A 56,574-nucleotide genomic window follows, 5' to 3' on the forward strand; every position below is an offset into this window, starting at 1 on the left:
AGTCCTCAAAAACTGTTGATGGTAAAGGCTCCTTAACCACACGAGCGCCTACATCATGAACGCTAAGACTACTGCAACCGAGCTGCCCAAGGCAACGAACGACCAGAAACCGGCAGCATCTATCGGCGTTCCGACCACGCCGCAAGCTGTTACGCCTGCATCGCCAAGCGCAGCTGGACCGATTAAAAACGCCGCTACGCCGATTTCATCGACGCCGACGGCGGAAATGACGGGGGCGGAAGGAAAATCCGTTACTGCCGATTCTCCTGCGGCCAAACCGGAGAAGAAGCCGAAGCCGCCGACGAAGATGGAAATCGCGTCATCCATCTACCTGCGCATGTCCGCGCAGAAGGACGTCACCCGCAAGCAGATTGTGGAACAGTTCGTCGCGGAAGCTAAGCTGAGCGCAGCCGGCGCAAGCACATACTATCAACTGATCAAAGCAAAGCTGGGGTAAGAAGTTGGGGCCAGTCTGCAACGCAGACTGGCAAACTTCATATATAGTAGATCAAACTTAACCTCATGCAAACTGCCAGATAAGTTCTGATGTACCTGCTGCCAATAGCAACCTTTGATTCATCAGAATGGTATTCAGCCATAGCCGCGAAAAAACTTATCAAGTATGAGAATCGTAATTTTTCGTCAGGTATTTCAATCTAGAATGCATGCACTAGGATTACGATGCAGAAGCTGCTTAACCTCTTCGTCGAAAGTATTTCGACTTGTTGATGAGCTGGCAGATCACCTGCAAATTGCAGCGTTCATAATGACAATTCCTGTCGATACAGTCAAGCAAGCATAACATCGCAGTATCTTCGCATGCCACAGGGCACTAGAATAGCAGCCACTAATCGTACAAGTCCGCTATTGTATGTCGAGTATGGCTGTTCGCAACCGATGTTCGAAATTCTATCGCATCGATGTCGCTACGGGCGGCGCTTTGGAGAATCAGAAGTTACTTACAAACTATGAGTTAGAGACATTTTTTTAATGATTATCAAAAAATACATGTACATCAAACAAGAATTACCTACGCTTATCGAGTTTTTCGGTTAGGGATTCTATCGCCTTACTCTTATCCTTGGTTTCCTTCTCAAGCGCCGAAATACGCTCCTCTTTATCAGCAACCGTTTGCCTCAATAAGGCTATTTGGTCTTTTTGATAGGATTGGGATGCTTTTTGTTTATCAGCGTTTGCGATTGCATTCGCTGCCTTAATCTGCGCATCGACGAGTTGACGTTGGAGCTCCGTTTCCTCTTTTTCGACTTTCACCTCCAACTTACTCTTCAGGACAGTTACTTGTGCCGTCATTTCCGCCAAAGACTGCGCGGATCTTGTAAGTGCTTCCGACTTAGCCTGATTAGCGTTTTTTTCCTTCGTTAGATTATCGGCTTGTTCAGCAACAATTCCCTTCTGTACGTTTAATTCCTTTTCTCTTACCTCCGCTAACTCCTTGAAGGCAAGGTACGTATGCGTTGTAAAGCCCGCGATAGCAACCAGTACGATCGCGGATCCAGCAAAGAAATTCCCCCAGGTAAAGACACGCAGAAGCAATGGCCTTTTGTCGTCAGTGTCATTTTTAGGCACAGTAAACATGCCTGTTCGGGCAAAATTCATGATACCTATTGCTGCGGATCGCGATAGGTCTACAAAGGCCGAGCGCTGAAACTGTAGTTCATTGATTAGTGTTTGGCGATGCTTTGCCAATTCCATCGCGATATCGTCCTGCATGACACTAACGACGGTTGTGGCTAGCAAGAGCTGTTTATCGGAAAATGAACCATCGTCCTTGCTGCCGAGTCTCGATACCGCAGGATTCGCTAATATCCGCTCAATCGATGTGATTCCTGGAACTTCTGCCGCAGCGTCGAAACTACGTATTGCGATAGAGGTAAGCGAAGTATTCATTACAGATCCAGTTCTCGGTGCGAAACCGTGTTAACCGCTCGTACGTAGGCCTGTCGATAAAATAGCCCCGTTGCCTTCGGCTCCCCTAGTTCACTAACATTAGTACTATCGACTTGGAAATTCGGACTTTTTCTCACGGACTCGGGCAATTCTGCAACCTCGCTCATAGCCACTATAGGAAGGACGCTGGCTATTGCTGGACTCTGCAAGTCCATGCTCGCTTCATTTTCTCGGTCCTGATTATGTTCCTGCGCCGGAATGCGTAAAAATTAGGCGTCTTCCAACATTGCTCAGGCCGTTGGCCACACGCTTTCACCTGTGAAGGGGTCACTGCAGAGTCTGGTTGCTGATTGGAAATTCTGTAGTAGAGACATAATCAGGTGCTCGGTTATGAACTGCCACTTCCCCTCTTACGCTAGATCCTTCTTAGTCTACCCAAACGCTACACAAACAGAAAGTGAAGGAGCCATCGAAAGGCGAAATAGAAAAAAATACAACACCTTCACATTCCATTAGTTTCTTGGTGTAATTAATGTTGGATCGCATTAAGGGAAACCTCGAAACCGCCCAATGATGGCATGATGTCGAGTTTGCCTATGCGCCCCTTCTTGCGATGATCAAAACCAGCCTATGAACGCGAGGCCAAGCTCAACGAGTGGGGTGATGCGCTTCAACTGCTGCCACAATACGTGCACTTCACGGCACTGGCCGCCCAAGTAGGCCTCGCTGCGCCACGCCCCACTCGTGAACGCGGCGGCCGTTCCCGACCGAACTGATGGTGCTGGTGATGCTGATCCAGCAGGTTTTCAACCTCAGCGACAAACAATGGAATTCCAAATGCCGAACCGGTTGAGCTCTCAGCGCTTCGTCGGACTGCGCGACAGGAGCCGGATCCCTGACCGGTCCACCAGAAACGTCTGATTCCGGCAGGGGCCAGCGAAAGCATCTTCGATGCGGTCAACCGCCGGTTGGCCAAGCACAGCTACACCGCGCGCGGCGGGCAGATGATCGACTCCAGCTTTGTGCAGCTCCTGCGTTCAGCAATCAGCTTCGTTAGCCACTGCTCAAGGAAATTGTTCAGCTCAGCCTTGGCGAGTGGGCTGAAGGCCATCAATTCGGGACAGAAGACTTTCCGCGAACCGAAGCAATCACTGTAGGTCAGCACCCCAACGGTCTCGGCCAGCAAGTACACTTCCACGGTCATGTCAGGGTCAGGTATCGCCGCGCCGTGAAGCCGCTGGAGATAGTGGCTCATGCGAAGTACAAGGCGATGAGGGTGACGCTCAATCACATCAACGTGCACATCGGTATGCCCAAGCGCGGCAAGCTTGGCTGGCCCGCTCATGCCTTGCAGATCGGGAAGAAGTTGAAGCAACTTGCGGTAGTTCTGCTGATAGAGATCCATGTCGATTCCACGTTGTTAACGGTACGGGAACCATCTATGGAAAAACTGAAACGGACAACGCTAGTCTGTGCGCTTCCTGATATGATAATCTCCAGCAAGAGTAAAAATAGCACCCGCTCAATTCAGTCTAGCTTCGTTCAATATATTTCAGAAGCTTTAACACCACAATTAAAAATGGTTAACAGAAAAATTAGATTCGTCAATCCTAGAGTAGTCTTTGCTGATATGACGTGGCGGCATGATGAATGCGATAAACTCGCTGAAGGGACACTTATTTTACGAACCCATTTGATGCCATCCACAGAGCAGCATCAGATTCAGAACGTTGAAATAAGCTTCATTACTCAAGAAAGAAGAATTTTCAAAATATTTTTTAAGGCTGATATTCACTTTCTTAAGCCATTAAGCGAAATATTGCCGATTGGCTTTTCGAATCGAGCGCCATCCGATAGATATATAGATGTGCCATCGGATTATGCATTTGTTTGTGACATAACAAGATATGGTAGAGTTCGTCTTCCTATGCGGATGGGAAGAGCTCGCGCATTAAACCTATTGAAAATAATTAACGAAATTGGAACAATTGATCAGCCTGGATTCATCCCAACCTGGTTTATTCATGGGCATCATGATTTCATCTTCGACGAAGACTGGCATGATGCCATGAACCATTACACAGGTCGTGACTATAGCTGGTCCAATTTCGTCGCGCAACCGATCTTTCAACTATCAAGAGAAGCTGAGAGAATATTGCTGGAAGCCGATAAGATTGACCTAGGAAATAAAGATGCAACAGCTTATGAAAACTGGTGTGCTTCAGCGATAAAAACCATCTTTGGTAGTGGATTCTCAGAAATCCGCACTGAAGCAAGAAAGCCTGGATTTAATAAACGCGATGTGATCGGAGTTAATCAGGAAGGATCTGATTTTTGCAGACGGATACTTAGGGATTACAAAAGTCGATTAGTGGTATTTGAAATAAAAAATAAAGATGAAATGGAAAAAGATGACCATACACAAGTTGTCTATTATTCCGGCGGCCATTTTGGGGAAATTGTTTTTATAATTTACCGACCTGACACCGATGGGAAAATAAAAAAATACCAAGATCTTATTAACTATAGCTATTACGTCAAAAAGACACTGGTAGTCATATTGCCACACTCACTTTTATTGAATCTCCTTCACAGCTTAGCTCACACGGATACACCAACAGAAATTGATGAAAAGCTAAACACTTATCTAACAGATTATATTCTTGAAAATATACGTGCATGAATTAAAGAACGTATGCTATACGCCATCATCTTTGACAATGGACGCCTTCATCAGCAGCATAATGACTATGCATCATCAGCAGCTTTTTCGACTAGATGTGGGGTCGAAAATGTGATGGTCGATAACCGCTTGATTAAAGTGGAGTTTTAGTGTGATCGCATACAGTTCGATCTTGGTTGCGATGGCAGCGAATTATCGTCGAATGCAAGTCGCACCGTTGGACAACTGCCTCCAACATCCCAAGTGCGAAGATGACGGTTTGGAAACGAGGCGATGTTCTACTTTCTGCTTGCGCCAGTTGGATACCATAAAATCATGTTTGTACTTCGTCATACCTGCGAGCGACGAGGTGTTACATTGGCCTCGTACTATATGAGGAACTATAGTCACCTCATTCCTGATGATGTTGAGTTATGGGAGTATGATGAGGCAACAAAAATTGCCGTTCGAAGCGGAACATAACTTGATTGCGCACACCTTAAATCATCTGCAACTAAACTTCCCATGAGAGCAAGAAATAGAAACTGATGTCAAGGGTACGGCCATCATGTGATTTCATAATAAAAGAGAGCTGCAAAGATGAATTTTTTTGAGAGATATAAATCCTCCAGCAAACGATGGAATTGTTTTTCTAAAATTGATGTTTTAGGTTCGTTCGATTTTTACACATCAATAATTTCCCTTGACTCAGTGAGGCCGGCGGACTTTGATGACTTAGCTAATAAGACGATAAAAAGCAGAGAGGAAAATGGACCGGTACAGCTTAGTTTTTCGGCGTATGAAGCAGCCTCAAAAATAATGCCGCTCGCCATCCACGAGTATACCCACTTCATTGACTCAACCTCAACCGCCTGGGGACTAAAACACCTAAGCATGATGAATAACGCATATTTGGCTGATGACCGCCGATTTGGAGGAAGTGAAACCGGATTTCATCACGCAAAAAAATTCTTTGACGAAGTCCGAACATTACGTCTACCAGACTACTATACTGTCGTCGAGAAGAATGTTGACCCTCAGTTGCCTTGGAGAAACGTACTAACTGTTGGATTTCAATTTGGCAGCGATGGATTGATATCAGACAGGCCAATTATTTTCGCACGTTTCGACAAAGCAGATGGAACTCCCATTGCACGCTCACCGTTATCATCTATAGCCATCCTTGAAGCATCAGCAATGTTTCAAGAGATAAGCTCGACATTTGCACTAATTGATCAATTAAAAGAAGATGAGAAAATTGTAGAGCGCAATAAGTATACGCGGGAAGTCAAGAGCATTATCTACAACCCGAAACTTACAGAATATACTGCCTGCGCTCATGTCGTGGCAAACACTTTAAATTGCGACGATATTTTTGTCGCCTACAGAATTAGTGCAACACTTGGTCGAATTATTTTAAACATCCCAGAAAGACTCTACAGAAAAATCAAGGTTACGCCTGAAGTAGGTGAAAAGATGGGCTGGTCTAGCGGCACTGATAAAGTAATAAAAATTATAAACACTGGTCTGCAACAATGTAATCCAGGAGTATTATTTTACTTGCTAACTCAACTCTTACCAACGAACTCAGCGTCAGGATCGGCGAACTTAAAGTCCGGCATAGAGTCCGCTTTAAGCCTCTTGGGAACCAATCTTGAGGAGATTCAACAAGAGGCCATTGGTGAAATAGATTTTTTAGCAGACGAATTATCCAGATCAAAAATAAATAGCATTAGAAAACTTGGTTTGGCTGGCAAAGAAAATTTCAGCCTTATAGATTTAGTGTCCCCAGGGCTAAAATTTAACCTCTTACAACTGCCGCCTGTCTTACTCAGTGACGGAACTAGTCGTTCTATTTTCACTACGCCCCAAAATAAATTAGGCACTATAGATTTGGAGATGCTTTATGATGAACTTGTAAATGGACAGATATGGGTGGAACGATTTTCTGAAGCTTGCGGATAAATTTACGGCGCCGATAAATAATCACATCAGCAGCTTTCTCCTACGCAAGGTGGGGTCGAAACTGTGATGGCATCTAACTTGTTGATTAAAGTGGAGTTTTGGTGAGATCGCATATTCATGCGCTTGAAACGCGCATGAATAGTGGCGTTTATTGATGTGGCGGGGCTTGGGAAGCTTCTGCTCTACCATTGAGCTACACCCGCATGCCGTGCATTCTACGCGGCTTTGTACGCTGTTGACAACATTGCAGTATGGTTGCAGTGACGGAAAATGGAACCGGGCGACATGCCGACAAAAAGCCGCATGCCCTCGCGATTGCGCTTGAGTCCGCCCCGCGGCAGAGTTACTATGGTGCAGTGCAATATAAATTTCGGCCTGCACATTTCCGTTTCCAGCCAGCAGGCCACTCCCTTTCCACCACTACAAAGCGAGCGCGGCATGAAAAGCATGAAAAACCTGTTCAAGATCGTCCTGTTGAGTCTTTGCCTGTGCGGTTTCCACGGCGCCATCGCGGCCGCCGAGAAGGGCACGGCGGAGGAAGCCGTGGCGATGGTGAAAAAAGCCAAGGAATTCATCAAGAAAAACGGCAAGGAGAAGGCGTTCGCCGAATTCAACAACCCCGGCGGTCAATTCGTCCAGGGCGACCTGTACGTCATGGTCTACGACATGGAAGGCCTGAACAAGGCGCACGGCGGCAACCCCCGCCTGATCGGCAAGAACCTGCTCGACATCAAGGACGCCAACGGCGTCTTCATCGTCAAGAGTTTCATCGAGGTCGCCACGACCAAGGGCAAGGGCTGGGTCGATTACAAATGGTTCAACAAGGTCAGCAACGCGGTCGAACCCAAATCGACCTATGTCGAAAAACACGAGGATGTCCTGGTCGGCGTGGGCATCTATAAATAACCGTCACACCTCGGAGTTGGGCCATGGCTTGGTTAAACGATTTTCGTATTCGCACCCGTCTGCGCTTCGGTTTCGGCGTGATCCTGGCGCTGCTGGTCGCGGTCCTCGTGACCGACAACGTCATCAGCATCAAGAACCGGGAACACCTGTTCGATGGCATCGCGGCATCCAACGTCAAGGTCGAACTGACGGCGCGGATGAAGGCGGCCCAGCTGGAGGGCGTGGTCGCGATCCGCAGCATCGGCCTGCATACCGAGGCCGCCGCCATGAACCAGGAGCAGGAGCGCCTCAAACAGCAACGCAAGCTGTATGTGGAGGCGCGCGACCAGCTCATGGCGCTCGGCGTGTCCGAGGCCGGCAAGCAGATCTTCGCCAATCTGGCCCGGCTGGACCGGGAACTCGAGGCGCCGACCTCGGACGCGATCGCGCAGGCGCTCGGCTTCAATCCCGAAGCCGTGGCCAGCCTGATCTCGACCCGCATCGATCCCTTGTACCGCGCGGTGCTGGTGGAAATGAACAAGCTGGTCGCGCTGCAGAAGGCGGAACAGAACCAGCTGCTGGCGAACGCCACCGCGTCCGGCCAGCAATTGATGTATGTGCTGTCGGTGATCGGCCTGCTCGCGCTGGTGGTCGGCATCGTCTTTTCCCAGCTCATCACCAACAGCATCGTCGGGCCGCTCAACGCCGCCGTCGCCGTCGCCAAGCGGGTCGCCGCCGGCGACTTGAACAGCGCCATCCAGACCGGAGGCCGCGACGAGGCGGGCGACCTGCTACAGGCGCTGGACGAGATGAACCGCAGCCTGATCCACATCGTCGGCAAAGTGCGGGGCGGCACCAGCACCATCGCCCAGGTCTCGCAACAAATCGCCACCAGCAACCAGCATTTGTCGGCGCGCACGGAGCAGCAAGCCAGCGCGCTGGAGCAGACCGCCGCGTCGATGGAGGAGCTGACATCGACCGTCAGGCAAAACGCCGGCAACGCCCAGCAAGCCAACCGGCTGGCGCTCGACGCCTCCAGCGTGGCCGTCAAGGGCGGCGACGTGGTGTCCCAGGTGGTCGACACCATGGGCGCGATCAACGACTCGTCGAAAAAGATCGTCGATATCATCGGCGTGATCAATGGCATCGCCTTTCAAACCAACATCCTGGCCTTGAACGCGGCGGTGGAGGCCGCGCGCGCCGGCGAGCAGGGACGCGGCTTCGCCGTGGTGGCGTCCGAGGTGCGCAACCTGGCCCAGCGTTCGGCCGCCGCCGCCGAGGAAATCAAGCAGCTGATCGGCGCGTCGGTGGAACGGGTGGACGCCGGCGCCAAGCTGGTCAACCAGGCCGGCGCGACGATGAACGACATCGTCGACAGCGTGCGCCGCGTCACCGACATCATGGCGGACATCAGCAACGCCAGCCAGGAACAAACCGCCGGCCTGGAGCAGATCAACCAGGCCATCGCCCAAATGGATGAAGTGACCCAGCAGAATGGCAAGCTGGTGGAAGAGGCGACATCCGCCGTCAACTCCTTGCGGGATCAGGCGGACGGCCTGCTGCAAGTGGTGCGCGTGTTCTCCATCGACCAGCCTGGAGGACCGGCGCCGGTCATCGAGCTGGCGGCGGCCCGCGCCGGCGCGGAGCGGCCGGCCGCGCCCCGGCCACGGATCGCACGAACGGGATAGCCTCCCCGGCCGTGTAGCCTTACCGCTTCAGCGCGGCGTCCCTCAGGCTATCGGGCAGCAGCGCGTCCGGGAAGTCCTGGTAGCACACCGGGCGCAGGAAGCGCACGATGGCCAGCGTGCCCACGGAGGTGATGCGCGAATCCGAGGTGGCCGGGAACGGGCCGCCGTGCACCATGGCGTCCGCCACTTCCACGCCGGTCGGGAAGCCGTTGACCAGGATGCGGCCGACCTTCTCCTCCAGCGCCGGCACCAGCGCGCGCGCCGTCTCCACGTCGGACGGGTCGAGCTGGAAGGTGGCGGTCAACTGGCCTTCCAGGTGGCTGATCACTTCCGCCACGGTCTCCAGGTCCGGGCAGCGCACCACCACCGACGAGGCGCCGAACACCTCGTTGTGCCACACCGGGTCGGACAGGAAGTCGGCCGACTCCACCAACATCAGCGCGGCCTGCGCCTGGTGCGGGCCGGTCGGCGCCAAGCCGCGGGCGAGCTGCTTCACGGCCGGCTGTCCCGCCAGTTCGGCGGTTTGCTTGCTGAACATGCCGTGGATGGCGGGCGTCAGCATGGTGGCGGCCGGCGCGTTGGTGACCGCCGCCGTGGCGGCGGCCATGAAGGCGTCCAGGCCGGGTCCGGCCACCGCCAGCACCAGGCCGGGGTTGGTGCAGAACTGGCCGGCGCCCATGGTCAGCGAGGCGACGAACTGGCCGGCGATGGCGTCCGCGCGCGCGGCCAGCGCGCCGGGGAACAGGATCACCGGGTTGATGCTGCTCATTTCGGCGAACACGGGGATGGGTTCCGGACGCGCGGCGGCGATCCGCATCAGCGCCATGCCGCCGCCGCGCGAGCCGGTGAAGCCCACCGCCTTGATGCGCGGATCGGCCACCAGCGCGCCGCCCAGTTCGATGGAGGCGCCCGCCAGCAGCGAGAACACGCCCTCGTGCAGGCCGCTGTCGGCGACCGCCTGTTGCACCGCGCGGCCGACCAGTTCGGACGTGGCCGGATGGGCCGGGTGCGCCTTCAGCACCACCGGGCAGCCGGCCGCCAGCGCGGAGGCGGTGTCGCCGCCGGCGACCGAGAAGGCCAGCGGGAAGTTGCTGGCGCCGAACACGGCGACCGGGCCGATGCCGATGTGGCGCAACCGCAGGTCGGAGCGCGGCAGGGGCTGGCGGTCCGGGATGGCGCGGTCCACGCGCACGCCCTGCCATTCGCCCTTGCGGACGGTGGCGGCGAACAGACGCAGCTGGCCGACGGTGCGGCCGCGCTCGCCCTCGAGGCGGGCGCGCGGCAGGCCGGTCTCGCGCGCGGCGTGGTCGATCAGCTCGTCGCCCAGCGCCAGGATGTTGACGCAGATTTTCTCGAGGAAGTCGGCGCGCTGGTCCGGCGTGGTCTGGCGGTAGCTGGCGAACGCCTGCGCGGCCAGCGCGCAGGCCTGCTCGACCTCGGCCGCGCCGGCGCTGGAAAACGTCAGCGTCAGCTTCTGGCCGGTGGACGGGTCGACCCCGTGGAAAGTGTTGTCCTGGCTGCCCCATACCTGCCGGGAGCCGATCAGTTGATGTCCTGTGATTGTCATGGCATTCCTAGATGTTAGCGCAAACAAACTGTAGCACAAATCGGCGCGCCGCTCAGGGCCGCGCTCAGAGCTGCACTTGGGACGGCGGCCGGGATGGCGGCCGCACGCGGGGCGCGGCGTCGGACTGGCGCCGTATCAGGCTGAAATCGATGACGATGTGCTCCACCTGCCCGGCCTGCCGGCTGCGCTCGGCCTGCACCCGCCGCACCAGGCATTGCACCGCCGCCGCCGCCATTTCGCCGATCGGCTGGCGCACCGTGGTCAGCGCGGGCCAGATGGTGGTGGCCAGCGCGGTGTCGTCGAAGCCCGCGACGGTCAGGTCGCCGGGCACGTCGATGCCCAGCTTGTGGGCCACGGCGACGGTGGCGGCCGCCATGTCGTCGTTGCTGGCGAAGATGGCGGTGGGCCGCTGGGCCAGGCCCAGCAGGGCCTCGGCCGCGTCCAGGCCCGAGCGGTAATTGAACAGCCCCGGCGCCACCAGTTCGGCGGCCGGCTCCACGCCGCCCTCGCGCAGCGCGTCCTGGTAGCCCGCCAGCCGCGGCGCGGTGACGGACTGGTTCGGGTGGCCCGTGATGAAGCCGATGCGCTCGTGGCCCAGCTCCATCAGGTGGCGCGTCATGTCGTAGGCGGCGCGGCGGTCGTCGATGCTGACGGCGCTGAGCCGGCTGTCCGGTTTGCCCGACGCCACCACCACCAGCGGCACCCCGGCGGCGACGATGCGGTCGACGATGGCGGCGTCGTCGCACAGCGGCGCCGGCAGGATGATGCCGTCCAGCCCCTGCGCGATCAGGCGCCGCGTCTGCTCCTCGGCCGGCTGGCCCAGGTGACAGCACTCCACCAGCAGCTGCACATTGTCCAGGCTGGCCTGGGCCAGCAGGCCCAGCAGGAATTCGGCGAGGTAGCCGCCGCTGGGCTTGCTGTACAGGAAGCCGACCTGTATCGGTTTGGCGCCGGTGAGGGTGCGCGCCTCCTGGTTGGGCGCGTAGTTGAGCGCGGCGATCGCCTCGGCCACCTTCTTGCGCGTGCTGGGGCGCACCGTGTCCCTGCCGTTCAACACGCGCGACACCGTCATCGGCGACACGCCAGCCAATTTGGCCACGTCCGCCATGCTGGGAGCACCCCTGGTGTCGCCCATCGGCGACGCTTCGACTTGTGAGGTACTCATCGCGGTCCTGCTTCCTTTCCTGGAATGTTTGCGCAAACGTAACGTAGCAGCAACTTTACCACGCCGCGGCGGCTTAGAAGCTATTTGACGCGGCGTGACAAATGCGGCATCATCGAATGGTAGCGCTATTCATTTAGTTTTACCATAACAGTTTATAACAGCCCTATGCAGCACACTGGTGGAGACCGGTGCTTTCGAGAACTATAAAATGGACACTTTGAATACGCCCGCCCCGGGCGCCAAGCTCAGCGCCGCGGAAAAGATCGCCTACAGCCTGGGCGACCTCGCCGCCAATCTGATCTTCCAGACGCTGCTGACCTTCATCGCCTTCTTCTACACCGACGTGTACAAGATACCGCCGAACACCGCCGCCACCATCATCTTCCTGGGCGGCTTGGCCGGCGCCTGCTTCAATCCGCTGATGGGGCTGATCGCCGACCGCACCCAGACCCGCTGGGGCAAGTTCCGCCCGTGGATACTGTGGACCGCCGTGCCCTTCGGCCTCGTGTCCATCCTCGCGTTCAGCACGCCGGAGCTGGGCGAACGCGGCAAGGTGATCTACGCGGCGCTGACCTATGTGCTGTTGATGCTGATCTACTCGGCCAACAACCTGCCCTACTCCGCGCTGAGCGGCGTGCTGACGGGCAGCATGGCGGAGCGCAACAGCCTGTCCGCCTACCGCTTCGTGGCGGTGATGGTGGCGCAGTTCATCATTCAGGTGCTGCTGCTGCCGCTGGTGCTGATCCTGGGCGGCGGCGACAAGATGGCGGGCTTCCACAACACCATGATCCTGTTCGCCGCGGTCGGCACCGTGTTCTTCCTGGCCACCTTCGCGCTGACGCGGGAGCGCGTGGTGCCCACCGCCGCGCAGAAGTCCAGCGTGCGCCAGGACATCGCCGACCTGCTGGGCAACCGGCCCTGGGTGGTGATGCTGGTGCTGACCATCCTGGTGTTCGTCACCTTGGCGCTGAAGGGCGGCATGTATATCTATTACTTCAAGAACTACCTGAGCGAGCCGGCGCTGGCCGCCTTCCTGCGCGACGTCGGCTTCGTCGGCTTCATCAACGGCCTCAACGGGGTGCTGACCGGCGCCGGCCTGACGCGCTTCCAGTGGCCGGAGGACGCGGCCACCTCCGGCTTCAGCCTGTTCAACGCGGGCGGCATCGTGTTCATGATCGTCGGCATCGGCTTCTCCAAGCACCTGGCGGACCGCTACGGCAAACGCGACGTGTTCGGCGCGGCGCTGCTGGTGTCCACGCTGTTCATGCTGGGCTTTTATTTCTACGCGCCGGATTCCATCGGCCTGGTGTTCGTGTCGCAGCTGCTGCACGGCTTCTTCTACGGCATCACCATCCCGCTGCTGTGGGCCATGATCGCCGACGTGGCCGACTACTCGGAATGGAAGAACAACCGCCGCGCGACCGCGCTGCTGTTCTCGGCCATGATCTTCGGCCTGAAGGCGGGCCTGAGCATAGGCGGCGCGCTGGTGGCCGGCATCCTGTCCTTCTACGGCTACGACGCGGCGCTGGCGGCCCAGCCGGACGCGGTGGTGAACGGCATCCGCCTGTCGGTCAGCTTCTACGCCGCCATCCCCTTCCTGCTGGGGGTGGCCGGACTGTTCTTCTACGAAATCAGGAAATCCACGGAGCGCCAGATCGAGGCCGAGCTGGGCGCGCGCCGCGCCCGCCAGCCCGCCTGACACCACCGTTCAATCTACATCACAAGGAAAGTCACACATGCCGGATACCCTGGACGAAGCGGGCCTGCAACGCGCCCTGGAAAGCGCCATTTCGCAGCCGCTGGTCACCCACATCTACACGGCCGATCCCTCGGCGCACGTTTTCGACGGCAAGATCTACATCTATCCGTCGCACGACGTCGAGGCCGGCATCGCGTTCAACGACAACGGCGACCATTTCGCCATGGAGGACTACCACGTCCTCTCCATGGACAGCCCGGACGGCGAGGCGGTCGACCACGGCGTGGCGCTGCATGTGGACGACGTGCCCTGGGCCGAGCGCCAGATGTGGGCGCCGGACGTGGCCCGCAAGGACGGCAAGTACTATCTGTACTTCCCCGCCAAGCGCGCGGACGGCATCTTCCGGATCGGCGTGGCGGTGGGCGGGCATCCGGCCGGGCCGTTCACGGCCGAGCCCGAGCCCATTGAAGGCAGCTATTCGATCGACCCCGCCGTGTTCGAGGACGACGGCGAGCACTATATGTATTTCGGCGGCATCTGGGGCGGACAGCTGCAGAAGTACCGCGACAACCGCTACGGCGCTTCGTTCGAGGAGCCGGAGGCGGACCAGCCCGCGCTGCAGCCCCGCGTCGCGCGGCTGTCGGCGGACATGAAGGGATTCGCCGAGGAGCCCAGGGCCGTCGTCATCCTCGACGAGCACGGCGAGCCGCTGCTGGCGGGCGACCATGCGCGACGCTATTTCGAGGGCCCGTGGATGCACAAGTACCGGGGCAAGTACTACTTCTCCTACTCCACCGGCGACACCCACCTGCTGTGCTACGCCACCGGCGACAGCCCCTACGGCCCCTTCACCCACCAGGGCACGATACTGACGCCGGTGATCGGCTGGACCACCCACCATTCGATCTGCGAATTCGAAGGCAGGTGGTATCTGTACTACCACGACAGCAGCTTATCGAAGGGGGTCACGCACCTGCGCTCGGTGAAGGTCACCGAGCTGAAGTACGACGAGGCGGGCCGCATCGTGCCGATCGCGCCGTACGGCGCGGCCTGAATCCAGAACGCCGCGACCCGGGGGGCGCGGCGGAGTATGGCTTACGCCTGCTTGCGGCGGCGGGCGATGGCGCCCACCACGCCCAGGCCGGCCAGCAGCATGCCGTAGGTGGCGGGCTCAGGCACCGGGGTGACTTCGCGCGCGAATATCGTCGCGTTCGAGAAGTCCGGGCTGTTGCCCTGGCCCTGGCCGACGGTCCAGTTGATCATCCAGGTGCCGGCGAGGGTTTGGGTGGCCAGCACGTTCTGGTCGTCGAACAGCCACGCGCCGCCCTGGTTGCCCGCGTGGATGGCGAACACCAGGTCGAGCTGCAGCGCCTGGGTGGCGCTGGTGTTGGTGACGGACCAGGTGCCATTGGTGCCGGTGATTTCGGCGAAGGAGAAATTCAGGGTGCCGGTGTTGGAGAAGCCGGTGGTGGTGTTCATTTTGTCCAGCAGGGTCCAGCCGCCGCTGCCGAAGGCGTCGAAGGTGGTGCCGAATCCGCTGGTGTCGCCGCCGGGTCCGGCCTGGGGATTCCAGCCCGCCATGTAGGCGAACGCGTCCGCCGGACTTCCGTCCAGCGTCACGTCGGCGGCCGACGCCGTCCCTATCTCGGCGGAGGCGCTCGCCGCGAGCAGCAATGACGCGGCTGCGAGGGTTAATTTCTGGCTTAGCGATTTCATATCGTATCCTTTATGTTGATTCCAGAGCGCATACGTCGCCGATGGAAAGGCCGAATTCCGGTGAAAAGTTTCCATAGAAACAACGTAGCGAATCAGAATAGCATATAAATAGCCAGCCCCGACTGTCTTTCAATTGTGCGCCATGTTCAGGACAACACATCAACTATTTGTTTTTAAATGGAAATTTTTATTAAGAAACTAATTCCAAGGAGACATGACGTCGCTCGCCAATTTTCAACTCATCTATACAAGCTGCAATTAATCAGCTCGCTGAGCGCGGGCGCATTGTCAAGTCCCGCACGACGGGGTATCTTGGCGGCTCCCCTTGCCGACCTCCCTCTCCCATGCGCACAACCCTCCCGCGGGTCACACTGCTTGCCTGCATCGCCCCATTCGCCTCGGCCCAGGACTACCAGCGCGCGGGCGTGGCCAACAACATGCCGGTGTTCGAACAGGCGCTGAAGGCCAGGATGACGTTTCCGATGGCGTGGTCGCCCCGGGTGAAGGATCTGGGCGCATGGCGCGAGGCCGGGCGCGCCAAGGTGTGGGAGGCGACGCTGCAGCAGCCGGACCAGACGCCGTTCCAGCCGCGGGTGATCGCGGAAATCGACCGGGGCGCGTACCTGGCGCGCCAGGTCGTGTTCAACCTGACGGGGGACAGCCGCGTGCGCGCGCTGATGCTGGTGCCCAAGGGCAAAGGGCCCTTCCCCGCCGCGCTGATGCTGCACGACCACGGCGGCAAATTCGACATCGGCAAGGAAAAAGCCATCGAGCCCTGGGGCGACGCCGAGCGGCGGGCCTCGTCGCAGGCCTGGGCCGACAAGCATTTCTCAGGCCGCTATCCGGGCGACGCGCTGGCCCGGCGCGGCTACGTGGTGCTGGCGGTGGACGCCCTCGGCTGGGGCGAGCGCGGCCCGCTGACCGGCGATGCGCAGCAGGCCCTGGCCGCCAACAGTTTCAACCTCGGCACCTCGATGGCGGGCCTGATGGCGCTGGAGGACGCGCGCGCCGCCGGCTTCCTCGCGGGCCTGCAGGAGGTCGATCCGCGGCGCGTGGCGGCCATCGGCTTCTCCATGGGCGGCTACCGCGCCTGGCAGGTGGCGGCGCTGTCGGACTCGGTGACGGCCGTGATCGCGGCCAACTGGATGGCGACGCTGCACGGCCTGATGGTGCCCGGCAACAACCAGCTCAAGGGCGGCTCGGGCTGGAACATGCTGCACCCGGGCCTGGCGCGCCACCTGGACTACCCGGACATCGCCAGCCTGGCCGCGCCCAAGCCGGCGCTGTTCCTCAACGGCGAGACGGACCGGCTGTTCCCGGCCCAGGCCGCGCGCGACGCGTTCGGCAAGATGCGGCAGGTATGGCAGGCGTGGGGCGCCCCCGAGCGTTTCGAGGCGCGCATGCTGCCCCTCGGCCACGTCTTCCCCATGGAAGTCCAGGACGCCGCCTACGACTGGCTGGACCGTCAGTTCCAGCACCGCCCGCCCAAGGCGGATTAGCCGCTTGGCTGCGCAGGCGGCCGGTCACTCATCCGCGCAGCAGCGCCAGCGCCTGGCTGGGGATGGCGTTGGCCTGGGCCACCATGGCGGTGGCGGCCTGCTGCAGGATCTGGCCGCGCGTCAATTGCATGGTCTCGGCGGCGTAGTCGGTGTCGCGGATGCGCGAGCGGGCGGCCGACAGGTTGAGCGCGCCGTTGACCAGGTTGTCGTGCGCGTGCATCAGCCGGTTCTCGGCCGCGCCCAGCATCGAGCGCATGCCGTTCACCGTTTCCAGCTTGGCGTCGATGTAGTCCAGCATCGCGCTGGCGCTGGCCGCCGTGGAGAGGTCGAGCGGCGGGTCGCCCGAGCCCACCGGCCGCAGCAGGCTGACCGTGTTGCCGGTCTCCTCGGGCGCCACGGTGCCGGGCGCGAAGCCGGCCAGGCCGGGATTGTTGCCGCTGATGACCAGGCTGTCCGGCTCCACGTCCTCGGCGTTGTTGATGGTCACCGTGCCGCGCGTGGTGCCGCCCGTCAGCCCCAGCGAGCCGATGGCGGCGCCGCCGGAGGTGTCGCCGATGCTGATATCGCGCCCGTCGACGGCGGTCAAGGTCAGCGTGGTGCCGGAGGCGCTGGCCGTCACGCCGGTGGCGCCGGCCGCACCCGAGATCGCGGCGGCGGCGGCGGCGGCGTAGGCGGCGCCCGTCAGGCCGCTGAACGCGCCGACGCCGACGCCGTTGATCAGCAGCCCGCCGTTGGCCACGCCGCCGGCGCCGCCCACCGTGCCGCTGGTGTCGTTTTCCGCCGTGGCGGTGAAGCCGGCCGGCGAGGCCTGGTTGATGGCGCGCGCCACCGCGTAGGCGCTCAGGCTGGTCTGGCCGGGCTCGGCGCCCGTCACCGAGGCGCCCACCGCCGTGCCGTTGAGCACCAGGCTGCCCTGCGCCAGCGCCCCCTGCACATTGCCCACCGCGTTCACCCGCTTGAGCGGCACGTCCTTCAGCTGCAGCGAGGTGACGTTGATGGGCAGCGCGGCCGGAATCGCCAGCGAAATGGTCTGGCCGGCCTGCTCGCCGATCTGGAAGTCCTCGCGGAAGGTGCCGTCCAGGATGTTGAGGTTGTTGAAACGGGTGCCGGTGACGATGTCGAAGTTCGATTTCATCAGCTCGTCGGCCTCGCGCTGGATGGCCTTGCGGTCGCCGCCGGTGTAGGTGCCGTTGGCGGCCTGCACCGCCAGTTCGCGGATGCGCTGGAAATTGTCGGCCAGCCGGCCGGCCGCGCCGTCCGCCACCTGCACCAGCGAGATGCCGTCGTTGGCGTTCTGGGCGGCGCGGTTCATGCCCCGCACGCCCGCCGTCATGCGCTCGGCGATGGCCAGGCCGGCCGCGTCGTCGCGCGCCGTGTTGATGCGCATGCCGCTCGACAGCCGCGCCATGCTGACGCCAACATCCGACGCCGCGCGCAGCAAGCCGCGCCCGGCGTTCATGGAGAGGATGTTGGTGTTGATTTGCATTTTCGTCAATTACCGCGATGAGGGCGGCCCTACGACGGTAACGGCACGGCGGGAGCAGGTCTTTAACCGAAAGCAACTTCGCCGGAACTTATTTTGGCGCGGCGAATCTACGTGTATACCTTTTGTCCACATTGCCCACATTGCCCCGGACGCCATGGCCCAGCCCGTCATCACGCCGCCGCCGCACGAGGCGGCCGAATTGTTCCGCCTGATGGCGGAGGAAATCCGCGAATGCGCGATCTTCCTGCTGGACACCAGGGGCCGCATCACCGTCTGGAACCGCGGCGCCGAGGTGATGAAGGGCTACACGGCGCAGGAGGCCATCGGCCACCACTTCCGCATGCTGTACACGGAGGAGGACCGGGCCCGGCGCTGGCCGGAGCACAACCTGCGCGCCGCGCACCGGGACGGCTACTACAGCGAGGAGCGCTGGCGCCGCAAGAAGGACGGCACGCTGTTCTGGGCCCACATCGCGCTCACCGCGCTGCGCGGCGAGCACGGGGCGCTGCGCGGCTATTCCAAGGTCACGCTGGACCTGACGCCGCACAAGGAGCTGGAGCGCTGCCTGGACGAGCGGGCGGAGAACCAGCGCATCCTGGCCGCGGCGCAGGCCGGCACCTGGGAATGGGACCCGGTGGACGGCCTGCTGCGGCTGTCGCCGGCGCTGCTCGAGCTGCTGGGCTACGAGGAGAACGAGCTGGGCCCGCACTTCCGCGACTGGGCCGCGCTGGTGGCGCGGGAGGACCTGCCCGAACTGCGGGCCCGGCTGCGCCGCGTGGCCGAGCAGGCGCCGTACGCGCCGCTGGCGCTGCACGCGCGCCTGTGCCGCAAGGACGGGCGCTGCCACTGGCACGACATCCGCGCCAGCTGGTGCCATTCGTCGCGCGCCGGCCGCGCGCTGCTGCAGGGCGTGTGCGTGGACATCGACCGCCAGATGCGGCTGCAGATGGCGCTGCGCTCGGCCAAGGAACGCGCCCAGGTGACGCTGCGCGCCATCACCAACGGCGTGCTCACCACCTGCCGCGACGGCCGCATCGACACCATGAACGCGGCCGCCGAGCACCTGACCGGCTGGATGGAGGACGAGGTGCGCGGGCGCCCCGCGGCCGAGGTGCTGCGCCTGGCCGACGAGGCCAGCGGCGCGGCGCTGCCGGACCCGGTGGCGCGCAGCATGGCCGAGCGGCGGGTGCTGGTGTCGCCGGCGCCGGCCCTGCTGGCGGCGCGCGGCGGCGCGCGCCACACGGTCGAATACGCGGTGGCGCCGCTGCTGCCGCCGGGGCGCGAGGTGGACGGCGCGGTGGTGGTGCTCAACGACGTGTCCGAGGCGCACGGCCTGCTGCGCAGCCTGCGCCACCAGGCCAGCCACGACGCGCTGACCGGCCTGGTGAACCGGCAGGAGTTCGGCCTGCGCCTGCAGCGCGCGCTGGAGCGGAGCACGCAGGAGGGCGCCGGCTGCGCGCTGCTGTACATGGACCTGGACCGGTTCAAGATCGTCAACGACACCTGCGGCCACGCCGCCGGCGACGACCTGCTGCGCCAGCTCGCGGCGGCCTACAGCGCCCACGTGCGCGAGCGCGACACGCTGGCCCGGCTGGGCGGCGACGAGTTCGCGCTCATCGTCGAACACTGCACGGTGCAGGAGGCGCTGCTGGTGGCGCGCAAGATCCTCGACACCACGCGCGCCTTCCGCTTCGTGCACGGCAAGCAGTCGTTCCGGATCGGCGTCAGCATCGGCCTGGTGCCGCTGCAGGAGGTCGCGCAGAGCGCCCAGGAGACGCTGCGCCAGGCCGACCACGCCTGCTACATCGCCAAGGAGCGGGGCCGCAACCGCGTCTTCGTGCAGCGCCGCCCGGGCGGCGAGATGCGGCAGCGGCGCAACGACATGTACTGGGCCAAGCGCCTGGGCGACGCCTTCCGCGGCGACCTGCTGCAGCTGTACCGCCAGCCCATCCACGCGCTCGGCGCCGCCGACGGCGGGCTGCACTACGAGATCCTGCTGCGCCTGCGCGACGGCCCGAACACGCCGATCCAACCGGGCGTGTTCCTGCCGGCCGCCGAGCGCTACGACATCATGCCCGAGGTCGACCGCTGGGTGCTGAACAAGAGCCTGGAATGGCTGGAGCGCAATCCCGCGCACGTGGCGCGGCTGGCGCTGTGCACCATCAACCTGTCGCAGCGGGCGCTGGCCGATCCGGCCTTCCTGCGGCACGCCACCGCGCGCGTGCGCGACGCGGGGGTGCCGGCGGACAGGCTGTGCTTCGAGATCACGGAAACCGGCGCGGTGGCCAATATGCGCCAGACCCAGGCCTTCATCGCGGCGCTGAAGGAACTGGGCTGCCGCTTCGCGCTGGACGACTTCGGCACCGGCCTGGCCTCCTTCGCCTACCTGAAGGAGCTGCCGGTGGACTACGTGAAGATCGACGGCTCCTTCATCGAACCGATGATGGACAGCACGGTCGATTTCGAGATGGTGCGCTTCACCAACGAGATCAGCCACATCATGGGGCGCCGCACCATCGCCGAATTCGTCAACGACCAGGCGACGCTGGCGCGGCTGACCGAGATCGGCGTCGACTTCGCGCAGGGCTACATGCTGGGGGAACCGGGGCCGCTGACGGCCTAGCGTGGCCGCCGCGCGCTCAGACGGGCAGCGGCAGGATCGCCGGCGCCGCTTCCATGCGCTCGCGCAGCAGCTGCAGCTGGGGCGCGTCGATGCGGTCGGCGGCGGCCCGAAGGTATTTGGCGGCGCCCGGCGCCCCGCCCCGTTCGGCCATGCCCAGCCACAGCCAGGCCTGCGCCGGATCGGCCGGCGCGCCCTGGCCGCTCAGGTACATCAGGCCCACGTTCAGCTGCGCGCGCGCGTGGCCCTGCTCGGCGGCCTTGCGGTACCACGCCAGCGCCTCGGCGTAGTCGCGCGCCACGCCCTGTCCCGTGTCGTAGCGCAGCGCCAGCGCGAACTGGGCCAGGGTGTGGCCCTGCCCGGCGGCCTTGCGGTACCAGTGCGCCGCCTGGAGCGCGTCCGGCGCGGGGCCGTCGTCGCGGTCCAGCAGCTGGCCCAGCATGTATTGCGCCGCCGCGTAGTCCTGCTCGGCGGCCTTGCGGTACCAGCCCAGCGCCATGCGGTGGTCGCGCGGCACGCCGCCGCCCGTCTCGTAGCGCAGGCCCAGGTCGAACTGGGCGCGCAGATGCCCCTGGTCGGCCGCCTTGCGGTACCAGAACACGGCCTCCTGCGCGTCCTGCGCCACGCCGTGGCCGTTGTCGTACAGCAGGCCCAGGTGGTACTGGGCGGCGGCGTGGCCCTGCTCGGCCGACAGACGGTACCAGTGCCGCGCCCGCTCGAAGTCCTGCGCCACGCCCTGGCCGTGGTCGTAGCGCAGGCCGAGGTTGTTCTGCGCGGCCGCGTGGCCCTGGTCGGCCGCCTTGCGGTACCAGTGCAGCGCCTTCTGCTCGTCGCGCGGCACGCCCTGGCCGTTGTCGTGGATCAGCCCCAGGTTGAACTGCGAGCTGGCGTGGCCCTGCTCGGCGGCGCAGCGGTACCACTGGATGGCCTGCTGGCTGTCCTGCGGCACGCCGTCGCCCTTGTCGTAGCGCAGCGCCAGGTTGAACTGCGCCGGGGCGTAGCCCTGGTTGGCGGCCTTGCGGTACCAGGACATGGCCTGGTGCGGGTCGCGCGCCACGCCCTGCCCGTTGTCGTAGCGCAGGCCCAGGTTGAACTGCGCGCGCGCGTAGCCCTGCTCGGCGGCCCGGCGGTACCACATGATGGCCTGCCTGAAGTCCTGCGGCACGCCCTTGCCGGTGTCGTACATCATGCCCAGGTTGTTCTGCGCGCCGGCGTCGCCCTGCTCGGCGGCCTTGCTGAACCAGTGCATGGCGCGCTGGGTGTCCGCCGCCACGCCCTGGCCCTTGGCGTACATCCAGCCCAGGTTGTACTGGGCGGCGGCGTAGCCCTGCTCGGCCGACAGCTGGTACCAGCGCGCCGCCTCCGCCAGGTCCTGCTCCACGCCCTGGCCCTTCTGGCACATCACGCCCAGGTTGTATTGCGCGTGCTCCAGGCCCGCGTTGGCGGCCTGGCGGTACCAGGCCACTGCCAGCTCGTAGCTCTGCGCCACGCCCTGGCCGTTGAAGTACATGAAGCCCAGGCTGTGCTGGGCGTTGGCCACGCCGCGCTCGGCCAGGTCCTTCACGCGCAGGTATTCGGCGGTGTAGCCGCCGGCGTCCTTGCCTGGGCCGTTGCCGGCGTCCGCGGCGTCGGCCTCCGCGGCCGGGAACTTCTGCATGATGGCCCCTGCGCGCCTAGGCTTGAATCGCGACCATGGCCGCCTGCGGCGGCTGCGCCGGTTCGACCGGGCCGCGCTCCTGCGCCCGCAGCACGTTGATGAAACTGGTCAGCGACACCGGCCGGTGGTACAGATAGCCCTGCATGGTGGTGCAGCCGTTGGCCTGCAGGTAGCGCGCCTGGACCGGCGTCTCCACGCCCTCGGCCACCAGGTGCAGCCCCAGGCCGCGCGCGATCGAGATGATGGCCAGGATCACCGGGTAGTGGCCGTTCTCGTCGTGGATCTCCTTGACGAAGGACTGGTCGATCTTGATGGTGTGGATGGGGAAGCGGTGCAGGTAGGACAGCGACGAATAGCCGGTGCCGAAATCGTCGATGGCGACCGACACGCCCAGCTGGCACAGCTTGTTCAACTGCTCGATCGCGTACAGCGGATTGCGGATGCAGATGTTCTCGGTGATCTCGACCTCGATCTGCGCCGGCGAGATGCCGTAGCGCGTCAGCGCGCCGCGCATCTTCTCGAAGAAGTCGCCGCGGTCCAGGTATTGCGGCGACAGGTTCAGCGACAGGCGGATCGCCTCGCCGCCGGCCGCGTTCCATTGCAGCAGGTCGCGGCACAGCGCGCCCAGCATCCAGTCCGAGATCGGCAGCATCAGGCCGTTCTCCTCGGCGAAGGGCAGGAACTCGCCGGCCGACAAGAGGCCGCGCTGCGGGTGGTTCCAGCGCATCAGGCCCTCGGCGCCGATGATGCGGCCGGTGGCCACGTCGATCTGCGGCTGGTAGTACATTTCCAGCTCGTTCTGCTCGAGCGCCTTGCGCAGCGCCTGCTCCAGCGCGATCTTCTGGTGCGACATGTCCAGCATCGAGTTGTGGTAGAAGCTGTGGCCGTTCTTGCCCAGCGCCTTCACCTGGTACATGGCGATGTCGGCGTGGCGCAGCAGCTCGTCGATGCTCTCGCCGTCGGCCGGGTAGATGGCGATGCCGATCGAGGCCGAGATGTGCACCTGGTGGCCGTCCAGGTCGAACGGCTTTTGCAGGCTTTCCAGGAACTTCTCGGCGATCACCTTGGCGTCGTGGCGGTCGCGCAGCTCCGGCAGCACGATGGTGAACTCGTCGCCGCCCTGGCGCGCCAGCGTGTCGCCCTTGCGCAGGCATTCCTTCAGGCGCTGCGCGGCCTGCTGCAGCAGCTCGTCGCCCTTGACGTGGCCCAGCGTGTCGTTGACCAGCTTGAAGCGGTCCAGGTCAACGAACATCACGGCCAGCTCCGTCAGCTTGCGCTTGGCCTGGATCACGGCCAGCCCCAGCCTGTCCTTGAACAGCATGCGGTTCGGCAGGTCGGTCAGGATGTCGTGGTAGGCCTGGTAGGAGATCACCTCCTCGGCGCGCTTGCGGTCGGTGATGTCGCGCGCCACGCCGTAGATGCCGAACTGCGGATGGCGCTTGCCGTCGTGCTCGGGCAGGTGCATGCCGATCGCGTTCAGCGAGATCGTCATCAGCGTGTTGTTGAAGGTGCGTTCGACGCCGCCGCCCTTGCCGCCGTTGAGCTTGCATTTGAGGCGCAGCTCGACGTTGCGCGAGGCGCGCTCGTCGACGCGGCGCTCGTTGAACACGTAGCGCGCGCGCTCCTGGTCGTCGTCGTGCACCAGCACCGTGTAGTGCTTGCCGATCAGCTCCTCGCGCGCGAAGCCCAGCAGCTGGTAGGCGCGGTCGTTGACGAAGGTGATGTGGCCCTCGTGGTTCAGCGTGTAGATGATGTCCGGCGAGCTGTCCACCAGGTAGCGGTACATGCGCTCGGAGTTCTCCAGGCGCTGCGCGATGCGCTGGTTGTCCATCGCCAGGCGGCGCTGCTGCAGCGCGTTCTGCACCGTCTTGAGCAGCTCCTCGCGGCTGTAGGGCTTGCGCAGGTAGTCGTAGGCGCCGCGCTTCAAGGCGCCGATGGCGGCCTCGATGCCGACGTCGCCGCTCATGACGATCACGTCGGAGTCGATGCCCTTGCCGTTCATGAAGTCCATGATCTCATGGCCGCTCATGTCGGGCAGGCGCAGGTCCAGCAGCACCAGGTCGAATTTAAGCTTTCCCAGCTGCGCCAGCGCCTCCGCGCCGCAGGTGGCGGTGACGAGGGTGTAGTCGCGGTCGCGCAGCAGTTCATACAGCGACGACAGCAGTCGGGGTTCATCGTCCACAAGTAACAGCCGCGGGCAATACTCGCCATGGTCGCTGGTAAGCGGTACGGCGTGCGTTGCGTCAGTTGCCAGGTGCAGGGTTTGGGCGTTGGCAGGTGTCGCGTTCATCTTGGCCTTAAACTGAATCCATCGCCCGCGCTTGCGCGCCGGCGATTTGACTGGAGCTGCCGCGGGCCGGCAGCAGGATCTCGAAAGTGGTGCCGGCGAAGGTGCTGCCCGCGGTCCCGCTACGGCAGGTGATCATGCCGTTCAATTTCTTGACCAGGCTGTGGACGATGGACAGTCCCAGGCCGTGGTGCTGCCCCTCCTTGCTGCTGCGGACGGGCGTGAACAGGTTGGCCAGCACCTCGGTCGACAGGCCGGGGCCGTTGTCGCTGACCACCAGTTCCAGGTACAGGCGGCGCTCGCGGTTCACGTGGCCGCGGTTGGAGATCTCGATCCGGCCGCCGCCGGGCAGCGCCTCGACCGCGTTCTTGATCAGGTTGACCAGGATCTGCTTGAGGATGTCGGCGTCGCCGTCGATCTCGGCCGGCCCGTCCTGCATGCGCACCAGGATCTGCACCGAGGCCGGCACGAAGTCGGTGGCGCGGAACAGGCGCAGCACGTCGTCCACCACGCGGCCCACGTCGGTGACGCGGGTGGCCTCGGTGGGCTGCAGGTCGGCCAGGCCGTTGATCAACTGGCCGACCCGGTCGATCTCCTCGTTCAGGATGGACATCTCGCCCACCACCGGTTCGCGCCGCGCCAGCTTGTGGTCCAGCACGGACAGGTAGTTCTTGATGATGGACAGCGGGTTGTTCACCTCGTGCACCACGCGGCGCGAGGCCTCGCGGTATTCCTCGGCCACGTGGGCGATCTGGCGCCGCGCGTGTCCGCGCTCGCTGATGGCCGTCTCCAGCGCGGCGGCGGCCTGGTTGCCGAAGGCCTGCAGGAAGCGTTCGCGCTTCTGGTGCGAGGGCAGCTGCCACGCGGCGGCGGCGCCCACCAGCACGCCCAGGCAGCGCTGCCCGGCCACCAGCGGCAGGCACACCAGGGCGTCGCTGCCGAGGATGCGGAACAGCTGCTCCTCGGCGATGCCGCCCTGCGCGCCGCGGGTCAGGAAGGCCGGTTTGCGCCCGCGCGCCGCGTCGGCGATGGCGCCGCCCTTGGCCAGCGGGATGGAGAATTCGGACAGCCGCTGCTGCTGCTCGCCCGCCGCCACGCCGACCAGCGCGTGGCCGGTGGGGTTTTCCAGCAGCACCGCGGTGTTGTCGAAGCCGAACAGGATGCGCGCCGAGCGCGTCATCGCCTCCAGCATGCCGGTCTCGCCCTGCTGGCGCGCGAAGGTCTGGCCCATTTCGGACACCAGCACCATGTTGCGCACCTCCTCGGACAGGCGCTGCTGCACCGGGTCCGGCGGCGGCATGCTGGCCGGTGGCGCGACGATGTCGTCGGCGCCGGCCAGCTCGATGCCGAGGTAGGCCGCCGCCTTCTCCACCTGGCGCGCGGCCGCCTGCGCGATCACGTGCAGCGCGTCGTCGTCCAGGCTGCTCAGGCCGGAACCGATGGCGATGGCCTCGTCCTCCTCGTGCGTCGTCATCAGGTGCGCCAGGCGCACGATGCGGATCAGCGGATGGGCCGACTCCAGGCGCGCCACCGGCTCGTGGTGGTACAGCACGCTGTCGGCCAGGAAGGAGTCCAGGTTCCAGCGCTCGATCAGCCAGGCGCCCGCCTCCGAGTGCGTGATCTGCAGCGTGCGCTGCTCGACGGCGCACAGGTCCTCGTCGTCGCGCGCGGTGAAGTTGAAGGCGTATTCCTTGGGCGCGGTGGCCAGCAGCGCCAGGCGGCCCACGTTGTGCAGCAGGCCGGCCAGGTAGGCCTCCTCCACGTGCGGGTAGTCGGTCTGCTTGGCGATGTCGCGCGCGATGACGGCCGTGGTCAGCGAGTCGCGCCAGAAGGCGCGCAGGTCGGTGCTGCCGGAGTGGGGGAAGCTGTTGAAGGTCTGGAACACCGATTCGCTGATGACCAGCGTCTTGATCATGTCCGTGCCCAGCGAGACCAGCGACTGTTCCAGTCCCACGGCGCGGTTGTTGCGGTGATACGCGGAGCTGTTGGCGACCGACAGGATCTTGCTGGTCATGCCGGCGTCCTTGGCGATCAGCGCGGCCAGCTCCGGCATGCCGGCGTCGTCAGCCTGCAAGTGCTCTATCAACTTGATCAATATCTGCGGCATGGCCGGCAGACGGGCAATCAGCAGGCGATTGCGGATGTCATGGTCTGATTGATGCATCGTATCAAGCATTGCCGCTAAAGGACGTCGTCAAAAAAGAAGTGGCGCCCAACGGCAAAGGCTCCACAGATGGGTTGCTGGCTAGATGATTCCATACGGAAACATTCAACGCAAGAAGTTATAGTAGCATAACCAACTTCCGTGACTTATCTGCAAGGGATATGGCGCTAAATATTTTTTCAAAGTTGCCGTTATCACCCCGCCGGGTGGCGTAGTAGCATGCGCCGGTATACGCGCGACGTCAACCACAATGCCAGCGCCAGCATGGTAAACGCCAGCTGACCGTAGGCCAGCCACAACACCGAATGCCCCAGCGCCGGGGCGATGGCGCCGGCCACCACCGCGCCCAGCAGCGTGACCGAAAACGACTGGCAGGAGGCGGCCGTGCCGCGCAGGTGCGGGAACAGGTCCAGCCCCAGCAGGGTGGCCGCCGGGCCCACCACCGACATCCCGAAGGAATAGAAGAACAGCGGCGCCACGGTCCACGGCAGCGCCGGCGCGTGCAGCAGGTGGAAGGCCACGTTGCAGCCGGCCGCCGCCAGCATGAAGCCGAAGCCGACGCCGATCTGGCGCGCGAAGCTGATCTTGCCGGCGATGCGGTTGGCCGCCAGCGCGCCCAGGAAGATGCCGGCCACGGCGGGGATGAACAGCCACCCGAACTGGTCCGGCCCGAGGTGCAGCTGGTTCGGCAGCATCTCCGGCGCGGCGGTGATGAACACGAACAGGCCGGCGAAATTGAGCGCCACCACGCCGGACTTCATGTGGAACAGCGGCGAGCGCAGGATGCTGCCGTAATTCCGCGCCAGGAACTTCGGATTGAAGGGCTGGCGCTTGTGCGGCGGCAGCGTCTCCGGCAGGCGCCGGTAGCAGACGATGAACAGCAGCACGGTGTAGACGAACAGGAACAGGAAGATGGCGCGCCAGTCCAGGTGCTTGACGATCATCCCGCCCAGCACCGGCGCGACGGCGGGCGCGATGGCGAAGATCATCGTCACCATCGACAGCAACCGGGCCGCCTGCGCGTCCGCGTACAGGTCGCGGATGATGGCGCGCCCCACCACCACCCCGGCACCGGCGGACACCCCCTGCAGCACACGGAAGAACCACAGGTAGTGCACCGAGCTGGCCGCCGCGCAGCCCATGGTGCCGATGGCGAACAGCACCAGCGACACCAGCACCACATTGCGGCGCCCGAACGCGTCGGACAGCGCGCCGTGCCACAGCACCATGGCGGCGAAGGCCAGCATGTAGGCGGTCAGCGTTTGCTGGACCTCGATCGGGGTGGCGTGCAGGCTGGCCTGGATGTTGGGGAAGGCCGGCAGGTAGGCGTCGATGGAGAACGGCCCCAGCATGGACAGCGAGGCCAGCACGCAGGCCAGCGCGAAGCGCGGCAGGGGCTTCTTGTGGCTGGGTTCGGGCGGCGGGACGGCGACGTCGTCGGACGGCAGGTGGGCCGGTGTGTCTGGGAGCATGCGGATTCCTGGTGAGCCCCGCCCCTTCCCCCGCGTGGCGGAGGGCGGCGCGGGGGATGGTGACGCTTATTCCGCCTTGGGCTTGGCTTCTTCGCGGCGGTTGTAGCCGGCCACCATGTCGAAGCGGAACAGGCGGCATTCCAGCGCGCCGTTGAAGAACGGCGTCTTGCGCGCCTCCTTCAGGCGCAGCAGCTTGGGCAGGCCCAAGTCCGCCGTGAACAGGAACACGGTCCAGCCGGCGAAACGCTGCTTGAGCGTGGTGCCGAAGGCCGAGTAGAAGGACTTGGCCAGGTCGTCCTCGGGCAAGGTGCTGTCGCCGCGCACGCCGATACGCTCGCCGTACGGCGGATTGGTCAGCATGACGCCCGGCGCGGCGGCCGGCGCCTGCACCTGCTGCGCCTCGATCTGCTTGAGCGGCACCTCGAACATGATGCCGGCGCAGCGCAGGTTGTGGCGCGTCATGGCCACCATGTCGCCGGAGATGTCGGAGCCGAAGATGGTGGGCTCGGACGGCAGCGGATTGGGCTTGATCGAGGTCTTCATGTCCAGCCACGGCGTCGGATCGAAGTCGTGGAACTTCTCGAAGGCGAACTGGCGGCGCGCGCCGGGCGGGATGCCCTGCACCATCTGCGCCGCCTCGCACAGGATGGTGCCCGAGCCGCACATCGGGTCGAACAGCGGCGTGCCCGGCTTCCAGCCCGAGACGCGCAGCAGGCCGGCGGCCAGGTTCTCGCGCAGCGGCGCGTCGCCGGTCTCGTCGCGCCAGCCGCGCTTGAACAGCGCCTCGCCGGAGGTGTCCAGGTAGACGATGTACTGGTGCGCGTCCAGGAAGCCGACGATGCGCATGTCCGGCTCGCGCGTGTTCACCGACGGGCGCTTGCTGTACAGGTCGCGGAAGCGGTCACAGATCGCGTCCTTGATCTTCAGCGTGGTGAACTCCAGGCTTTTCAGCGGGGATTTCACGGCGGTGACGTCGACGCGGATGGTGTGGTCGTAGCCGAACCATTCCTCCCATGGCTGCGCCAGGGTCAGGTCGTAGATGTCGTTCTCGTTCTTGTAGCCACCGGCGGCCATGCGCATCAGCACGCGCGAGGCGATGCGCGAGTGCAGGTTGACCCGGTAGGAGTCCTCCAGGGCGCCGGAGCAATGCACGCCGCCGGGAACCTGGTTGTGGACCTTCAGGGTGCTGCCGGGCAGCAGGGCGATTTCGCCCAGTTCTTCGGCCAAAGCCGCTTCCATGCCGCGCGGGCATGGGCAAAAATAGGATGCCATAGGAGTACCTTTTATCCGTTAAAAACTTAAAACCAGATGCAGAATCCGGGGTCAGACCCCACGGGGTCTGACCCCAGCGTTTGCCTCTGGTTCTTATCGCGACATGGCCCGCTCGAGGAAATCGAGCCGGTCCTGTCCCCAGAAACTTTCACCTTCGTAGATGTACCAGGGCGAGCCGAAAACGCTGGCCGCGTTGGCGTCGTCCGTGTTGCGGTCATACTCGGCCTGCACGCCGGCCGTCCGCGACGCCGCCAGCAGCGCCTTGCCATCGAGCTCGCAGCCGTTGGCCAGTTGCGCCAGCGTGTCGTCGTCGCCGATGTTGCGCTCCTCGGCCCACAAGCCGCGCATGACGGCTTGCGACAGGTTCAGCGCCGCTTCCACGCCATGCGCCAGGCGCGCGGCGATGATCAGTTTGGCCGCCGCGTCGGGCGACACCGGGAAAAACCTCGGCTGCAGGTTCAGCGGCACGCCGAGGAAGGCCGACCAGCGCGCCAGTTCCGTCAGGCGGTAGGCCTGGCGCTGCGGCGCGCGCTTGGCCAGCGGCAGGCCGCCGGACGCGCCGAACACCCGGCCCAGGTCGCACGGGCGGATGTCCACCTGCGCGCCCTTGGCCTTGGCCAGCGCCACGAAACGCTCATGCCCCAGGTAGGCCCAGGGGGAGTGCGGCGCGAAATAGTATAGGCAGACTTTGCTCATATCAGAATGGCTTGACGACGACCAGGATGACGATGGCGACCAGCAGGAACACCGGCGCCTCGTTGAACCAGCGGAACCAGGTGTGGCTGCGCTGGTTCACGCCGCGCTCGAACTTCTTCAGCACGCCGCCGCAGGCGTGCGAATAACCGATCGCCAGGAACACCAGCGCCAGCTTGGCGTGCAGCCAGCCCGGCAGCTTGAAGCCGTACTGCATCCACGCCAGCCACAGGCCGAGCAGAACGGCCGGCACCGACAGCATCATCATGAAGCGGTACAGCTTGCGCGCCATCAGCAGCAGGCGCTCGGTGGTCACCCCGCCGCCATGCTCGCGCTCCTGCTCCATCGCCAGGTTCACGAAGATGCGCGGCAGGTAGAACATGCCGGAGAACCAGGACACGACGAAGACGATGTGGAACGCTTTTAGCCAGAGCATGACTTTCCTTGTTTGTTCAGGCGGTTATTTCCGCACTTCGCCGTGGCCGAACACCACGTATTTGAGCGACGTCAGGCCCTCCAGGCCGACCGGGCCGCGCGCGTGCAGCTTGTCGTTGGAGATGCCGATCTCCGCGCCCAGGCCGTACTCGAAGCCGTCGGCGAAACGGGTGGAGGCGTTCACCATCACGGAGGCCGAATCGACCTCGCGCAGGAAGCGCATGGCGTCCGTGTAGTCCTCGGTGACGATGGACTCGGTGTGCTTGGACGACCAGGTGTTGATATGGTCGATGGCCTGGTCCAGGCCGTCCACCACGCGCACGGCGAGGATGGCGGCCAGGTATTCGGTGGCCCAGTCCTCCTCGGTGGCGTGCGCCAGGTGGGGGTAGCCCTCCAGGATCTTGTGGGCTTCGGCGTCGGCGCGCAGCTCGACCTGCTTGGCGGCGTACAGCTTGGCCAGTTCCGGCAGCACGGTGGGCGCGATGGCGCGCGACACCAGCAGCGTCTCCATGGTGTTGCAGGTGCCGTAGCGGTGGCACTTGGCGTTGAAGGCGATGTCCAGCGCCTTTTGCGGGTCGGCCTTGGCGTCGATGTAGACGTGGCAGATGCCGTCCAGGTGCTTGATCATCGGCACGGTGGATTCCTCCATCAGGCGCGCGATCAGGCCCTTGCCGCCGCGCGGGACGATCACGTCCACGTACTGCGGCATGGTGATCAGCGCGCCCACGGCGGCGCGGTCGGTGGTGTCGACCACTTGCACGCCGTCGCCCGGCAGGCCGGCGCCGGCCAGTCCTTCCTTGACCAGTTTCGCCAGCGCGCGGTTGCAGTTGATGGCTTCCGAGCCGCCGCGCAGGATGGTGGCGTTGCCGCTCTTGATGCACAGGCCGGCCGCGTCCACCGTCACGTTCGGGCGGGCCTCGTAGATGATGCCGATCACGCCCAGCGGCACGCGCATCTGGCCGACCTGGATGCCGCTCGGGCGGAATTTCATGCCGCTGATTTCGCCTATCGGGTCCGGCAGCGCGACGATCTGGCGCAGGCCTTCGACCATGGTGGCGATGGCGGAGTCGGACAGCGCCAGGCGGTCCAGCATGGCCGGGGCCAGGCCGTTGGCCGCCGCGGCGTCCAGGTCCAGCTTATTGGCGGCGCGCAGGGCGTCCGCCTCGCGTTCGATCGCGTCGGCGATCAGCGTCAGGGCGCGGTTGCGCTGCGCGCTGTCGGCGCGGGCCATGGCGCGCGACGCCACGCGCGCCTGCTTGCCCACTTGTTCCATGTACTGCTTGATGTCCATTTTTTTGTCCTTTAGAACCAGAGGCAAATGCCGGGGTCAGACCCCAAGGGGTCTGACCCCAGGTTTTGCCGTTGGTTTATCACCCGCGCGCCACCCTCAGCGCCAGCTGCAGCATTGCATCCCATGCGTCGCCGGCGTAGGCCTTGGCGCGCAGGCCTTTGATCATCTTGTCGATTTGCGCCGCCTGCCGCAGCGCGCTTTCCAGCACGGGCAGCGAGATGCGGCGCAGCGCCGGGTCCATCATGCGCTCGCGCGGCCCCCAGATGCGATGCTCTTTCAGCAACGCGCCCAGCGGACGCCCCTGCGCCATCCCGGCCTTCAATTTTAGCAGCGTGCGGATTTCCTCGGAGACCGCCCATAAAACCAGCGGCAGCGCCTCGCCCTCGCCCTTGAGCCCCTCCAGCATCCGCACCAGCCGCGCGGGATCGCCGGACAGCATGGCCTCGCTGAGTTTGAACACGTCGTAGCGCGCCACGTTGAGCACGGCGTCGTGCACCTGCTCGTAGGTCAGCTTGCCCGCCTCGTGCAGCAGGCCCAGTTTCTGTATCTCTTGATGCGCCGCCAGCAGGTTGCCCTCGACGCGGTCGGCGATGAAGTCGATGCTCTGGCGGTCGGCGCCCTGGCCCTGCGCCGCCAGGCGCGAGCCGATCCAGCCCGGCAGCTGCGCGCGCTCGACGTTCGGGATGTCGATGTACACCGCCGCCTGCTGCAGCGCCGCCACCCAGGCCGCCTTCTGCGTCTGCCAGTCCAGCTTGGGCAGCGTGATCAGGGTCAGGTTGTCGGGGCTCAGGTCCTTCACGTAGTTCTGCAGCGCCGCGCCGCCGTCCTTGCCCGGCTTGCCGGTGGGGATGCGCAGCTCGATCAGCTTCTTGTCGCCGAACAGGGACAGCGCCTGGTTCGCCGCCAGCAGCTCGCCCCACTTGAAGCTGCGCTCCACGGTCAGCACGTCGCGCTCCGAATAGCCCTGGGCGCGCGCGGCGCGGCGGATCTTGTCGGCCGCCTCCAGCGCCAACAGGTGCTCGTCGCTGGTGATCACGTACAGCTGCGCCAGCGGCTTGGCCACGTGCCCGTCCAGCGCTTCCAGCCTCAATTGCATGGTCTTATTCCTTGGGCGCGGACGCGGGAACGGCCGGCGCCAATGAGATCTGCGACACCGGCTTGATGGCGGCCATGCGGCGCATCATCTGCTGCACCAGGTCGGTCTGCATGTCCTTGTACAGCAGCGCCTCCTCCTGCTCCTTCGCCAGCAACTGGGTCTCGTTGAAGGTGATGGGGCGGTTCAGCGTGATCTGCGTGGGCGCCAGCAGCTCGTTGCCGGTCTTGTCGCGCACGCGGAACACGATGTTGTAGGCCAGCAGATACTCGCGCACGCGGCCATTGCTGTTCAGCGAGAGGATGGTCTTGCTGCGGGTGCGTTCCGGATCGGTCAGCACCTCGATCACGCCGTCGGCCTTGGCCGGGTCGTTGACGACCTCGGTGCCGCCGTTGGCGCGGATGTTGCGCTTCAAGTCGATGGCCAGCGGCGACGACTCCGGCAGGCCCACGTACATGGACGGGAACGGCAGCGTGTACTGGCCGCCCGAGCCGCGCAGGTGGAAGCCGCAGGCGGACAGGGAGCCCGCCAGCGCGGCGGCCATCAGCAGCGTGGCCGCCGCCTTGCGTGTTTTGCCGGATGTCGTCGTCATCTGCTTACACCACGATGTTGACCAGCTTGCCCGGCACCACGATGACCTTCTTCGGCGTGCCCTCGATGAACTTCTGAACGCTTTCCTCGGCCAGCGCGGCGGCCTCGATGGCGGCCTTGTCGGCGGCCTTCGGCACCTTCACGGAGCCGCGCAGCTTGCCGTTCACCTGGATCATCATCTCGATCTCGGACTGCTCCAGCGCGGCGGCGTCCACCTGCGGCCATGGCGCGTTCAGGATGTCGCCCAGCGCCTTGCCGTAGCCCAGCTCCTCCCACAGCACGTGCGTGATGTGCGGCGCGACGGGGTTCAGCAGGCGCAGGAAGATGGCGTAGCCCTCGGACAGCACGGCGTCCGACTCGGCGCCGTCCTCCAGCTTGGCCGATTCCATCGTGTTCAGCATTTTCATGCAGGCCGACACCACGGTGTTGTACTGGATGCGCTTCAAGTCGTAGTCGGCCTGCTGCAGGATCTTGTGCAGTTCGCGGCGCAGGGTTTTCTGCGCGTCGGTCGACGCCGTCGCCGCGGCGCTGGCGCCGGCGGCCTCAATGCGGCCCTTCTGCGCGTAGCCGTAGGCCCACACGCGGCGCAGGAAGCGGTTCGCGCCCTCCACGCCGCTGCCCGACCATTCCAGCGTCTGTTCCGGCGGCGAGGCGAACATGGTGAACAGGCGGGCGGTGTCCGCGCCGTACTGCTCGATCTGCGCCTGCGGGTCGATGCCGTTGTTCTTCGACTTGGACATCTTCTCGGTGCCGCCGATGTGCACAGCCTGGCCGTCCGCCTTCAGCAGCGCGCTTTGCGGGCGGCCCTTGTCGTCGGTGGTCAGCTCGATGTCGGCCGGGTTGAACCAGGTCTTCTTGCCGGCCGCATCCTCGCGGTAGTAGGTCTCGTTCAGCACCATGCCCTGGGTCAGCAGGTTGACGAAGGGCTCGTCGAACTTCACCAGGCCGAAGTCGCGCATGATCTTGGTCCAGAAGCGCGCGTACAGCAAGTGCATGACGGCGTGCTCGATGCCGCCGATGTACTGGTCCATCGGCATCCAGTAGTCGTTGCGCGCGTCCACCATGGCCTCGTTCGAGCCCGGCGAGGTATAGCGCATGTAGTACCAGGACGAATCGACGAAGGTGTCCATGGTGTCGGTTTCGCGGCGCGCGGGCTTGCCGCATTGCGGGCAGTCGCACTTCAGGAAGGCCTCGTGCTTGTTCAGCGGGTTGCCGCTGCCGTCCGGCACGCAGTCCTCCGGCAGCACCACCGGCAGGTCCTTCTCGGGCACCGGCACCGAGCCGCAATCGGCGCAGTGGATCATCGGGATCGGCGTGCCCCAGTAGCGCTGGCGCGAGATGCCCCAGTCGCGCAGGCGGAACGTGATCTTCTTCTCGCCCAGGCCCTTGGCTTCCAGGTCGGCGGCCACCGCGTCCACGGCGGCGGCGTAATCCAGGCCGTCGTACTTGCCGGAATTGACGACGATGGCGGCTTCCTTGTCGCCATACCATTCCTGCCATTCGGCGGTCGAGTATTCGGCGTTGGCGGCGGTGGTGATGACCTGCTTGATCGGCAGATTGTATTTGTTGGCGAAGGCGAAATCGCGCTCGTCGTGGGCGGGCACGCCCATCACGGCGCCGTCGCCGTAGGTGATCAGCACGTAGTTGCCGACCCAGACCTCGACCTGCTCGCCGGTCAGCGGATGGGTGACGAACAGGCCGGTCGGCATGCCCTTCTTCTCCATGGTGGCCATGTCGGCCTCGATCACGGAGCCCATCTTGCACTCGGCGATGAAGGCCTGCAGCTCGGGATTGCCCTGCGCCGCGTGCGTGGCCAGCGGGTGCTCGGCGGCGACGGCGCAGAAGGTCACGCCCATGATGGTGTCCGGACGGGTGGTGAAGACGTACATCCTGCCATCCTGGACCAGCGCGCCGTCGGCGTCCTTGATCTCGTGCGGGAAGGCGAAGCGCACGCCGGTCGACTTGCCGATCCAGTTGGTCTGCATGGTGCGCACGCGCTCGGGCCAGCCCGGCAGCTTGGTGTCGACGTATTCCAGCAGCTCGTCCGCGTAGTCGGTGATGCGGGCGTAGTACATCGGGATTTCGCGCTTTTCGATCAGCGCGCCGGAACGCCAGCCGCGGCCGTCGACCACCTGCTCGTTGGCCAGCACGGTCTGGTCGATCGGGTCCCAGTTGACGGTGCCGGTCTTCTTGTAGATGATGCCTTTTTCCAGCATCTTGAGGAACATCCACTGGTTCCACTTGTAGTATTCCGGCTTGCAGGCCGTCATCTCGCGCGACCAGTCGATGGCCAGGCCCATGGACTCCATCTGCTCGCGCATGTGGGCGATGTTGGAATAGGTCCATTGCGCCGGCGGCACGTTGTTGGCCATCGCCGCGTTCTCCGCCGGCATGCCGAACGCGTCCCAGCCCATCGGCATCAGCACGTTGTAGCCGTTCATGCGCAGGTAGCGGTACATCACGTCATTGATCGTATAGTTGCGCACGTGACCCATGTGCAGCTTGCCCGAAGGGTAAGGCAGCATCGAGCAAGCGTAGTACTTGCCTTTCGGGAAACGCGGGTCGTTTTCTACCGCTTTGTAGGCGTCGATGGCCTTCCAATGGGATTGAGCGGCTTGTTCAACGTCGGCGGGACTATATTTATCTTGCATGATTGGTGGATGGATTGGTGGAGATTAGCCGGTCATTATACTGGCACATGACGGACCTTAGCATGACCGGACGTTGCACTGCGGTATAAGGAGACCATACACCCATGTACGTGCGGGATTTTCCCATCGTCCGCGCGCCGGGCATGGCAAGATGGCCACGTTATTCATCAAACAAGGAGACCGACATGATCAAGGGATTACGCACCGCCATCTATCCGGTGCCGGACATGGAAGCGGGCAAGGCCTGGTACACCAAGGTGTTCGGCGTGGCGCCCTACTTCGACCAGCCGTTCTACATCGGCTTCGCGGTCGGCGGCTTCGAGCTGGGCTTGATGCCGGACGCCCAGCCCGGCACCGCCGGCAGCCGCGTCTACTGGGGCGTGGACAACATCGAGGCGGAGGTGGCGCGCATCATCGCCCTGGGCGCCACCGAGCATTCCCCGGTCCAGGAAGTCGGCGAAGGCATCAAAGTGGCCGAGCTGGCCGACCCGTACGGCAATCTGCTGGGCCTGATCTACAACCCGGTGTTCAAGCTGGAGGATGTGCGATAAGCGGGCACTAGCAAGCTCGACGGGCCCATGATAATATACGGTTCATATACAAACCATATACGAACCATATATAGGAAAATCATGGGCATAGTGAAAATCTCGGACCAGATGCACGAAAACCTGCGCGTGGCGAGCGGGGCGCTGAACCGCTCCATCAACGCGCAGGCCGAGCACTGGATGCGCATCGGCATGCTCGCCGAAACCAATCCCGGCCTCGATTACAGCGACATCTGCCAGATGCTGCTGCGCGCCGCGCAGGAAGGCGGCCCCGTGCTGGCGCCGGCCGAGCGGAGGGCGCATGCGTAAGAAAAGCGACGAAATCCTCATCAAGACGCCGGACCAGATCGCCCAGGCACGCGTCGCGGCCCAGCTCGCGGCCGACGTGCTGACCATGATAGGCCCGCACGTGAAGGCCGGCGTCAGCACCGAATACCTGGACAAGATCTGCCACGACTACATCGTCAAGGTGCAGCAGGTGATACCGGCCAACGTCGGCTACGGCGGCTTCCCCGCCAGCGTGTGCACCTCGGTCAACGAGGTGATCTGCCACGGCATCCCCTCGCCCAAGCGCGTGCTGCGCGACGGCGACATCATCAACATCGACGTGGCCGTGATCAAGGACGGCTGGCACGGCGACACCAGCCGCATGTACTACGTGGGCCAACCCAGCAAGCAGGCCGAGCGCCTGGTGAACGTGACCTATCAATCGATGTGGGCCGGCATCCGCGCGGTGAAGCCGGGCGCGACCCTGGGCGACGTCGGCCACGCGATCCAGACGGTGGCCGAGAACGCCGGCTTCAGCGTGGTGCGCGACTACTGCGGCCACGGCATCGGCCTGGTCTACCACGAGTCGATGGAGGTGCGCCACTACGGCAAGCCCGGCCAGGGCATGGTGCTGCGGCCCGGCATGCTGTTCACGATCGAACCGATGATCAACGCCGGCAAGGCGCAATCGCGCCAGATGCCCGACGGCTGGACCGTCGTCACGGCCGACCGCTCGCTGTCCGCCCAGTGGGAACACATGGTGACGGTAACCGAGACCGGCTTCGAGGTGCTGACGCTGGCGCCGGGCGAGCAAGGCTAAGCCTGCGGGATGTCAAATGCGCGCGGGTGACTGCGCGCAGACTATACTGACACTACCAGCCAGGAGACCAATATGTCTTCCACCAAAGACAAGCGCGATACATTAACCATCCGCATCAACCCAGAAGAGCGGGATCTGATCGACCGCGCTGCCACGCTATTGGGCAAAACCCGAGCCGAATTCATCCTGGACGCGGCGCGCGGCATGGCGGAAGAGGCGTTGCTGGATCAGCCGGACATGGCCGCGAATCCAACTATCTTTGCCGAGCTCGTGGCAGCACTGGATCGGCCGCCGCAGCCAAATGAACGGCTTCGAAAAACCATGCGGACTCCACCACCTTGGGATAAGGAGTGAGCCCCCGGGCGCCGGAACCGTTGACTAGCTCCCCTGACTCAAGCGCGTTCGACTGCGGCGTTGAAATTCTGAACAGCTGGCTACAGCGCCGCGCGCTCAAGAACCAGGCCAGCGGCGCATCGCGCACCTTCGTCGCTTGCGATGGTCCGCGTGTGGCCGGCTACTACTCCCTGGCTTCCTCCGCCATCCGCCTGAACGCGGCGGCGGGTACTTTGCGGCGCAACATGCCTGATCCGATACCGGTCGTTTTGCTTGGCCGCTTGGCGGTGGACCTGCGGTTTCAAGGTGAAGGTTTGGGGCGGGCACTGCTTCATGATGCCGGCTTACGCGTCCTGCAGGCGGCCAAAACGATCGGTATACGCGGCCTGCTGGTCCATGCGGTCAACGATGACGTGCGAGCGTTCTATCAGAAACTGGGTTTCGCCGCCTCCCCGCTGGATCCGATGACCCTGATGATCACCCTGGCGGATCTCAGCGCAGCGTCAGCTTGAGGGCCGGCTTTTCGCCGTAGTCCTCGTAGCGCTCGTTGATGCCGCCGACGCAGTAGGTGAGCTCCTCGAGGATGTCGGGAGCGGCGGCGCGCATGGCGGCGGCGTCCTTGACGACGATCTCCAGCACTTCGCCGCCCTTCAGCCGGAACTTCGTCATGCCGTCCTCGTCGCGCAGGTAGCTCAGGCAGTCGACCCAGGCGTCCATGGTGGAGGCGTAGCCGTCCGGGAAGCCGAAGGCGGCCGCGCACTCGGCGTGGAAGCTGGGGAAGTCCTTGATCGCTGCGCCATTCAGTTCCGCGGTAGCCATTATTTTTTATCCTTGGGGTCGGTGACGAAACCCATTTTCGTGAGGCCGCGCGTCTGCGCGGCGGCCATCACCTGCGCCACGGTCTCGTAGCGGGTGTCCTTGTCGGCGCGCAGCTGCAGCTCGGGCTGCGGCGCCATCTTCGCGGCCTCCGCCATGCGCTGCTCCAGCACGGCCTGTTGGACCGCCTCGTTGTTCCAGTAAAACTTGCCGGCGGCGTCGATCGCCACCGTGACCGTCGCGGCGGGCTGCGGCGGCTGCGCGGTCTGCGCCTTCGGCAGGTCCAGCTTGACGGCGCCGGTGAACACGGGCGCGCCCAGGATGAAGATCACCAGCAGCACCAGCATCACGTCCACCATGGGCGTGACGTTGATGTCCGACATGGACTCACGCTGCCGGTGGTGGTTGAACGCGCCGAAGGCCATGCCGCCGCTCCTTAATCCTTGCGCACGCGGTCGCCGGTGGTCAGGTAGGCGTGCAGGTCGTGCGCGAACGCGTCCAGCTCGGCGAGGGTGAGCCGGTTGACGCGGTTGAAACCATTGTAGGCCAGCACCGCCGGGATGGCCACCATCAGGCCGATGCCGGTCATGATCAGCGCCTCGCCGACCGGGCCGGCGATCTTGTCGATCTGCACCGTACCGCCGGCCGAGACGGCCGACAGCGCGTGGTAGATGCCCCAGACCGTGCCCAGCAGGCCGACGAAGGGCGCGGTGGCGCCGATGGAAGCCAGCAGCGTCAGCCCGCTTTCCAGCCGCATGGTGGAGCGGTGGATGGCGGCGCGCAGCACGCGCGTGACCTGCTCGGCGTGGCCCATCTCGCCGGCCAGGGTGGCGCGGCCGGGCGCGGCCAGCTGCGCCGCGCCCTGGCGCGCCAGTGGCAGATAGACTTGTTCGGGATCGGCCGCCTCCAGCGCGGCCACGCCGTCGCCCATGGTGGGCGCGGACCAGAAGGCCTCCACGGCCGGCGCGCCGCGGCGCACGCGCCAGGAGGCGTAGGCCTTGGCCAGGATGAAGTACCAGCTCACCAGCGACATCGCCAGCAGCACATAGGCCACCGCGTGGCTCAGGGCGTCGCCCTGCTCCCAATAGCGCGCGAGGCTGAAATGGTTCTCCAGTCCCGGCTCCATCGTCAGTTCAGGCCCAGCACGTCGTACATGTCGTACAGGCCGGTGTCCTTGTCGGCCAGGAAGCGCGCGGCGCGCAGGGCGCCGTGCGCGTAGTGCAGGCGGCTGCTGGACTTGTGGCTGATCTCGATGCGCTCGCCGTCGGCGGCGAACAGCACGGTGTGGTCGCCCACGATGTCGCCGCCGCGGATGGTGGCGAAGCCGATCGAGGACGGGTCGCGCGGACCGGTCACGCCTTCGCGCGCGTAGACCGCGCATTCCTTCAGGTCGCGGCCCAGGGCGCCGGCGATCACCTCGCCCATCTTCAGCGCGGTGCCGGACGGCGCGTCCACCTTGTGACGGTGGTGCGCCTCGATGATCTCGATGTCGTAGCCGATGTTCAGGTTTTTGGCCGCGTACTCCAGCAGCTTCATCGTCACGTTCACGCCCACGCTCATGTTGGGGGCGAACAGGATGGCGGTCTTCTTGGCGGCCTCGGCGATGGCGGCCTTGCCGGCCTCGTCGAACCCGGTGGTGCCGATGATCAGCTTGACGCCGTGCTCGGCGCAGTAGGCCAGGTGCCGCAGCGTGCCCTCGGGGCGGGTGAAGTCGATCAGGAAGCGGGAGTTCGCCAAGCCCTTGGCCAGGTCCGATTCGATGGCCACGCCGGCCGGCTTGCCGAGGAAGGCGGCGGCGTCCTCGCCGATGCTGGGCGCGCCCGGAATGTCCAGGGCGCCGGCCAGGCGCGCGTCCGGCTCGGCCAGCACGGTTTCGATCAGCATGCGGCCCATGCGGCCGCCGGCCCCTGCGATTGCGATGTGGAGTTCAGTCATGTTTCTCTTCTTACTTCGATTCGGTTTTCGGTTTGATGTCGATCTCGACGGCCGACGGCGCCGGGCGGTCCTGGCCGGACGGCATCGGCTGCGTGTTGACGGGCGCGGCGGCCTTCTGCTTCAGCGCGTCCTTGGCGTTCTTCGGCGGGCCGGCGATCAGCGCGATGTATTCCTGCTCGGTCGGCAGGTTGCCGCCCTCGTAGCGGTCGACCTTGCCCTCCTTGAAGAACACCACCACCGTGCTTTCGATGGTCTCGCCATTGCCGCGCGCCAGGCGGAACGGGTAGTCCCAACGGTCGGCGTGGAAGATGTCGGTCAGCAGCGGCGTGCCCAGGATGAACTTGACCTGGTCGCGTGTCATGCCCGGTTTCAATTGCTGCAGCATTTCCTGCGAAATGAAGTTGCCCTGCTGGATGTCCGGACGGTAGGGCGAGAAGAACCACATGAACTTCTGCAGCTGGCTGATGGTCTTAACCTGCGCGCCCTTGGCGGCGACCACCGGCGCGTCCTCGGCTTTCAGGTCGGATTTCTTTTCGCCCAGGGTGCTGGTGGACGCGCAGCCGCCCATGGCGAGCGCGACGCAGATCATGCCCGCCACGAGCGGCGCGCGATGTTTCAAACGATGCAACTGGGACTGCGGTATAGCCTGGGTGACGCGCATAGTGACCTCAAATCGATTGAGCGGAAGTGCCAAAACACTATATGATAAAGCACTTTGTCCCCCACACGAGTAAGAACATGAGCAACAACCCTACCGACCTGAAGGCGAGCGGCCTGAAAGCGACCCTGCCGCGCCTGAAGATCCTCGACATTTTCCAGAACAGTTCGGTGCGCCACCTGACCGCCGAGGATGTCTACAAGATCTTGCTCGCCGATAATATGGACGTGGGCCTGGCCACCGTTTACCGCGTGCTGACGCAATTCGAGCAGGCCGGCCTGCTGAACCGCAACCACTTCGAGACCGGCAAGGCCATCTTCGAGCTGAACGCGGGCTCGCACCACGACCACCTGGTGTGCCTGGACTGCGGCCGCGTGGAGGAGTTCTTCGACGAGGAGATCGAGCACCGCCAGCAGATGATCGCCGAGCAGCGCGGCTTCCGGATCGCCGAGCACGCGCTGGCCATCTACGGCAACTGCGTCAAGGAAGCCTGCCCGCACAAGCCGGGCTGAGATAGAAAAAAAGGGGTCAGGTTCAATATTCGAAAAAGGGGTCAGGTTCAATATTCCGCTGCGCGGAATATTGAACCTGACCCCTTTTTCGCCCTTTTTTAGTTGTTGCTGAGCGCGTTCGACAGCAGCTTGGCCGTGATGTCGACGATGGGGATCACCCGCTCGTAGGCCATGCGCGTCGGCCCGATCACCCCCAGCGTGCCGACGATCTTGCCGTTGGCCTCGTACGGCGCGGTGACCACGCTCATCTCGTCCATCGGCACCAGGTTCGATTCGCCGCCGATGAAGATCTGCACGCCAGAGGCCTTGCTGGACACGTCCAGCAGCTGCATCAGCCCGGTCTTCTGCTCGAACATGTCGAACATCTGGCGCAGCGAGCTCATGTTCGAGGACAGGTCGCTCACCGACAGCAGGTTGCGCTCACCGGAAATCACCATGTCCTCGTTGTTCTCGGCCATCGCCTCGCTGCCGGCCTCGACCGCCACCTGCATCAGGCGCGCCATGTCGGTCTGCAACTGGCGCAATTCGCCCTGCATGCGCCCGCGCACCTCGTCCAGCGCCAGGCCGCTGTAGTTCTGGTTGATGTAGTTGGCCGACTGGATCAGCTGCGCCGGCGTGTAATCCACGTCGGTCAGCAGCAGGCGGTTTTGCACGTCGCCGCCGCGGCCGACGATCACCAGCAGGATGCGCTTCTCCGACAGGCGCAGGAACTCGATCTGCTGGAACACCGATTCGTGGCGCGGCGTCAGCACCACGCCGGCGAACTGCGACAGCGAGGACAGCATCTGCGCCGCGTTGGCGATCAGCTTTTGCGGCTGCTGCTGGCTGGGCATGCGCATGCGCGCCTCGACCGCGCTCTCGTCGATGTGCTGCACCGTCAGCAGCGTGTCGACGAAGATGCGGTAGCCGCGCGGCGTGGGCACCCGGCCGGCCGAGGTGTGGGGGCTGGCCACGTAACCCATTTCCTCGAGGTCGGCCATGATGTTGCGGATGGTGGCCGGCGACAGGTCCAGGCCGGAGATTTTCGACAGCGCGCGCGAGCCGACGGGCTGGCCGTCGGCGATGTAGCGCTCGACGAGCGCTTTAAGCAGGGTTTGGGCACGGGTATCGAGTTGCATGGTTTCTGCCGGACACTATCACTTACTGGCTATTATTTACCTGCTTATTATGCACGCTGGCGGCGCGTCCCGGTGGATCATTCTTCCAGCTGGGCCGCGATCCAGTCCATCAGCTCGTCCAATGTAGCGCAAATGGCGTCGGGCCGCACGCCGGCCTCCAGATGGGCGCTGCTGCCGGTGCGGTTCATCCACACCGCGCGCAGGCCGGCCTTTTGCGCGCCCTCCACGTCCAGCCGCAAATCGTCGCCGACGTACACGGCCTCGGCCGGCGCCACGCCCAGCGCCTCGCAGGCGGCCAGGAAAATGGCCGGATCCGGCTTGGCGCGGCCGAAATGGCTGGCCGCCAGCGACACCTTGAAATGGTGGGCGAGGCCGACCAGTTCAAGGTCCGCGTTGCCGTTGGTGACCGTGCCCAAGGTCAGCTTCTCGCGCAGCTTGAGCAGGCCGGGCAGCACGTCGTCGTAGGGCGTGACGGCGTTGCGCGCGGCGTGGAAATGGCGCATGGCCTCCTCCACGATGGCCTCGTCCTCGCCCACGTGGGCGAACGCGGCGCGCAGGCCGGCGCGGCGCAGCTTGGCCAGGTCCAGGTGGAATTCGGGCTGGCGCTCGAGCAGCGCCATGCGGCGGGCCCGCAATTCCTCGATGGTGAACCGTTGCGCCACCTTGGGCGCGTGTTCGGCCAGCCAGGCATGCAGGGTCACCTCGGCCTGCGCGATCACGGGGGCGATCGGCCACAGGGTGTCGTCCAGGTCGAACAGGATGGCTTTCACGGTAGTCATGGGGCTATTGTCGCACCGCCGGTCACGGCTCTGCAACGCGGCGCGCCATGTTAAATTAGCGGATTGACCATCCGGAGCCCGCGCCTTGCCGATACCGACACCGTTCCCGTTCCGTTCGCCGTTCCATTCATTTTCGGCCCATGCGCCCGGCACCGTCCGCCGCTCCCGGCGCGCCGGCCCCGCCCCGCGCGCCCTGCTGGCCCTCGTTCCCCTGCTGCTGAGCGCCTGCGCCAGCGCGCCGCCGCCGGCGCCTGTCGGCGAGGCGCACGCCTACGTGCTGCTGGGCGAGGAAGGCGCGGCGGTGGCGCGCGTGGTCGTGGACGCGCCGGCCTGCCCGGAGATCGCCATCGACGGCCGCGGCCAGCCCATGCGGGTGCGCGCCCTGCCCGCCACGCTGGCGCAGCGGCCCACCGCGTCGTCGCCGGCCGACAGCAAGCCGTCCGTCTTCCCGCTGCTGACCTGCGAAACCGTGCTGCCGGCCGGCGCCGCCAGCGCCAGCGTGCTGGGCATGGCGCTGCCGCTGCCGCGCGCCGAGCCCCGGCGCATCGTCGTGGTCGGCGACAGCGGCTGCCGCCTGAAGCGCAAGGACAATGAATTCCAGGAATGCAACGATCCGGAACTGTTCCCCTTCGCCACCGTGGCCGCCGCCGCCGCGGCCTGGAAACCGGACCTGGTGATCCACGTGGGCGACTACCACTACCGCGAGAACGCCTGCCCGGACGGCAACGCCGGCTGCGCCGGCAGCCCCTGGGGCTATGGCTGGGACACCTGGCGCGCCGACTTGTTCGGCCCCGCCGCGCCGCTGCTGCGGGCCGCGCCGTGGATCGCCGCGCGCGGCAACCACGAGAGCTGCGAGCGCGCCGGCCAGGGCTGGTGGAGATTGCTGGACACCCGGCCGCTGCTGGCCGGCCGCGACTGCGACGCCCCCGCGGCCGACCACGTCGGCGACTACAGCGATCCCTACGCCGTGCCGCTGGGCGGCGGCGCGCAGTTGCTGGTGATGGACACGGCCGCCACCACCTGGCGCGGCCTGAAACCGGGCGACACCGGCTACGAGAAATACCGCGACACCTACCGCAAGCTGGACGCGCTGGCGCGCCGCGCCGCCTGGAACATCGGCGTCGCCCACCACCCCATCCTGGGCGTGGGCGCCGAGCTCAAGAACGGCAAGCTGGAATGGCACAAGGGCGACCTGGGCCTGCAGCAAAGCTTCGGCTCGCTCAACCCGGCGCTGCTGCCATCCGGCATGCAGGCGATGATCTCGGGCCACGCCCACCTGTGGGAGCAGCTGAGCTTCGCGACCGACCACCCCAGCCAGTTCGTGGCCGGCATCTCCGGTTCCGCCGAGGACACCGCGCCGCTGCCCGCCACCCTGCCGCCGGAAGCCATGCCGGCGGCGGGCGTGGAGGTGCGGCATTTCAGCACCTGGATAGGCGGCTTCGGCTTCATGGCCCTGGAGCGCATGGAGCGGGACGGGCCCGGCGAATGGCGCGTGACGCTGCACGACCGCCATGGCGCGGTAAAAAACCGCTGCCGCGTCAGCGGCCGAAGCTCCGTGTGCGAGCTAGCCCAAGTACAATAGACAGTTTAGCCATGGCGAAGTCACATGCTGTTACAAGTTGCCCACCACGGATGAACTAAAATAGGCGCCGCGCCGCCACGGCCCAGCTTCCCGACCCATACGTTTTTGGAGAGTTTTATGAAAAGTTTGTACACGCGTTGCGGCGCAGCGCTGCTGTGCGCGACCACGCTGGCCGCCTGCGGCGGCGGCGACGACGGCGCGTTCCCGCTGAGCGGCACCATCAACGGCCTGAACCGCGAAGGCCTGATCCTCAGCAACAAGGGCAAGCAGCTGACCGTGGTCTACTCCTCCACCCCGACTTCCTTCACCTTCCCGGAAACGATCGCGACCGACGCGGAGTTCGAAGTCCTGGTCGCGCAGAACCCGCCGGGACAAACTTGCACTCCAAGCAACAACAAGAGCAAGGCCAACTACTACACCTACAGCCAGACGGTGATCAATTGCACCACCGAGCCCTTCGTGCTCAGCGGCAGTATCAGCGGCCTGACCGCGAATGGCCTGGTGCTGGCCAACGGCGCCTCCACCGTGTCGCCGGTGATCAACGCCACCAGCTTCACCTTCGGCAAGACGGTATTCAACGGCCTGCCCTACGGCGTGACGGTGCTGTCGCAGCCCACCGGCCTGACCTGCACGGTGTTGAATGGCACCAGTATCAACCAGCCCAATTCCAAGATGCCGATGGCCGACGTCAACGACATCGTGGTCAATTGCGTTCCTAAAGGGGTTATTTAATGAAAGTATTCAACGCGCGTACGACCGCCGCGCTCGCCACTCTGCTGGCCCTGGGCGCCTGCGGCGGCAAAGCCTCGTTCGACATCAACGGCACCGTTAGCGGCCTGAACAATCCAGGCCTAGTGCTGGTCAATAATAAAAACGGCGACGAGGTGAACGTTCCGGCCGGCGTCACCACCTTCAAGTTCCCGAAATCCATCGACTACGGCACCGAGTACAACGTCACCCTCAAGGCCAACCCCAGCCACCAGAGCTGCACGGTGGGCAATGGCTCCGGCTCGGCCGGCCATCTGGCGTCCGTCACGGTGGCCGTGATTTGCACGCAAAACGCCTACACCATCGGCGGCGTGCTGACCGGCCCGATCGGCGACGGCACCGTGGTGCTGATCAACGGCAGCACCGGCGGCCAAGTCAGCGTCACCAAGGATGCCCTGAACTTCACCTTCGCGACCCCGGTGGCGGACGGCACGCCTTACGGCGTCGCGGTGCTGAGCCAGCCCGCCAACCTCTCTTGCACGGTCGCCAACGGCTCCGACATCATGGGCGAGAGCCCGCGCAACAACATCGTCGTCACTTGCGTGGCGAAGTAGAGATATTCAGGAGGGGAATGAATGGTATGGCCAAAATAAATTGGCCATATATTCCGCAACGCAGCATAATTGCACCTGTCTCCTCCAACTCTCTCAACAAGAATTGGATTTAGCCCGCTCCCTGAGCGGGCTTTTTTTTTGCTCAGGCGGCGGGCTTGAGGAGGTTGGCCAGGGCGACGTAGGCGGCCAGGCCGACGGTTTCGGGACGGTCGGTGGGGTTGATGCCGGCGGCCACGATCTGCTCCTCGGTGAACATGCCGGACAGGCAGTTGCGGATCACCTTGCGGCGCTGCGAGAACGCCTTCTGCACCACCGCCTCCAGCGTCGGGCCGTCGCACGGCAGCGGATTGGCCACCGGAATCATGCGCACGATCGCCGAATCCACCCGCGGCGGCGGGTCGAAGGCCTCCGGCGGCACCACGAACAGCAAACTCATGTTGTAGCGCCATTGCAGCATCACCGACAGGCGGCCGTAGACCTTGCTGCCCGGCTCGGCCACCATGCGCTCGACCACTTCCTTTTGCAGCATGAAATGCTGGTCCTGCACCTTGTCCACGTACTCGGCCAGGTGGAACAGCAGCGGGCTGGAGATGTTGTACGGCAGGTTGCCGACCACGCGCAGCTTCTTCCCCTCCGGCACCGGGATGCCGCCGAAATCGAACTTCAGCGCGTCGCCGGAGTGGATGGTCAGGCGCGACGGCTCGTATTTCTTTTCCAGCCGGGCCACCAGGTCGCGGTCCAGTTCCACCACGTGCATGTGCTTCAGGGAGCGCAGCAGCTGGTCCGTCATCGCGGCCAGGCCGGGGCCGATTTCCACCATGGTGTCGCCGTCGCGCGGGTTGATGGATTCGGTGATGTTGCTCAGGACGTTGTCGTCGTGCAGGAAGTTCTGGCCGAAGCGTTTGCGTGCGATGTGTTTCATGATGTTTTTCTTGTCGGGTTTATTTGCCGGCCGCATGCACGGCGTTGGCCATGCGCAGCGCGGTGGCGATCGCCTCTTCCATGCTGCCGTGCTCGGCCAGGCCCAGCCCCTTCCCGGCCAAGTCCAGCGCCGTGCCGTGGTCGACCGAGGTGCGGATCAGCGGCAGGCCGAGCGTGATGTTGACGCCGCGCCCAAAGGTCGCGTACTTCAGCACCGGCAGTCCCTGGTCGTGGTACATGGCCAGCACGCAGTCGGCGTCCTTCAGGTATTTGTGCTGGAACAGCGTGTCGGCCGGATACGGGCCGCGCGCGTCGATGCCGCGCGCGCGCGCCGCCTCCACGGCGGGACCGACCACCTCGATGTCCTCGCGGCCCAGGTAGCCGTTCTCGCCCGCGTGCGGGTTCAGGCCCGCCACCAGGATGCGCGGCGCGGCGATGCCGAACTTGGTCCTCAGGTCGTGCGCGACGATGTCCAGCGTGGTGGCCAGGCCTTCCCGCGTCAGCGCGGCCGCCACGTCCCTCAGCGGCAAGTGGGTGGTGGCCAGCGCGACGCGCAAGGGCGGGCTGTCGGCCGGCGCGCAGGGCTGGCCGGCCAGCATCATCACCACCTGGGCGGTGCCGGTGCGCTCGGCGAAGTATTCGGTGTGGCCGGAGAACTTCACGCCGGCGTCGTTGATGGTGCTCTTTTGCAGCGGCGCGGTGGCCACCGCCTCGAACCAGCCGGCGCGCACGCCCTCGATGGCGGCGTCCAGCGTGGCCAGCACGGCGCGGCCGTTGTCCTTGTCCAGCTGGCCGGGCACGACGTGGGCCGACAGCGGCACGTCGATCACGCTGATCCGGTCCGGCCCGAAATGCGGCATGCCGCCGTTGCGCACCGCCTGCAGCGACAGCGCGGACAGGCGGATGGCGGGATCGATGTAACCGGCCGTCATGGCCAGGAAGGCCGCGTCGCCCAGCAGCACGCAGTTGACCTCGGCCCGCATGGCCCAGGCCGCGCGGATGGCGATCTCGGGACCGATGCCGGCCGGCTCGCCGCTGGTGACGGCGATGGCGGGGCGCGCTCCCGGGCGCCGATTGTGCAAAGTGGCGCCCATGGCTTGCCCCCCTTGTTGGTTACTGTGCCGGTTTCAGTTCTTCCGCGCGGTATTCGACGTAGGCGCGGTCGCGCACCTGGCGCTGCCAGTCGTCCACGGCCACTTCCAGCTTGCGCTCGCGGATGGCGTTGCGCGCGGCGTTGCGCTGCTTCTCCTTCGACACGTCCTCGCTCTTGCGCTCGAGCACCTCGATCAGGTGGAAGCCGAAGCTGGTTTCCACCGGCGAGCTGACCTCGCCCGGCTTCAGGCCGTTCATGGCGGCCTCGAACTCGGGCACGGTGTCGCCCGGGTACAACCAGCCCAGGTCGCCGCCCTTGGCGGCCGAGCCGTCGTTGGAGACCAGGCGCGCCAGGTCTTCGAACTTGGCGGCCTTGTTGTCCAGGCGTTCCTTCAATTCGGTCAGCTTGCGCTTGGCGTCGGCCGCGCTCATGGTCGGCGTCACCTTGATCAGGATGTGGCGCGCGCGGGTCTGCTGCACGGCGGAGGCGGCCTGCGCCTCGGCCACGCTGCGCCGGTCCACCAGCTTCAGGATGTGGAAGCCGGTCACGCTTTTCATCACCGGCGTGGTCTGGCCCGGCTTCAGCTTGGTCAGCGCCTCGGCGAACAGCGGCGGCAGGCGGTCGGGGGCGCGCCAGCCCACCTCGCCGCCCTTCAGGGCGTCGCTGGCGTCCGAATAGGTGGCGGCCATCTTGGCGAAGTCGGCGCCGGTGCGCAGCTGGCGCATCACCTCGTCGGCGCGCGCCTTGCGCTGCGCGATCACCTCGGGCGAGGCGTTCTCGGGGATGCGCACCATGATCTGCGAGATGTTCATCTCGAACTGCTCGGCGGCGGCCGCCGCCTCGGCGGCGATGTGGGCGTCCACCTCGGCCTCCGAGATCTGCAGCTTGGAGTCCACCTCGTGCTCGCGCAGGCGCTGCATGATGATCTCCTCGCGGATCTCCTCGCGGAAGGTGGCGAAGGAAGTGCCCTCCTTCTCCAGCTGGTCGCGCATCTGCTGCACCGTCATCTTTTGCTGCTCGGCGATGCGGGCGATGGTGCGGTCGAGCTGGTTGTCGTCCACCCGCACGCCCATTTCCTTGGCCAGCTGCATCTGGGCGCGCTCGACGATCATGCGCTCCAGGATCTGGCGCTGCAGGTCGGCCTCGCCGGGCAGTTGCACCTGCTGCGCCTTCATCCGCTGCACCATGGTTTTCACGCGCTCGCTCAGTTCGCGGCGGGTGATGACGTCGTCGTTGACGACCACGGCGATCGAATCGATGGGCGCGTTGCGGCTCTCGCCGACCGGCACCGGCGGCGTGAAGCCTTTGGTTCCGGCCGCCTGAGCCGCGGCCGGTTTGGCGTCCTGGGCCAGCGCGTCGCCGCCGGCGGCGACGGCGCACAGCAGCAGGGCTGCGATCTTGAGTTGGTGCATACGGGCATTACGCATAGATGTGACGCTCATGAGTCAGGTGGATCGGTGAATTCAACTTGCTGCCTTGCTTGCCGCGTTAATGGCGGTTGCTGCCTTCGTTCAGGCGCTGGTAGCCGGGGATGCTGTTGCGCAGCGCCTCCAGCGGGTTGCCGATGCCGAACTTGGACAGGCCGTTCAGCTCCAGCTGGAAGAAGATCGGCGTCGACGCCTGCCGGGCCGTGGTCACGAAGCGCTGCGCGCCCATGCGGAAGACCCAGCAATCGCCGTTGTACTCCAATCCCACCAGGCTTTCCAGGATCTTGTTGTCCTTCAGCGAGTAGCTGATGCGGCCGACGCCGAACCAGCGGTCCGTCAGCGGCCACTGGCTGGACAGGTCGACGTTCTTGAAACCGTCGTTGTTGGCCAGGCCGGTGGTGGTGTTGACGCTGTCGCGCAGGAAGCGGGCGCCCAGGTTCAGCACCTTCTTCGGTCCGGGCATCCAGTTCAGCGCGAAATTCGAGCTGACCACGCGCCTGTCGGACGGATTGTACTGCACCGCGCTGTCCACGCCCCAGCTTTCGGAAATGCGGCCGGTGGCGGCCAGCAGCATGTCGGACTTGGAGTCCTGGCTGGCGGTGGTCGAACCCAGCTGCACGCGCTGGTCGCTGAAATAGAAGCGCTGGCCGAACGCCAGGCGCAGGCGCTCGGCGCCGCTGGACTCCAGGAAGCGCGACACCACGGCCGCCGTCACCTGGTTGGCGTCGCCCACCCGGTCCGAGCCCACGAAGCGGTTCTCGCTGAAGATCTGCGAGAAGTTGAAGGTGGAGGCGGCGGTGTCGAACACCGGGAAATCGGTCTGGTCGCGGTACGGCGTCTTCACGTAGAACAGGCGCGGCTCCAGCGTCTGCGTGGCGGCGCGGCCGAACAGGGTGGAGTCGCGCTCGAACACCAGGCCCGAGTCCAGCGACACGGTGGGCACGGTGCGCGTCAGCGAGCGCGCCTCGCGCCCGTCGTGCGCCTCCAGCTGGTAGGCGCTGGCGTTGAGCATGACCTTGGGCGTGACGAAGAAGCTGGGGCCGATGATGGGATAGCTGATCTGCGGGATCGCCACCATGCGGTTGCCGCGGATGGCGGTCGGATGCCAGAAGCTGGTCGCCTCGGCGTCCACCTGCCAGTCGAAGCCGCCCACGTCGTAGCGCGCGGCGTGGAAATTGACGGCCGGCAGGCGGTCGTAGGGCCGCGTGACGAACAGCGACGGGTCGGTGATGGCCGCCGGGTCCTGCAGCACCTGGTACTTCTGCACCCGCGCCGACAGGCTCCAGTACTCGCCGCGGTAGTCGCTGCGCAGTTCGCGCAGCAGCTGGCGCTCGGCGCTGCCGGCCACGGTCTTGGAGAAATCGTTCGGGTAGTTGTCGTCCGACGCGGCGCGCACGTTCCAGCCGTAGGACCAGTCCTTGGCGATGGCCTGGGTGTGGTTGGACATGATCATCCAACGGTCCTTGTCGGCCTGCTTGTCGTTCGGCAGGTACTCGACGAAGGTGTCGCCGGCGTAGCTGCCGGCGTCGGTCTCGCCGATGTAGCGGCCATGCGCGCCCAGTTGCACGCCGCGGCGCGCGATCAGCCGCGGGTAGACGGTCAGGTCGCGGTTGGGGGCGATGTTGAAGTAGTAGGGCACGGTCAGCTCGGCGCGGCCCTTGGAGCCGAAGCCCGGGATCGGCGGCAGCCAGCCGGAGCGGCGCGCGCCGGACAGCGAGAACGACAGCGCCGGGGTGCCGATCAGCGGCACGTTCTTGAAATAGACCACGGTCTTGCCGGCCACGCCGACGTCGCGCCCGGAGTCCAGGTTCAGGGTGCTCGATTTCAGGTACCAGTCCGGGTTCGGGCCCTGGCAGGTGCTGTAGGTGCCGTCGATGACGACCGCCTCGTCCTCGTTGATGAAATTGACCCGCTGCGCCTTGCCCTGCGCGTGGTTCAACTCCAGCTGGTAGGTGGGGTTGAGCAGATAGCCCTTGCCCGACTCCAGGTTCAGCTTGACCTCGTCGCCGGTGTAATAGTCGCCGAAGCGCCAGATGCGCACATGGCCCTTGGCCTCCATCTCGTCCTCGACGTGGCGGAAGCAGGCCGTGTCGGCGGTCACGCGGGTCTTGTCGCGCACGATCTCGACGTCGCGGTCCAGGTTCAATTCGCGTTCGGGGCGGCCGGAAATCTCCTCGGCGCGCACCACGGTGGGCGCGTTCTTGTCCACCACATGCACGCGTTTCGGCGCGACCTGGGCGTAGCCGGGCACCGTCGTTGCGGTAACGAGCGCGGTAAAGGCAAACGCCCAGCGTTGCGGGTTGGGAGGGGCTGGGAACCGGCTCATGAAATGAAGGGTCGTGACACCATTGCAGGCGATTTTTTAAGTTGAATCCCTTATTATATGGGAATCTTTACCATCAACCGGATTCCACAGGCCTGTTTCATGTCTTTATTGTCTAACTCATCACAATCCGGCGCCGATGCCAGCGCCGATGCCCGCCTGATCCTGTTGAAAGACTGGCTGCGCACGCTGGACCTGGTGGACCCCGCGTCCGCCCGCCCCGCCTCCGCCGACGCCAGCTTCCGCCGCTATTTCCGCGTCGACGTGCTGCCCGCGCACCAGGCGGAACTGGGCGCCACCCTGGTCGTCATGGACGCGCCGCCCGAGCGCGAGAACGTGCCCGCCTTCGTCAAGGTCGATCAGTTATTGGCCGACGCCGGCGTCTCCGTGCCCGCCATCGTCGCGCGGGACGTGGAGCGCGGCCTGCTGCTGCTGTCCGATCTCGGAGTGAGCACTTACCTGCAAGTGCTGGACCCGGACAACGCCTCCACCATGTACGCCGAGGCGCTGGAAGCGCTGGTGAAGATCCAGAAGGCCAGCCAGCCCGGCGTGCTGCCCGAATTCGACCGCGCCTTCATGCAGCGCGAAATGGACCTGTTCCCCGAGTGGTACATCGGCAAGCACCTGGGCGTCACGCTGACCGACAAGCAGGCGGCCGAACTGAAAGGCGTGTTCGACGCCATCCTGGCCAACTGCACGGCGCAGCAGCAGGTGTTCATGCACCGCGATTTCCACTCGCGCAACCTGATGTGGATGGACGAGGGCAACCCCGGCATCCTCGATTTCCAGGACGCCGTCTACGGCCCCGTCACCTACGACGTGGCCTCGCTGCTGCGCGACGCCTACGTGCAGTGGGACGAGGAACTGGTGCTGGACTGGGCCATCCGCTACTGGCAGCACGCCAAGGCCGAGGGCCTGCCGGTCAACCGCGACATCGACGCCTTCTACAAGGACTTCGAATACATGGCGCTGCAGCGCCACATCAAGATCCTGGGCATTTTCTGCCGCCTGAACCACCGCGACGGCAAGCCCAATTACATGGGCGACCTGCCGACCGTGATGGACTACGTGCGCAAGACCGCCAACCGCTACAAGGACCTGAAACCGCTGGTGCGCCTGCTGGACGCGCTGGAAAACAAGCAGCCCCAGGTCGGCTACACCTTCTAAGGGGACCGTATGAAAGCCATGATCTTCGCCGCCGGACGCGGCGAACGTATGCGTCCGCTCACCGACACCTGCCCCAAGCCGCTCCTGAAAGTGCGCGGCCGGCCGCTGATCGTCTGGCACATCCTGAACCTGGTGCGCGCCGGGATCACCGAGATCGTCATCAACCACGCCCACCTCGGCCACATGATCGAGGAGGCGCTGGGCGACGGCAGCCGGTTCGGCGCGCGCATCCAGTACTCGGCCGAGGCCGAGGCGCTGGAAACGGCGGGCGGCGTGGCCTACGCGCGCCACCTGCTGGGCGAGGAACCCTTCCTCGCCATCTCGGCCGACATCTACTGCCCCTACTTCGACTTCGAGCAGGTCAAGGACGTCCTGCACGACAAGGACATGTGGGGCAACCCCTATCCCAAGGAAAAGCGCGACGTGGCCTGGCTGTACCTGACGCCCAACCCGTGGCACAACCCCAAGGGCGACTTCGCGCTGAACCTGTACACGGTGGCCAACGAGGGCGAGCGGCTGTGGAACTTCGGGAACATCGGCGTCTACCGCATGGAGATGTTCGACGGCATAGCGCCCGGCCAGCACGCGGGCCTGGGCAAGCTGCTGCGCAAGTACGCGGACCTGGGCCAGGTGGGCGGCGAGGTGTTCGATGGCGACTGGGTCAACGTCGGCACCGCGCAGCAGCTCGATGAACTGAACGGCGTGAAACCGGGAGCGCCGAAACAATGACGCCCTATTCCGCGCGGCGCGCGCGCCTGCTGGCGCAAATGGAACCGGGCGGCGTGGCCGTCATCGCCACCGCGCCGGAAGTGGCGCGCAACGGCGACAGCGACTACCCCTACCGCCACGACAGTTCCTTCCACTACCTCACCGGCTTCGGCGAGCCGGAGGCGGTGGCCGTGCTGGTGGCCGCGCGCGGCGATGCGCCCGCCCTGTCGGTGCTGTTCTGCCGCGAGAAGAACGCCGAGCGCGAAATCTGGGAAGGCCACCGCCACGGCCCAGAGGCCGCGCGCGCCGCCTTCGGCTTCGACGCGTCCTTTCCCATCGCCGCGCTGGACACGGAAATCGTCAAGCTGCTGGGCAACGCGCCCGCGGTCTACTACGCGCTCGGCCGCGACGCCAAACTGGACGCGCGGATGCAGGGCTGGCTGGGCGCCGTGCGCGCGCAGTCGCGCGGCGGCGTCACCGCGCCGGCCACCGCGCACGACCTGCCGACGCTGATCGACGAGATGCGGCTGATCAAGGACGCCGGCGAGCAGGCCATCATGCTGCGCGCCGCCACCATCTCGGCCCAGGCCCACGCGCGCGCGATGCGCGCCTCGCGGCCCGGCATGCACGAATACGAGATCGAGGCGGAACTGCTGTACGAGTTCCGCCTCAACGGCGCCCAGGCGCCCGCCTACACCACCATCGTGGCGGCGGGCGCCAACGCCTGCGTGCTGCACTACGTCGCCAACAACGCCCAGACCAGGGACGGCGACCTGGTCCTGATCGACGCCGGCTGCGAACTCGATGGCTACGCCTCCGACGTGACGCGCACCTATCCCGTCAACGGCCGCTTCAGCGCGCCGCAGCGCGCGCTGTACGAGCTGGTGCTGGCCGCGCAGGCGGCGGCGCTGCAGGCGATCCGCCCCGGCCAGCCCTACCAGTCGGTGCACGACGCCGCCGTGCGCGTGCTGGCGCAGGGCATGCTGGACCTGGGCCTGCTGGACAAGGCGCAACACGCCTCGGTGGACGAGGTCATCTCCAGCAAGGCCTACCTGCGGTTCTACATGCACGGCACCGGCCACTGGCTGGGCATGGACGTGCACGACGTGGGCCTGTACCGCGACGTGCGCACGGCGGGCAAGCCATCGCGCCCGCTGCAGCCCGGCATGGTGCTGACGGTGGAACCGGGCATCTACGTGCGGCCCGCGGAAGGCGTGCCGGAGCAGTACTGGAACATCGGCATCCGCATCGAGGACGACGTGCTGGTGACCGGCGACGGCTACACCATCCTCAGCGCCGCCGCGCCCAAGACGGTGGACGAGATCGAACAACTGATGCGGCAAGCGGCATGAGCGGCCCGCACACGGCCAACGGCGGCGCGGCGCACGGCGGCGAGACCGGGCGCCAGCGGGCCGGCGGCGGCGGCGACATCGGCGGCGACGACGGCAACGGCGCGGCCGCTTGCAGCGTTCCCGCCGCGCTGGATGTCGACATCGCCATCTGCGGCGCCGGCCCGGCCGGCATGGCGCTGGCCGCGCTGCTGGTCAAGCGCGGCGTGGCGCCCGCACGGATCGCGCTGATCGACGCGCGCACCTTGCAGCAGGCCGGCAACGACCCGCGCTCGCTCGCGCTGTCCCACGGCAGCCGCCAGATCCTGGAGGACATCCAGTGCTGGCCGGTGCCCGCCACCGCCATCCACCAGATCCACGTGTCGCGCAAGGGCCGGTTCGGCCGCAGCGTGATCGACCGCGAAGAGCACAAACTGTCCGCGCTGGGCTA

At 64.7% G+C, this 56,574-nt stretch carries 50 protein-coding genes (1 of these 50 only partly in view); 22 read left to right on the top strand and 28 right to left on the bottom strand.

Translation table 11 applies throughout. The features are described 5' to 3' along the window. Positions 1 to 226: 226 nt before the first annotated feature. Complete coding sequence (locus tag BM436_RS38750) at positions 227 to 457, top strand: hypothetical protein (protein WP_371859697.1); 231 nt, start codon at positions 227 to 229, stop codon at positions 455 to 457. 569 nt (positions 458 to 1,026) lie between these two features. Here BM436_RS38750 and BM436_RS36575 read toward each other — a convergent pair. Further along, entirely contained in the window at positions 1,027 to 1,908 is an 882-nt protein-coding gene (locus BM436_RS36575; protein WP_143133399.1) for a hypothetical protein, read from the bottom strand. Between the two features lie 982 nt (positions 1,909 to 2,890). Beyond that, complete coding sequence (locus BM436_RS31715) at positions 2,891 to 3,313, bottom strand: DUF1249 domain-containing protein (protein ID WP_093560376.1); 423 nt, start codon at positions 3,311 to 3,313, stop codon at positions 2,891 to 2,893. A 36-nt stretch (positions 3,314 to 3,349) separates the two neighbouring features. Here BM436_RS31715 and BM436_RS36585 point away from each other — a divergent pair, with 36 nt between their 5' ends. The 4 genes from BM436_RS36585 to BM436_RS38595 all read left to right on the top strand — a co-directional run bounded on the left by BM436_RS36585 (position 3,350) and on the right by BM436_RS38595 (position 9,108). Further along, complete coding sequence (locus BM436_RS36585; protein WP_143133400.1) at positions 3,350 to 4,591, top strand: hypothetical protein; 1,242 nt, start codon at positions 3,350 to 3,352, stop codon at positions 4,589 to 4,591. Between the two features lie 579 nt (positions 4,592 to 5,170). Beyond that, positions 5,171 to 6,535 (top strand): hypothetical protein, encoded by a 1,365-nt coding sequence (locus tag BM436_RS36590; RefSeq protein WP_143133401.1) that lies wholly within the window; start codon positions 5,171 to 5,173, stop codon positions 6,533 to 6,535. A 438-nt stretch (positions 6,536 to 6,973) separates the two neighbouring features. Beyond that, entirely contained in the window at positions 6,974 to 7,441 is a 468-nt protein-coding gene (locus tag BM436_RS31730; RefSeq protein ID WP_307666753.1) for a cache domain-containing protein, read from the top strand. Positions 7,442 to 7,464: 23 nt separating this feature from the next. Beyond that, entirely contained in the window at positions 7,465 to 9,108 is a 1,644-nt protein-coding gene (locus BM436_RS38595) for a methyl-accepting chemotaxis protein (RefSeq protein WP_218164971.1), read from the top strand. A gap of 19 nt (positions 9,109 to 9,127) precedes the next feature. Here BM436_RS38595 and BM436_RS31740 read toward each other — a convergent pair whose 3' ends face one another. Both BM436_RS31740 and BM436_RS31745 read right to left on the bottom strand, forming a co-directional pair. Beyond that, complete coding sequence (locus BM436_RS31740) at positions 9,128 to 10,675, bottom strand: aldehyde dehydrogenase (NADP(+)) (RefSeq protein WP_093560382.1); 1,548 nt, start codon at positions 10,673 to 10,675, stop codon at positions 9,128 to 9,130. A gap of 64 nt (positions 10,676 to 10,739) precedes the next feature. After that, the gene (locus BM436_RS31745; protein ID WP_218164972.1) at positions 10,740 to 11,840 is read right to left on the bottom strand and encodes a LacI family DNA-binding transcriptional regulator; all 1,101 of its coding nucleotides are present in this window, start codon (positions 11,838 to 11,840) and stop codon (positions 10,740 to 10,742) included. A gap of 208 nt (positions 11,841 to 12,048) precedes the next feature. On the opposite strand from BM436_RS31745, the gene BM436_RS31750 reads away from it, so the two are divergent. After that, a complete protein-coding gene (locus BM436_RS31750; protein ID WP_093560471.1) occupies positions 12,049 to 13,539 on the top strand; it encodes an MFS transporter in 1,491 nt (496 codons plus the stop codon). A gap of 37 nt (positions 13,540 to 13,576) precedes the next feature. Further along, the gene (locus tag BM436_RS31755; protein ID WP_093560386.1) at positions 13,577 to 14,593 is read left to right on the top strand and encodes a glycoside hydrolase family 43 protein; all 1,017 of its coding nucleotides are present in this window, start codon (positions 13,577 to 13,579) and stop codon (positions 14,591 to 14,593) included. 41 nt (positions 14,594 to 14,634) lie between these two features. On the opposite strand, the gene BM436_RS31760 is transcribed toward BM436_RS31755, so the two are convergent. Beyond that, positions 14,635 to 15,255: an FxDxF family PEP-CTERM protein gene (locus BM436_RS31760; protein ID WP_093560399.1), complete on the bottom strand. Its 621-nt coding sequence runs from the start codon at positions 15,253 to 15,255 to the stop codon at positions 14,635 to 14,637. Positions 15,256 to 15,599: 344 nt separating this feature from the next. Here BM436_RS31760 and BM436_RS31765 point away from each other — a divergent pair, with 344 nt between their 5' ends. Beyond that, on the top strand, positions 15,600 to 16,754 hold the full coding sequence (locus BM436_RS31765) for a dienelactone hydrolase family protein (RefSeq protein WP_093560400.1): 1,155 nt from the start codon (positions 15,600 to 15,602) through the stop codon (positions 16,752 to 16,754). 28 nt (positions 16,755 to 16,782) lie between these two features. Here the strand turns inward: BM436_RS31765 and BM436_RS31770 are convergent, their stop codons facing one another. Continuing rightward, positions 16,783 to 18,240, bottom strand: coding sequence for a flagellin N-terminal helical domain-containing protein (locus tag BM436_RS31770; protein WP_093560473.1), 1,458 nt, complete (start codon positions 18,238 to 18,240; stop codon positions 16,783 to 16,785). A gap of 154 nt (positions 18,241 to 18,394) precedes the next feature. Here BM436_RS31770 and BM436_RS31775 point away from each other — a divergent pair, with 154 nt between their 5' ends. After that, positions 18,395 to 20,863: an EAL domain-containing protein gene (locus BM436_RS31775; protein WP_177307692.1), complete on the top strand. Its 2,469-nt coding sequence runs from the start codon at positions 18,395 to 18,397 to the stop codon at positions 20,861 to 20,863. 16 nt (positions 20,864 to 20,879) lie between these two features. On the opposite strand, the gene BM436_RS31780 is transcribed toward BM436_RS31775, so the two are convergent. From BM436_RS31780 to leuS, 11 genes are all read right to left on the bottom strand, one after another. Then, positions 20,880 to 22,517 carry an SEL1-like repeat protein gene (locus tag BM436_RS31780; RefSeq protein WP_093560404.1) on the bottom strand — a complete coding sequence of 546 codons (1,638 nt, stop codon included), beginning with the start codon at positions 22,515 to 22,517 and terminating at the stop codon, positions 20,880 to 20,882. 16 nt (positions 22,518 to 22,533) lie between these two features. Next, entirely contained in the window at positions 22,534 to 24,807 is a 2,274-nt protein-coding gene (locus BM436_RS31785; RefSeq protein ID WP_229490913.1) for an EAL domain-containing response regulator, read from the bottom strand. Between the two features lie 7 nt (positions 24,808 to 24,814). After that, entirely contained in the window at positions 24,815 to 26,968 is a 2,154-nt protein-coding gene (locus BM436_RS31790) for an HDOD domain-containing protein (protein WP_177307694.1), read from the bottom strand. A gap of 194 nt (positions 26,969 to 27,162) precedes the next feature. Continuing rightward, on the bottom strand, positions 27,163 to 28,440 hold the full coding sequence (locus BM436_RS31795) for a multidrug effflux MFS transporter (protein ID WP_093560406.1): 1,278 nt from the start codon (positions 28,438 to 28,440) through the stop codon (positions 27,163 to 27,165). 66 nt (positions 28,441 to 28,506) lie between these two features. Further along, on the bottom strand, positions 28,507 to 29,712 hold the full coding sequence (locus BM436_RS31800) for a THUMP domain-containing class I SAM-dependent RNA methyltransferase (protein ID WP_371859696.1): 1,206 nt from the start codon (positions 29,710 to 29,712) through the stop codon (positions 28,507 to 28,509). A gap of 93 nt (positions 29,713 to 29,805) precedes the next feature. Beyond that, complete coding sequence (locus BM436_RS31805) at positions 29,806 to 30,408, bottom strand: 2-hydroxychromene-2-carboxylate isomerase (RefSeq protein WP_093560409.1); 603 nt, start codon at positions 30,406 to 30,408, stop codon at positions 29,806 to 29,808. A gap of 1 nt (position 30,409) precedes the next feature. Then, positions 30,410 to 30,841 carry a CopD family protein gene (locus BM436_RS31810; RefSeq protein WP_093560410.1) on the bottom strand — a complete coding sequence of 144 codons (432 nt, stop codon included), beginning with the start codon at positions 30,839 to 30,841 and terminating at the stop codon, positions 30,410 to 30,412. A 24-nt stretch (positions 30,842 to 30,865) separates the two neighbouring features. Further along, complete coding sequence (locus tag BM436_RS31815) at positions 30,866 to 32,131, bottom strand: glutamate-5-semialdehyde dehydrogenase (protein ID WP_093560411.1); 1,266 nt, start codon at positions 32,129 to 32,131, stop codon at positions 30,866 to 30,868. A 79-nt stretch (positions 32,132 to 32,210) separates the two neighbouring features. Beyond that, the gene (gene holA / locus BM436_RS31820; RefSeq protein ID WP_093560412.1) at positions 32,211 to 33,227 is read right to left on the bottom strand and encodes a DNA polymerase III subunit delta; all 1,017 of its coding nucleotides are present in this window, start codon (positions 33,225 to 33,227) and stop codon (positions 32,211 to 32,213) included. 4 nt (positions 33,228 to 33,231) lie between these two features. Beyond that, positions 33,232 to 33,816: an LPS-assembly lipoprotein LptE gene (locus BM436_RS31825; RefSeq protein WP_093560413.1), complete on the bottom strand. Its 585-nt coding sequence runs from the start codon at positions 33,814 to 33,816 to the stop codon at positions 33,232 to 33,234. A gap of 4 nt (positions 33,817 to 33,820) precedes the next feature. After that, positions 33,821 to 36,466 (bottom strand): leucine--tRNA ligase, encoded by a 2,646-nt coding sequence (gene leuS, locus BM436_RS31830; protein ID WP_093560415.1) that lies wholly within the window; start codon positions 36,464 to 36,466, stop codon positions 33,821 to 33,823. 185 nt (positions 36,467 to 36,651) lie between these two features. Here leuS and BM436_RS31835 point away from each other — a divergent pair, with 185 nt between their 5' ends. The 5 genes from BM436_RS31835 to BM436_RS31855 all read left to right on the top strand — a co-directional run bounded on the left by BM436_RS31835 (position 36,652) and on the right by BM436_RS31855 (position 38,946). After that, positions 36,652 to 37,017 (top strand): VOC family protein, encoded by a 366-nt coding sequence (locus BM436_RS31835; protein WP_093560417.1) that lies wholly within the window; start codon positions 36,652 to 36,654, stop codon positions 37,015 to 37,017. 81 nt (positions 37,018 to 37,098) lie between these two features. Beyond that, a complete protein-coding gene (locus BM436_RS31840; protein WP_093560419.1) occupies positions 37,099 to 37,323 on the top strand; it encodes a ParD-like family protein in 225 nt (74 codons plus the stop codon). Further along, positions 37,316 to 38,101, top strand: coding sequence for a type I methionyl aminopeptidase (gene map, locus BM436_RS31845; RefSeq protein WP_093560421.1), 786 nt, complete (start codon positions 37,316 to 37,318; stop codon positions 38,099 to 38,101). Before BM436_RS31840 ends, map begins: the two co-directional genes overlap by 8 nt. Before the next feature lie 72 nt (positions 38,102 to 38,173). Further along, a complete protein-coding gene (locus tag BM436_RS31850) occupies positions 38,174 to 38,455 on the top strand; it encodes a type II toxin-antitoxin system TacA family antitoxin (RefSeq protein ID WP_093560424.1) in 282 nt (93 codons plus the stop codon). 20 nt (positions 38,456 to 38,475) lie between these two features. Then, the gene (locus BM436_RS31855; protein WP_229490915.1) at positions 38,476 to 38,946 is read left to right on the top strand and encodes a GNAT family N-acetyltransferase; all 471 of its coding nucleotides are present in this window, start codon (positions 38,476 to 38,478) and stop codon (positions 38,944 to 38,946) included. On the opposite strand, the gene BM436_RS31860 is transcribed toward BM436_RS31855, so the two are convergent. From BM436_RS31860 to BM436_RS31880, 5 genes are read right to left on the bottom strand one after another with little or no spacing between them, the layout of a single operon-like run. After that, positions 38,927 to 39,253 carry a barstar family protein gene (locus tag BM436_RS31860; protein ID WP_093560428.1) on the bottom strand — a complete coding sequence of 109 codons (327 nt, stop codon included), beginning with the start codon at positions 39,251 to 39,253 and terminating at the stop codon, positions 38,927 to 38,929. The genes BM436_RS31855 and BM436_RS31860 overlap by 20 nt on opposite strands. Further along, positions 39,253 to 39,675 (bottom strand): ExbD/TolR family protein, encoded by a 423-nt coding sequence (locus BM436_RS31865; protein ID WP_093560431.1) that lies wholly within the window; start codon positions 39,673 to 39,675, stop codon positions 39,253 to 39,255. Before BM436_RS31865 ends, BM436_RS31860 begins: the two co-directional genes overlap by 1 nt. Positions 39,676 to 39,686: 11 nt before the next feature. Next, on the bottom strand, positions 39,687 to 40,376 hold the full coding sequence (locus tag BM436_RS31870; protein ID WP_093560433.1) for a MotA/TolQ/ExbB proton channel family protein: 690 nt from the start codon (positions 40,374 to 40,376) through the stop codon (positions 39,687 to 39,689). A 2-nt stretch (positions 40,377 to 40,378) separates the two neighbouring features. Further along, positions 40,379 to 41,185 (bottom strand): 4-hydroxy-tetrahydrodipicolinate reductase, encoded by an 807-nt coding sequence (gene dapB / locus BM436_RS31875; protein WP_093560435.1) that lies wholly within the window; start codon positions 41,183 to 41,185, stop codon positions 40,379 to 40,381. 10 nt (positions 41,186 to 41,195) lie between these two features. Next, positions 41,196 to 41,846: an outer membrane protein assembly factor BamE gene (locus tag BM436_RS31880; RefSeq protein WP_093560437.1), complete on the bottom strand. Its 651-nt coding sequence runs from the start codon at positions 41,844 to 41,846 to the stop codon at positions 41,196 to 41,198. Between the two features lie 77 nt (positions 41,847 to 41,923). Here BM436_RS31880 and fur point away from each other — a divergent pair, with 77 nt between their 5' ends. Next, the gene (gene fur, locus BM436_RS31885) at positions 41,924 to 42,355 is read left to right on the top strand and encodes a ferric iron uptake transcriptional regulator (RefSeq protein WP_093560439.1); all 432 of its coding nucleotides are present in this window, start codon (positions 41,924 to 41,926) and stop codon (positions 42,353 to 42,355) included. A 98-nt stretch (positions 42,356 to 42,453) separates the two neighbouring features. Here the strand turns inward: fur and hrcA are convergent, their stop codons facing one another. Together hrcA and BM436_RS31895 are read right to left on the bottom strand one after the other, a co-directional pair. After that, the gene (hrcA, locus tag BM436_RS31890; protein WP_093560441.1) at positions 42,454 to 43,473 is read right to left on the bottom strand and encodes a heat-inducible transcriptional repressor HrcA; all 1,020 of its coding nucleotides are present in this window, start codon (positions 43,471 to 43,473) and stop codon (positions 42,454 to 42,456) included. A gap of 77 nt (positions 43,474 to 43,550) precedes the next feature. Continuing rightward, positions 43,551 to 44,252 carry an HAD family hydrolase gene (locus BM436_RS31895; RefSeq protein ID WP_093560443.1) on the bottom strand — a complete coding sequence of 234 codons (702 nt, stop codon included), beginning with the start codon at positions 44,250 to 44,252 and terminating at the stop codon, positions 43,551 to 43,553. 85 nt (positions 44,253 to 44,337) lie between these two features. Here BM436_RS31895 and BM436_RS31900 point away from each other — a divergent pair, with 85 nt between their 5' ends. From BM436_RS31900 to BM436_RS31910, 3 genes are all read left to right on the top strand, one after another. Then, complete coding sequence (locus BM436_RS31900) at positions 44,338 to 45,834, top strand: metallophosphoesterase (RefSeq protein ID WP_229490918.1); 1,497 nt, start codon at positions 44,338 to 44,340, stop codon at positions 45,832 to 45,834. A 117-nt stretch (positions 45,835 to 45,951) separates the two neighbouring features. Next, the gene (locus BM436_RS31905) at positions 45,952 to 46,566 is read left to right on the top strand and encodes a hypothetical protein (RefSeq protein WP_093560445.1); all 615 of its coding nucleotides are present in this window, start codon (positions 45,952 to 45,954) and stop codon (positions 46,564 to 46,566) included. Further along, positions 46,566 to 47,156 (top strand): hypothetical protein, encoded by a 591-nt coding sequence (locus BM436_RS31910; protein ID WP_093560455.1) that lies wholly within the window; start codon positions 46,566 to 46,568, stop codon positions 47,154 to 47,156. The genes BM436_RS31905 and BM436_RS31910 overlap by 1 nt, the downstream gene beginning before the upstream one ends. Positions 47,157 to 47,298: 142 nt before the next feature. On the opposite strand, the gene rsmA is transcribed toward BM436_RS31910, so the two are convergent. From rsmA to BM436_RS31930, 4 genes are all read right to left on the bottom strand, one after another. Continuing rightward, positions 47,299 to 48,078, bottom strand: coding sequence for a 16S rRNA (adenine(1518)-N(6)/adenine(1519)-N(6))-dimethyltransferase RsmA (gene rsmA, locus BM436_RS31915; RefSeq protein WP_093560457.1), 780 nt, complete (start codon positions 48,076 to 48,078; stop codon positions 47,299 to 47,301). Positions 48,079 to 48,097: 19 nt separating this feature from the next. Next, a complete protein-coding gene (pdxA, locus tag BM436_RS31920; RefSeq protein ID WP_093560459.1) occupies positions 48,098 to 49,171 on the bottom strand; it encodes a 4-hydroxythreonine-4-phosphate dehydrogenase PdxA in 1,074 nt (357 codons plus the stop codon). Positions 49,172 to 49,190: 19 nt separating this feature from the next. Continuing rightward, positions 49,191 to 50,582, bottom strand: a complete 1,392-nt coding sequence (locus BM436_RS31925; RefSeq protein WP_093560461.1) for a peptidylprolyl isomerase — start codon at positions 50,580 to 50,582, stop codon at positions 49,191 to 49,193. Positions 50,583 to 50,658: 76 nt separating this feature from the next. Further along, on the bottom strand, positions 50,659 to 52,923 hold the full coding sequence (locus BM436_RS31930) for an LPS-assembly protein LptD (RefSeq protein WP_093560463.1): 2,265 nt from the start codon (positions 52,921 to 52,923) through the stop codon (positions 50,659 to 50,661). 99 nt (positions 52,924 to 53,022) lie between these two features. Between BM436_RS31930 and BM436_RS31935 the strand changes: the two genes are divergently transcribed. The 4 genes in view from BM436_RS31935 to BM436_RS31950 are tightly spaced (at most 9 nt apart) and all read left to right on the top strand, a layout consistent with a single transcriptional unit that may run on beyond the window. After that, on the top strand, positions 53,023 to 54,087 hold the full coding sequence (locus BM436_RS31935) for an aminoglycoside phosphotransferase family protein (protein WP_093560478.1): 1,065 nt from the start codon (positions 53,023 to 53,025) through the stop codon (positions 54,085 to 54,087). A 9-nt stretch (positions 54,088 to 54,096) separates the two neighbouring features. Then, positions 54,097 to 54,816, top strand: coding sequence for an N-acetylmuramate alpha-1-phosphate uridylyltransferase MurU (gene murU, locus BM436_RS31940; protein WP_093560465.1), 720 nt, complete (start codon positions 54,097 to 54,099; stop codon positions 54,814 to 54,816). Further along, positions 54,813 to 56,147, top strand: a complete 1,335-nt coding sequence (pepP, locus tag BM436_RS31945) for a Xaa-Pro aminopeptidase (protein ID WP_093560467.1) — start codon at positions 54,813 to 54,815, stop codon at positions 56,145 to 56,147. Before murU ends, pepP begins: the two co-directional genes overlap by 4 nt. Continuing rightward, positions 56,144 to 56,574, top strand: the beginning of a protein-coding gene (locus tag BM436_RS31950; RefSeq protein ID WP_093560469.1) for a UbiH/UbiF/VisC/COQ6 family ubiquinone biosynthesis hydroxylase. 832 nt of this gene lie beyond the right edge of the window; only the first 431 of its 1,263 coding nucleotides appear in the window; it begins with the start codon at positions 56,144 to 56,146; its stop codon lies beyond the right edge, outside the window. The genes pepP and BM436_RS31950 overlap by 4 nt, the downstream gene beginning before the upstream one ends.

Source organism: Pseudoduganella namucuonensis, from assembly GCF_900116645.1.
GTDB classification, from domain to species: domain Bacteria; phylum Pseudomonadota; class Gammaproteobacteria; order Burkholderiales; family Burkholderiaceae_D; genus Rugamonas; species Rugamonas namucuonensis.

Excerpts from the sequence above, each read along its gene's own strand:
- BM436_RS31865 (WP_093560431.1), bottom strand. The coding sequence starts at position 39,675 with ATGGCCTTCGGCGCGTTCAACCACCACCGGCAGCGTGAGTCCATGTCG.
- map (WP_093560421.1), top strand. The coding sequence starts at position 37,316 with ATGCGTAAGAAAAGCGACGAAATCCTCATCAAGACGCCGGACCAGATC.
- BM436_RS31835 (WP_093560417.1), top strand. The coding sequence starts at position 36,652 with ATGATCAAGGGATTACGCACCGCCATCTATCCGGTGCCGGACATGGAA.
- BM436_RS31765 (WP_093560400.1), top strand. The coding sequence starts at position 15,600 with ATGCGCACAACCCTCCCGCGGGTCACACTGCTTGCCTGCATCGCCCCA.
- murU (WP_093560465.1), top strand. The coding sequence starts at position 54,097 with ATGAAAGCCATGATCTTCGCCGCCGGACGCGGCGAACGTATGCGTCCG.
- BM436_RS31760 (WP_093560399.1), bottom strand. The coding sequence starts at position 15,255 with ATGAAATCGCTAAGCCAGAAATTAACCCTCGCAGCCGCGTCATTGCTG.
- pepP (WP_093560467.1), top strand. The coding sequence starts at position 54,813 with ATGACGCCCTATTCCGCGCGGCGCGCGCGCCTGCTGGCGCAAATGGAA.
- BM436_RS36575 (WP_143133399.1), bottom strand. The coding sequence starts at position 1,908 with ATGAATACTTCGCTTACCTCTATCGCAATACGTAGTTTCGACGCTGCG.
- BM436_RS31850 (WP_093560424.1), top strand. The coding sequence starts at position 38,174 with ATGTCTTCCACCAAAGACAAGCGCGATACATTAACCATCCGCATCAAC.
- BM436_RS36590 (WP_143133401.1), top strand. The coding sequence starts at position 5,171 with ATGAATTTTTTTGAGAGATATAAATCCTCCAGCAAACGATGGAATTGT.
- BM436_RS31745 (WP_218164972.1), bottom strand. The coding sequence starts at position 11,840 with ATGAGTACCTCACAAGTCGAAGCGTCGCCGATGGGCGACACCAGGGGT.
- BM436_RS31935 (WP_093560478.1), top strand. The coding sequence starts at position 53,023 with ATGTCTTTATTGTCTAACTCATCACAATCCGGCGCCGATGCCAGCGCC.
- leuS (WP_093560415.1), bottom strand. The coding sequence starts at position 36,466 with ATGCAAGATAAATATAGTCCCGCCGACGTTGAACAAGCCGCTCAATCC.
- BM436_RS31905 (WP_093560445.1), top strand. The coding sequence starts at position 45,952 with ATGAAAAGTTTGTACACGCGTTGCGGCGCAGCGCTGCTGTGCGCGACC.
- BM436_RS31805 (WP_093560409.1), bottom strand. The coding sequence starts at position 30,408 with ATGAGCAAAGTCTGCCTATACTATTTCGCGCCGCACTCCCCCTGGGCC.
- BM436_RS31795 (WP_093560406.1), bottom strand. The coding sequence starts at position 28,440 with ATGCTCCCAGACACACCGGCCCACCTGCCGTCCGACGACGTCGCCGTC.
- BM436_RS31895 (WP_093560443.1), bottom strand. The coding sequence starts at position 44,252 with ATGACTACCGTGAAAGCCATCCTGTTCGACCTGGACGACACCCTGTGG.
- holA (WP_093560412.1), bottom strand. The coding sequence starts at position 33,227 with ATGCAATTGAGGCTGGAAGCGCTGGACGGGCACGTGGCCAAGCCGCTG.
- BM436_RS38595 (WP_218164971.1), top strand. The coding sequence starts at position 7,465 with ATGGCTTGGTTAAACGATTTTCGTATTCGCACCCGTCTGCGCTTCGGT.
- fur (WP_093560439.1), top strand. The coding sequence starts at position 41,924 with ATGAGCAACAACCCTACCGACCTGAAGGCGAGCGGCCTGAAAGCGACC.
- BM436_RS31775 (WP_177307692.1), top strand. The coding sequence starts at position 18,395 with ATGGCCCAGCCCGTCATCACGCCGCCGCCGCACGAGGCGGCCGAATTG.
- BM436_RS31870 (WP_093560433.1), bottom strand. The coding sequence starts at position 40,376 with ATGGAGCCGGGACTGGAGAACCATTTCAGCCTCGCGCGCTATTGGGAG.
- BM436_RS38750 (WP_371859697.1), top strand. The coding sequence starts at position 227 with ATGACGGGGGCGGAAGGAAAATCCGTTACTGCCGATTCTCCTGCGGCC.
- BM436_RS36585 (WP_143133400.1), top strand. The coding sequence starts at position 3,350 with ATGGAAAAACTGAAACGGACAACGCTAGTCTGTGCGCTTCCTGATATG.
- BM436_RS31755 (WP_093560386.1), top strand. The coding sequence starts at position 13,577 with ATGCCGGATACCCTGGACGAAGCGGGCCTGCAACGCGCCCTGGAAAGC.
- BM436_RS31910 (WP_093560455.1), top strand. The coding sequence starts at position 46,566 with ATGAAAGTATTCAACGCGCGTACGACCGCCGCGCTCGCCACTCTGCTG.
- BM436_RS31770 (WP_093560473.1), bottom strand. The coding sequence starts at position 18,240 with ATGCAAATCAACACCAACATCCTCTCCATGAACGCCGGGCGCGGCTTG.
- BM436_RS31730 (WP_307666753.1), top strand. The coding sequence starts at position 6,974 with ATGAAAAGCATGAAAAACCTGTTCAAGATCGTCCTGTTGAGTCTTTGC.
- BM436_RS31780 (WP_093560404.1), bottom strand. The coding sequence starts at position 22,517 with ATGCAGAAGTTCCCGGCCGCGGAGGCCGACGCCGCGGACGCCGGCAAC.
- BM436_RS31800 (WP_371859696.1), bottom strand. The coding sequence starts at position 29,712 with ATGGCATCCTATTTTTGCCCATGCCCGCGCGGCATGGAAGCGGCTTTG.
- rsmA (WP_093560457.1), bottom strand. The coding sequence starts at position 48,078 with ATGAAACACATCGCACGCAAACGCTTCGGCCAGAACTTCCTGCACGAC.
- BM436_RS31930 (WP_093560463.1), bottom strand. The coding sequence starts at position 52,923 with ATGAGCCGGTTCCCAGCCCCTCCCAACCCGCAACGCTGGGCGTTTGCC.
- BM436_RS31825 (WP_093560413.1), bottom strand. The coding sequence starts at position 33,816 with ATGACGACGACATCCGGCAAAACACGCAAGGCGGCGGCCACGCTGCTG.
- pdxA (WP_093560459.1), bottom strand. The coding sequence starts at position 49,171 with ATGGGCGCCACTTTGCACAATCGGCGCCCGGGAGCGCGCCCCGCCATC.
- BM436_RS31715 (WP_093560376.1), bottom strand. The coding sequence starts at position 3,313 with ATGGATCTCTATCAGCAGAACTACCGCAAGTTGCTTCAACTTCTTCCC.
- BM436_RS31790 (WP_177307694.1), bottom strand. The coding sequence starts at position 26,968 with ATGCATCAATCAGACCATGACATCCGCAATCGCCTGCTGATTGCCCGT.
- BM436_RS31880 (WP_093560437.1), bottom strand. The coding sequence starts at position 41,846 with ATGCGCGTCACCCAGGCTATACCGCAGTCCCAGTTGCATCGTTTGAAA.
- BM436_RS31925 (WP_093560461.1), bottom strand. The coding sequence starts at position 50,582 with ATGCACCAACTCAAGATCGCAGCCCTGCTGCTGTGCGCCGTCGCCGCC.
- BM436_RS31860 (WP_093560428.1), bottom strand. The coding sequence starts at position 39,253 with ATGGCTACCGCGGAACTGAATGGCGCAGCGATCAAGGACTTCCCCAGC.
- hrcA (WP_093560441.1), bottom strand. The coding sequence starts at position 43,473 with ATGCAACTCGATACCCGTGCCCAAACCCTGCTTAAAGCGCTCGTCGAG.
- BM436_RS31815 (WP_093560411.1), bottom strand. The coding sequence starts at position 32,131 with ATGGACATCAAGCAGTACATGGAACAAGTGGGCAAGCAGGCGCGCGTG.
- BM436_RS31840 (WP_093560419.1), top strand. The coding sequence starts at position 37,099 with ATGGGCATAGTGAAAATCTCGGACCAGATGCACGAAAACCTGCGCGTG.
- BM436_RS31810 (WP_093560410.1), bottom strand. The coding sequence starts at position 30,841 with ATGCTCTGGCTAAAAGCGTTCCACATCGTCTTCGTCGTGTCCTGGTTC.
- BM436_RS31750 (WP_093560471.1), top strand. The coding sequence starts at position 12,049 with ATGGACACTTTGAATACGCCCGCCCCGGGCGCCAAGCTCAGCGCCGCG.
- BM436_RS31740 (WP_093560382.1), bottom strand. The coding sequence starts at position 10,675 with ATGACAATCACAGGACATCAACTGATCGGCTCCCGGCAGGTATGGGGC.
- BM436_RS31785 (WP_229490913.1), bottom strand. The coding sequence starts at position 24,807 with ATGAACGCGACACCTGCCAACGCCCAAACCCTGCACCTGGCAACTGAC.
- dapB (WP_093560435.1), bottom strand. The coding sequence starts at position 41,185 with ATGACTGAACTCCACATCGCAATCGCAGGGGCCGGCGGCCGCATGGGC.